Below are 56,977 nucleotides of genomic sequence, written 5' to 3' on the forward strand. Positions count from 1 at the left end.
AAAGTGCTTCAGTTATGATTATTAGCTGATTCATCAAAGTGTTGTTTAAAACTGGTTTTATCACTGAAAATAAAGTACTAATTCCCATGATGACTACCCCTCTGACTATGGTTGATGTTTGCTCAAATATTATTTTATCAGAGAATGTGATCATTTTATTCATATAGGTCAATCAATTTGGCGAAGGTATTGTTCAACTATAGTTCTTTTCTTTTTTAAACCTACATTTCGCTCTTTGATTTATAACTATCTGAATTTATTAGTAGCGGGGTCAAAGTTGAGTCAGGGTACACAATTTTATTTCTCATAAATTTAAGATACTTATAGAGACAAGCGAAATGTAGGTTTAAGATGAAAACCAAAACAGACATTGAACAGTGGTCTTTGCCCATTGTGGAGATCCTTCAAATGAAAAACGCCTGCCTCACGCTTTGAGTGAGGCAGGCGTTTTTCGCTTTTACGCATCTTAAATATCAGTGATGGGAGTCGCCTTTATCATTTATCGTGTCATAGGCGGCCTTAAGAATGCAATAGGTCATGCCTGCCCCTAAAATACCAATGGCATACCAAAATCCACCGAAAAAAAGCATATGGCCGATATCCCAGGCCCATTCAAAAGAAAAGGGAAACATTCAAACCTCCTTTATCCGTTTTGCGCTGCCGCATCGGCAGATTTGTTAAGCTCCAGTTCCTGGGGAAATACCGGCAGGTACCGGTATGCAACAGCGATCAGGATAATTCCGTAAGCGACAGGCAAAATGGTGGTGGCCACTTCCTGCCAGCTTGGGATATATAATGCCCAGGTATCAAAAGACATCACCGGCACGGCCATGATCTGAAGCACCATCACCCACCGGTTCAGGCATACACCAATGACGCCCAGAATGATGGCAATGGTGCGGGTGGTGGGATTTTCCCGGGTACTTTTAATAATCAGAAGCAACCCCGGCACAACACCGCATAGAATCACTTCGGTAATCAGAATCCAGTATCCGTAGAACCCGTTGTCGCTGTAAAAATGGCTCAGTTTGAATCCCATGGAGGGCGCAGTTACATATGCCCAGTAAATGGTATCAATGATCTTGGCAATAATATAGGTGGTAATCATCCAGCCGGAAATTTTTGCCAGCAGATTGACGGTTTTATCGCCGACCAGTTTTTTACCTGTAATGATTTCCGTAATCTTGGTCACCAGCAGGGTGAAGCAGGGGCCAAATGCGGCGGCAGACCAGGTAAACAGGAAAAAGGTCCAGGGCCAGATCAAAAGGCCTTCGCGGTAGGCAAAAGGACGGCCGAACATAACGCCGGCCACACCGCCCAGCGATCCCTGGTGGAAAAAACTCAAAAAAGCACCGGTGGCGGCAAATACGGCCATCACCTCATGCATGTTGTGGGCCAGGTGGTGAAAAAACGGCACCTTGTTGGCCTGGCGGTTTTCCAGGATATTGGGAATAAATTCAATGGTCAACACCGCAAAGTAGCAGGAGAGACAAAAGGCCACCTCGGTGAGCATGGAATGCACATTGGCATGCCAGAAAATAAACCAGCCGCGCAGCGGCTGTCCAATATCAATGGCCAGGATCAGCAGCGCGGAACTGTAGCAGATAAAACCAATGATCACGGCAAAGTTGATAATATTTTTCAATTCATCAACCTTGAAAATGTATTTCAAAAGTCCTGTGAAAAAAGCACCGCCACCAACCGCAATGACTGCCAGGTCAGCCCAGATCCACAGGGCAAATCCGTAGTAATCGTTCATGTTGGTCTGATTCAGGCCTTTAAACCAGCACAGAAACATGGCGTAAACGCCCCAAAGCAGTACAGCACCCACGATAATAATACCAATCAAGAATATCGGGAATGCACACCGTTTGGCGCCTTCGGGTATTAATGCATCATCCATATCTAATTACTCCTAAATAGTTTTATGCAAGTTAACCATGGGATGAAGACGCCCCATGATGGGTTTTAACATTTTCCCACTCACCTTTAAGGTAGTTGTCCCCGGCCTTTCTGACCCATTCCCGCTCAGACATGTAATATACCTTGGGGTTGGTACCAAGACGTTCAAGCAGCCTGAAAACGTTGGGGTTTCTGGATTTTCCCACAACTTTATGATTCATGGGATCCGGATGGGGATCCGGTTTAACAATCTGATGAACCTTGTGGGCAGGGTTGTTCAGGTCACCAAACACAATGGCACCTGCCGGGCACGCCGTGGTGCATGCGGTCTGATACTCCATCTCTTCTATTTCACGATGTTCAATCATGGCCTTTTCCCGGGCCAGCTGATACCTGTGATAGCAAAAGGAGCATTTTTCAACCACACCGCGCATACGCGGGGACACATTCGGACTTAAGTAATTTTCCATGCCCTCGGGCCATTTGGGATCCCACCAGTTAAAGTATCTGGCATGGTAGGGGCATGCCCCCATGCAGTACCGGCAGCCAAAACAGCGGGTATAGATCTGGCTGACAATCCCGGTATCATAACCATAGTCGGTTGCCGTGGCGGGACAGACGGATACGCAGGGAGAATGGCCATGGTCACCGATTCCGCCGCAGTGCTGGCAGGGACGGGGCAGATAAGCAATTTCAGTTTCGGGAAAGGACTTTCCATTGGTCAGTTTGTACACCCGCATCCAGGTGATACTGTCCTTTTTATTGGATTCATCCTCCTTAAACGGAACGTTATTTTCGGACATGCACGAGACCATGCAGGCACCGCATCCCGTGCATTTGTCCACATCAATAACCATTCCGAACTTATGGACTTTTTTATTTTCTATCATCAGAACCTCTTAAAATGATGTCGTAAACAGTTTACGCCTTGGAAAGGGAGGCTTTAATTCCAAAGGCAGCATCCAGTCCTGAACCAGGCTCGATGACCGGGCCGATCAGATCATTGACATTGGCACCTTTACCGGCCACATAAGGATTGTTGAAGGCATGTCCAAGCCCCCGTGGCATACCGATCACGCCGGGCAGAATCCCTTCATTAAAGCCGATTTTCACCTTTGCCCTTCCCATGGCGGTTTTAAGTACGGCAATATCACCGTCTTTCAAGACGCCTGCAGTGGCCGGATTAATTTCAACAACACTGTATTTTCCTGAAAGGACCATATCGGGAACGGTTTTAACCGCAAAGGGAGACGATGCCATTGCCCCCCCGGCAAGCCGCATCTTATCAACAGGTACCAGAGTATATTCGCCTTCCCCATTAGACGCAGCCGCTTTGGGCGCGGAAACAAGAAACGTAAAATCCGTTCGAGGGGTTCCCACAGGCGGCTTGTCATTAATGACCACATACCCGTCGCCGGACAGGGTATCCCAGATTTTTCCCGTTACTTGTTCAAGGCAGGCATCATAGGATTCCCAGGCAAAGCTTTGTGCCATGCCGGCACCCATGGCCCGGGCAAGAAGGATCAGCGCATCGCCAGGATGTTTGGTGTCAAATACGGGGTTAACCATGGGCCGACACAGTCCAACGACTGTTTTAGCAAGCCCCGCACCGGAAACGACATCTTCAAGGCGTTCAAGGAAAATGGATGCAGGCAGAATCACATCAGATTTAAGGGCGGTTTCATCCATGAAAGAACTGAAGCTGACCTTGAATCCAACGTTATCCATGGCGGCCTTGATTTTTTCCGGAGCGTTCAATGCGTAGCAGGGATTGGCATTATAAATAAACAGGGCTGAAAGGCCGCCATCCGTTTCAAGCTTGTCTGCCAGCTCATTAACGGAACCGGCAAGTTTAGCCTTGCCTGCGCCCTTTTCAGCAGTCGCATCCACTACATTTTCGGGGAAGCTTAAATAATCGGCCGGGCACATGACAAAGGCACCACCGGCTTTGTTCAGGCGGCCTGCCAATGCATTAAGGGCCTGGACGGCAGCGAATTCACGAAGGCTTCCCGCATCTCCCCTGCCCTTTCCCGGCACGGCCACAGGTGCCTTGGCCTTGATAAACGCCATGGCAAGGGCATCAATATCCGCAGCGTTAACGCCGGTGATTGCCGCCACCTTGTCCGGTGTGTACGCTTTTTCGAGCATGGCAGCGAAAGGCAACTTGCTTACGTCCCCGGAAAGTGTATTCGTTGAAATTTTATTCTTTGCAAGCAGAACCGCACAAAGACCCAATGCCAGATCTGCTTCAGTGCCGGGGTTCACGGCAATGATTTTATCTGCGGCGTTGGCCGTATTGGACAACCTGTAATCAATCTGTACAAGCTTGGCTTTGCGTTCACGTCTTGACGCATTGGCCTGGATACAGGCCACCGGTGATCCCCAGCCTTCGATAATTCCCGCACCGAAACTTAAAATGAAATCAGAATGATCAAGATCAAATCCAAGGCGTCGATCTGCACTGTGAAGGGCAGCCGCCGTTTGCGCCAGATTGGATTCAAGGCTTGGCATGGTATAGGTATTCGGTGAGCCGAAAGCCCCCATAAACCGGTCAAAAAGCCGGGCCATGGAACCGTTGTCAGCCCCCGTGATCAGTCCCAGGGATTCAGGTGCGCCGCTTTCACGGATTTCGCCCAGTTTCTGGGCCACAAGTGAAATGGCCTCATCCCAGGAGATCTTTTCGAATTTATTGCCGGTTTTCTTTAACGGGGTTTTTATTCTGGCAGGATCATAAAGATACTGCAGACCGGAAATGCCGTGGAGACAGGCACCACCGTGATTAATCGGGTGATCATCAAGGCCTTCAATTTTAACAGGCCGTCCGTTTATTTTTCTGACGCTGATGCCGCAGGCACCTGGACACAGGTTGCATACGGACCGGTCATAGGTTATTTTGCCGTCTTCAGGGACAGGGGTCCAGGGCCAATTCTGGGTCCAGATGGAAGAATCATCTGTCAGCTTGACACCCACAGGGGAAAGCGCGATGCCGGCTGCGGCGCCAAGTCCCAATCCCAAGAAGCTTCGTCTGTCAATTTTCATAAGTCATCCTTTATAAACTTTGAAATTCTTGTGCTTGAGGTATCTTACTTGTGGCACTGGAAACAGTAGCCCTTGTGACCCGTTCTTTCCAGGTGGCAGTCCGCGCAGTCATCCATCTTCATACGATCCCAGGAATTCTTTTTAATTCCCCAGATATTCTTGCCCCAGATATCACGGCTGTAGCCGGTAATTCTATTCTCTTCATAGGGCCGCGAAGATGAGGACTCGCCAATGTGACCATGGCAGCTCTTACAATCCATACCGCCTGCAACCGTATGCGCGGCATGGGAGAAAAATACGCAATCAGGCTGTCTGGCATAAATCAGCCAAGGCACTTCTTTCCCCTGGGCCACATACTCGTCTACAAAAACGGCTTCATCATCGGTCTCTCCCATGGGTTCATCCGTATGACATTCCATACAGGCTTCCAGGCCGGGAATTCCGGAGAAGGTACCGTCTTCTCTGAAATAATGGCAGGATTCACAATCACCGGTTTCTTCAACATGAAGGTTGTGATCGAAATTAAAAGGCTGTTCCTTTTTTGAATAAAGCAATTTTGGAAACAGCAGCCAGCCCGACAGGAAGCATACCAGAAATGCCCCCATAAAAAAGACGACACCAAGGCCTAACCCCTTGTCATCTTCTGGACCATTGTTGGTGCCGTGGTGCACACCCCCCCCAGGACCATCATCGTTTGCTTTGTTTTCTAACTCGCTCATGAAAACTCCATCAATGTTAAAATGTTGATGTTATCATACCCTTGCAGCCCCGGGTAAGTCCCCAGGCCAATATTTTTCGCAGAACAGCATTTGCCATGCCGATTTTCTGCAATACGTCCGGAAAAATATAAATTCGCTCAATCTATATTAATATATGTTTTTCTTGTCAAGCTTAATTGGGAAAAGCCTTTAGGGTCATGGCATGAACAAAAGCGAATTTTAAATCATTTTCTTCAAAATATTCAGGCGTAACTGTGAAGTCCGGATAAAAAGAAATTCACGCCGAAATAGGTGAACAGAACACCAAGAAACCCGATGATGGAAACAACGGCAAGTTTTTTTCCGTGCCATCCGCGCATCAGCCGTAAATGCAGGAAAATGGCGTAAATAAACCAGGTAATTAAAGACCAGGTCTCTTTAGGATCCCAGGACCAGTATTTGCCCCAGGCGGAATTGGCCCAGACAGAGCCTGTGATAATACCGATGGTCAGAAACAAAAACCCGAAAACGATCATCTGGTAGGTTAATTCGTCAATGATATCCCACTCGGGCAGTTTTGCAAACAATGATCTTGCCCCGGCCTCTTTGGGTTTTATGAAGTACATAAAGCTGAACCCGAAGGCAAGGGCAAAGCCTGCATATCCCAGAAAGCAGGTAATGACATGGGCAATGAGCCAGTTGGACTTAAGTGCGGGAATCAAAGGCGTAATTTTTGATGTAATGGAGGGATCGAAGCTGGCATAGGCAATACCCAGAAAAATCAGGGGCGAAACAAATACGCCGATGATGCTTTCTTTGTATTTACATTCCACAAACACATAAAGGGCGGCGGCAGTCCATGAAAAAAAGACCAGGGACTCATACATATTGGAAAACGGTGCATGCCCGTATCCCATGTGGTAGGACTCCAGCCAGCGCAGTAAAATGCCGCAGGTATTGGCCACGAGTCCGATAACAATCACCCAGAATCCAAATCGGGCGAGCGCCTGTTTTTTGAAGGAAAAAGATCCAATATAAAATACCGATGCCAACGCATAGATAAATGTTGCAGCCGATAAAAGCAGGGATGAATTCATTAATTTGGTACGTCCTTTAATTGCTTTACAAGTTTTTTAACCGTCAAATTGGTACTCTGGGCGTTGCGGTTGGCCCGGCCGGCCACCCAGACCCGGGTACTGCCGGATCCGGCTTGTTCAATACCGATACACACGGACTGATGGGAGACAAAGAAAGTAACCCAACAACCGATAATCATAAGCAGAAAGCCTGTGTACACAAAGGGAACGCCCGGATCCTTTGTCACCTGAAGACCGGTGTAATAGGCCTGGTCCCAGGATTTAACCTCAACGGTGAATCTGCCCTTGCGCATTTTATCAAACGTGGGAAACCTGGTCGGCAAAACAATTTGCGCATTGTTGCCGCGGGTTGTATCAAGGCGGCCGATAAACGCTTCACCAAGGTCATGCCCGTTAAAGCTGTAATGGGGTAAAAATCCTTCAAATATAAAATTACCGGCACCAGCCGGCAACGGCACAACACCGCCGTTTTTTATGGTGTGTGTCTCAACGGTACCGGTTTCACCGTCGGTGATTTCAAACACGGCTTTATCCGGTGTGGTTGGACCATAGGAGGCCTGAAAGATGTTGATGCCTTTGTACCTTAACGGATGGTTGACCAGAATATCTTCCGTAAAACTTTCCTGGTTGTTTTCAAGGATGGTCAGACTGGATTTAAATTCATCCGGCGCCCCTGTATCGTAAAATTTAACCTGAAAATCATTGCACCGGACCGTGAACGGCAGCTTTATGGGCAACCGCGTATAGGCATTAAATACGGTATCTGCAGCCTGCCCTTCATCCAGGCGCAAATTGGCCTTAAATCCCAATGCAGACCCGATCAGGGCACCGGCAAGCAGCATCAGCACACTTGCATGAACCACGTAAACCCCAAGGCGGGACCACCGGCCTGTTTCTGCATACAAAAACCGACCTGTTTCATCGTTTTTTTCAATCACTTTACCGTTTCGCCCGGCAAGTATCTGTTTGGCCTGGCGCGCAAAGCGGTCCATGGGCAGGTGAGACTCAAACTGCTGTCTGTTTTTAGTTTTTTCAAACCGTCGGGGATTCACTGAAATGTTTTCAGGGAAAATAATTTTCCAGGTGGCCGAGAGCCGATCAATGGAACAAACAACAATATTGATGCATAATACCACCATGAGCATCAGAAACCACCAGGCCTGGTACATTCTATCCAGATGAAGCACCTGGATCATATTGTATAGTCCCGGGCCGTAAAGCCGGATATAGGCCTCGGGGCTGCCGTGCTGTAAAACCACAGTTCCAATGATGGAGGTTAAGGCTAAAAGCACCAGGGTATAAACCGTGAGTTTTACCGAGGCAAAAAACATCCAGACTTGATCGGCAAAGCTATTTTTTTGTTTCAAAATAATTCTTTCACTCAAATTTGTAGGTTGGATCTGCGCTCAACCGAGGTCCGTACGGCCTGCCGGATCATGGGCATGCTGCCGAAAATAATTACTTTTTTCCGGGCCCGCGTGATACCCGTATAAAGCAGCTGCCGGGTAACAACCGGTGATGTCTGTTCAGGGATAAGAATCAGCACCGTATCAAATTCCGATCCCTGGCTTTTATGGACGGTCACGGCAAAGCCAGGCTCACATTCGGGCAGATCCGACACCCTGAAATATCTGATATCTGACTGCCCGGATTCTTCCGAGGCAAACCAGGCCGTGGATATCCCGTTTTCTTCAAGGACCACACCCGTATCACCGTTAAACAGCAAGCGTTTGTAATCATTACGCCGAACCATCAAAAGCGTTTTAAAACCAGGCCGATTTATAGCATTTTTCCCTTTAGATCGTAATATTTTTTCACATAGATGATTAATTTGTAATGTTCCGCTGTTTCCTGAATTATGGGCACACAGTATACGAAAATCATCCAGGGCAGCCATGGCCTGGTCCGGAGAGGCTGCGTCCCAAAGCGTTTTGTACCCTTCCCAAATACAGGATTCAAGGCGCGCCTGATATCTTTTGTCTTCGTTGGTATCCACAAATAAAAGATCAGGATAATCTGCCTTAAGGATATCTGCCACACTATCCGCATCACTGGCATTAACGGCCTTTGCAAGCGTTTCAATACCGACTTTCCCCCCGGATCTGAAATTAACATCCAGAAACACCCGGAAATCGGATAACCCATCGGCATAACACAGGTCAGAAAATACGGCACCGGCCTGAACCGGAGAAAGTTGGTTCATATCACCGAGCATGACAATACGCGTATCCGGGCTGATGGCTTCAAAAAGTCGTGTCATAAGCGCCATGTCAATCATGGATGCTTCATCAATAATCACCAGGTCTGCGGCCAGGGGATTCGCTGCATTGTGCCGGAACCCGGTTCCGTTTTTCACGGGTTTCAATGCACTGTGGATGGTGCCCCCGTTTTTCAATCTGGCGGCGGCCTTGCCGGTGGGTGCCAAACAGATTATCCTGGGCGGTTTCAGGCCATTCTCATTGGCCCAGACTGTCAAAAGTGTCTGTATTATATGGGTAATATAGGTTTTTCCGGTACCCGGCCCCCCGGATACCATCATAAAACCGGAATAAAGGGCCTTTTTAACAGCCTGCTGTTGTCCAAACGTCCTGTGGGTATCCCGGCTGTCAAAATAAGCGGACGACCTGTGGTTCACAAATTCATAATCCGGACCGCAAATCCGCCTTTTCATCCGTGCCCGGATATTATCTGCGAGCCGGCATTGAAAATCATAATACCGGGAAAGATAAAGATGATTATCACGGTCAAGGATCAGGGGATATTCAGCAATCCAGGAGGCCATATCATTTTCTTTTTCACCGCAATGTGAGGCCTCCATGCCCACCATGGCGGAATTTCTAAGTATATTGCACCAGGATTTGAGTTCAGGAAGCCGGATAAGTTCTTTTCCCTCGGACGTTTCCAGGACGGAGCCGGCCAGGCCTGTAAGATCCAGACATATACAGCCTTTGGAAAGTGCCCGGCAGGTCAATGCGGCGGAAAGAACTTCCAACGGTTCTGAATCATTAAAGATATTGGCCATGGTTGTGGAGAAATAGTAGTCCAGATGGGAAAAAATGCCGGATTCATGGAGCATGCCAAGATCATTAAAGGAGAGGTCACACATGCGCTATTTTACCCGAAGGGATCAATTCTGCAGTCATGCAATGATATTATGGATGTATCCTTTGGAATCATCCGTGGGCACAAGTCCGCCCGATGGCGAGGCGCGCCGGTCGGAAATCTTTCTGCGATCCTTCTTAAAGGACAACCTTACAACCACACCGTCTCTGACGCTTTTCCTGCGGTCATACGGCCTCTTGCGCCTCTCTTTTTTGCGATTTGAAACATTGGGTCGATATCCACTGCCAAAACCGTCTGACCTGTCGCCACTGTTTATCATCTTATTATTGCTGATCGGTAATATTTTATTGTCTGCATTCATAATAATAATTCATGTATCTTTTGGCCTTGGTCATGTCATATTTTAGGCCATACGGATTTCCGGTAGGTTGGGTTGAGGAACGAAACCCAACGCCGATAAGTTGTTGGGTTTCACTTCGTTCAACCCAACCTACGCTGTGGCCGATGTTATGACCAATCCCTATCTTTTTCTTTTTACTAAACTTTTTTCTAATGACTCAAATATATGTATCGGCAAAAAATATACACGTCTTTAATATTTACGAAGCGCCATGGCCTCAATTTGAAATTGCCAATGCAGGCAAATACGGCTCATTTTTTATGGCTTAGGCGTAAAACCACTATCCCTTTAGGGTAGGGGTTATTGACTTTCACACGCATCCACATATTTGTGGATTCTTAAAAATGGAATAAACAGCGTGTCTCTGATTTCAAAATGTCTGATAAGCCAGTCCCGCAATTCCACAATATCCTCAATTGCCAGATGATCAACGTTTTCTGCGATTTCACGACGAAGGCCAATGGCTTTTTTAATAAACTGGCGATGGGCCTTGGAATGGATGTCAAGATCCGGATACCCTTTTTGGCCAAGAACTTTTTCCTCCTTTGAAAAAAAAATCTTGCTGAATTCATTGATCTCCGTAACTAAATTGGTTACATCCTTTTCGTCGCCCTTATTTGCTCTAATTTCAATGAGACTGTTAAACATATCCATAAGCTGCCTGCGATATTCATCAAGCTCAGGCACATCCACACTATATTTTTCATCCCATTCAATAATATGGGTCATGGGTCACTCTCCTTTGTTCTTTTTTTTTTGCTTTTCCCCAGCTTCAGGGTGGCCATTATACCGATGGATATCAATATGGCAACAATTACGGCAAATGCAATTCCATGTCGGCCGAAATGCGGGTAAATAACAAAAGGCACCAGATAGCCGTACAAAAATGAATGCAGCATGCCGATGCCTACAATTCTGATTGCAATTTTTGTCACCCCAGCCGCTCCAAAAGCCGCTGGTGAATATTGCCGAATGCGCCATTGGACATCACCAGAACAAGGTCTTTGGGTTTAAGCTCCAGGGCAAGAAAGTCGATCACCTGGCCAGGGTCATGGAAATGGTGAGCATTTTTTCCCCGTTTACAAATATCTTCGGTCAGACGTTCGGGGGAAAACCGCTCTTTTTCAGGAATATTCTTTTTAACCCCGGGAGAACAGATGCACACCAGATCTGCCGGATCAAAACATGCCGGATAGGTCGCTTGAAAAATATTTCTCATGCTGGTATTGGTTCTGGGTTCAAATACGGCAACCAGGCGGCCCTGGGGATAAAACGGTTTAACTGCGGCAATGGTCTCCTTAACCGCTGTGGGATGATGGGCAAAATCATCCATCACCGTGATACCGGCAACCCGGCCCCTTATTTCCTGACGTCTTTTAACACCGCTGAAGGTTGAAAGCCCGCGGACAATGTCCGCCTCCGTTATCCCCAGACTGCGGGCCGCGGCAATACAGGCCGTTGCATTGAGCAGGTTGTGCCGCCCGGGCAGATCGATTTGTATATTTATGTCCGTACCCGGGCCTGTGATGCGGGCAAGGGTGTGCAAACGGCCCGTACCCGGATCCGGTGTATTGCTCAGGCGATGGTCATGCATCTGCCACATGGCATTGGTACCGTAAGTCTGAATTTCAACACCCTGCGCCTGTGCCAGTACCCGCATCAGATTCTCATTTTCCTTGCAGGCAATAATACGGCTTTGATCTTTGATTTTTGAAACCAGGGCATCAAACACCCGGCAAACGTGATCCAGGTCGTCAAAGATATCGGCATGGTCAAATTCAATGCCGGTCATAATAGTTATAAAAGGGTCATAATGCATGAACTTGGGCCCCTTATCAAAAAAAGCCGTATCATACTCATCCCCTTCGATCACCATGTATTCCCCATTCCCAATGTTAAATGAGGCGTTATAATCCTTTAAAATCCCTCCGATCATAAATGACGGGGAAAGACCGGCAGCGTCCAGCAAATGCGCCATAATGGCAGAGGTCGTTGTTTTACCATGGGTACCGGTGACAAGAATAATCTTTTTGTCATGGGCAATAAAACGGTTTACAGCCTGGGGCATGGACATATAGGCAAGCCCCCGTTCCATGACGGCAACCGCTTCCGGATTCTCACGTGTCACGGCATTGCCGATAATAACAAGATCGGGCACCTGTTTTGGATCGTCACTGATATTGGCCGGATGAAAGCCGATAGACAAAGTAATCCCGTTCGCCGCAAGAAAATCACTCATGGGCGGATAAACGTTCTGGTCCGACCCGGTGACAATATACCCCATTTTTTTAAGGATACAGGCCAACGTCCCCATGCCGGTGCCACAGGCGGCGACCAGGTGAATCCGCTTAATTGAATCACCCATTAAATCTCTGCCATGACCTGCCGTGCAGCATCCAGCGTGATGTCGATATCTTCGTCCGTGTGGGCCGCAGAGATAAAACAGGCCTCAAACTGGGATGGCGCAAGATAGACCCCTTTGGCCAGCATGCCCCGGTAAAATTTTGCAAACCGGTCCAAATCAGCGGTTTTGGCATCATCGAAATTACGCACCTTCCGACCGGTAAAAAAGAACCCGGCCATGGAGCCGAAATGCCCGGCGGAAAAAGGAATACCAGCGTCATCGGCGGCGGCTTGAAGGCCGTTGATCAGCATATCTGCCCGCCGGTCCATGTCAGCGTAAAGTCGCTCATCCTCAAGGGCCTTTAAGGTAGCGACCCCTGCGGCCATGGCCAGGGGATTGCCTGACAACGTCCCGGCCTGGTAAATAGATCCCCCGGGGGCAATCTGGGACATGATTTCCCGTTTTCCGCCATACGCCCCCACGGGCAGTCCGCCACCGATCACTTTTCCAAAACAGGTCAAATCCGGATCAATATCAAAATAGCCCTGGGCACAGGCCCTGCCCCCGACCCGGAATCCGGTCATGACTTCATCAAAAATCAGCAGGGTGCCATGGGCGGCAGTCTCCCGGCGCACGGTCTTTAAAAACTGCGGATCAGGCGCGACCATCCCCATATTCCCGGCCACAGGCTCAAGAATCACACAGGCGATCTCCTTGCCTTTTTCAGCCATGAGCCGCTCAACCCCTTCAATATCATTATATGGCAAAGATAACGTATTGCGGATCACATCAGCAGGGACCCCCGGGCTTCCCGGGATGTTCAGGGTGGCAACACCGGACCCGGCGGCCACAAGCAGGGTATCTGCATGGCCATGGTAACATCCGTCAAACTTGACAATAAGATCCCGGCCCGTCACGCCCCGTGCCAGACGGATGGCGCTCATGGTCGCCTCGGTGCCGGAATTCACCATTCTGACCATATCCACGGACGCCACTGAATTCACAACAAGCCGGGCCAGTTCATTTTCACCCGCAGTGGGCGCACCAAAACTTGTGCCTGATTCAAGCACTTTTTTCAACGCGTCAACCACAGGCTTTGGACGGTGGCCAAGAATCAGCGGTCCCCAGGACAGGACATAATCAATATAAGCGTTGCCGTCAGCATCAAAAATTCTTGCGCCCTCCCCTTTTTCAATAAAAACGGGGTCTCCGCCCACCGAACCGCAGGCTCTTACCGGAGAATTAACTCCGCCCGGTATCAAATTTCTGGCCGATGAAAATAAAGCGGCTGATTTAGTACGTTCCATATTTTATCCTTTATATATTACAAATGTTACACCCATCACGGTTAATATTAATTAATCTTTAAAAATGGAATATACCAAACTGAGTTCAAAGGGGTCAACTGCTTTGATTTTTGCGCATAACATTTGACCTGATGTAAAAAGGCTTATATAAGGTAGGGTCGAATTATGAACGATGAATATTACATGATGCATGCCCTGTATGAGGCAAAAAAAGCCGAAAAACATGACGAAGTACCTGTTGGGGCCATCGTGGTGGACCGGGCCGGTAAGGTAATCGGACAGGGATATAACTGCCCGATATCTGAAAGCGATCCCACAAGCCATGCTGAAATCAAGGCCATTCGTTCGGCCTGCAGGCGCATGAATAACTATCGCCTGCCCGGAACAACGCTTTATGTGACCATAGAGCCATGCATCATGTGCATGGGGGCAATCATCCATGCCAGAATTCAGCGGGTGGTATTCGGGGCGCCGGATCCCAAATGGGGGGCTGCGGTCTCTCTCTACCAAATGGGGTCGGATGAAAGACTGAATCATCAACCTGAAATCATTCAGGGCATATGCGAAAAACAGACAAGACATATTATTAAAAGTTTTTTTGAGGAAAAAAGGAGAAACCGTGACAAACACAGTTGTTGTGGGCACCCAGTGGGGTGATGAAGGAAAAGGAAAAATTGTCGATCTGCTCAGCGAACACGCGGATTATGTGGTCAGGTTCCAGGGGGGAAACAATGCAGGGCACACCATGGTGGTCAACGGAAAAGAAATTATCAGCCACCTGATCCCCTCCGGGATAATTCAACAGAAAAAATGTTTTATCGGCAATGGTGTGGTGGTTGACCCTTTTGTATTGCTGGAAGAACTCGATTATCTGACGGATAATAATATTGATGTGTCCCCCAACATGCTGGAAATCAGTAATCGTGCCCATCTCATCATGCCCTATCACCAGGAGATCGACAAAGCCCGGGAAATAAAGAAAGGAAAGGATAAAATCGGCACCACCGGTCGCGGGATCGGCCCCTGCTATGAAGATAAAGCAACCCGCGTGGGCATCCGGTTCTGTGATCTTCTTGATTTTGATCTGTTCAAGGAAAAAGTTCAGACGGTCATGGCGGAAAAGAATTTTTACCTGAAAGAGTATTTCAAAACCGATCCCATGGACCCGGCACTTATTATTGATCAGTTTGAAACGATCCGGGATCGGTTTCTTCGCTATATTTCAGATGTTTCCGTATCCCTTGACCAGGGCATCCGGCAGGGTAAGCAGATTTTATTTGAAGGTGCCCAGGGCACACACCTTGACATTGAACATGGCACTTACCCCTTTGTCACCTCTTCCACAACGGTTTCAGCCAACGCGGCAAGCGGCTGCGGCGTGGGGCCTGGACAACTCCATGAAATTATCGGCATTGTCAAGGCATACACCACCCGGGTGGGCGCAGGCCCCTTTCCAACGGAATTATTTGATGAAACCGGTGAGCAAATTCAAAAAACCGGGGCTGAATTCGGCGCCACGACCGGACGTAAACGGCGCTGTGGATGGCTGGACATGGTGATATTAAAAAATGCCGTTCGCCTGAACAGCCTGACCGGGCTTGCCATCACCAAACTTGATGTTCTGGATGACCTGGATGAAATTAAAATCTGCACCGGCTATGAATATTCGGAAAAAATGATTCAACATTTTCCAGCCCGGATTGATGTTCTGGCAAACTGTACCCCTGTGTATGAAACACATCCCGGATGGAAAGCGCCGACATCAAATATCACCAGTTTTGAGGATCTGCCTGAAAACGCCAGAGCTTATCTTGCACGGATAGAAGAATTATCAGAAGTCAACATTAAAATTGTGTCCGTGGGACCGGGGCGTGAGGCCACAATTATCAAAGAAAATATTTTCTAAATTGACTTTTTCTTGATTCTGGTATATTAAGGGACGTCTTTATGTGTCGGGATGTGGCTCAGCCTGGTAGAGCACCTCGTTCGGGACGAGGGGGTCGGAGGTTCAAATCCTCTCATCCCGACCACAGACGGATAGAATCAGAAATCATACCTTATCAGATCCTCTATTCTCTATATATAAATCTTTTTAGGAATGAGTACGAAATAAGATGCCCAATTAGAATTTTCAAACGTACGGCTTACAATGGTCGCTTGTTTTAAAATGGGCAAGTTATTTAAGACTCATTCCTTAGCTGAAAACCCGCACAAAGTCACCAAGACACAAAGATTTCTATTCGACTTTATGTGCCTTCGTGACTTCGAAGCTTTGTGTGAGAATAAACTTAGAATTGTTAGGAATCCTGATTTATTTTTATTTTATTTCTGGTCGAGGTGAACAAACATGACTAATGATAAATAAAAATTAAGTTTAAAAAAGAAAAGAACTATAGTTGAACGCTCCTTTTTCAAAAAAAACATTTCCGTGTCCTTCCGTGTTTTCCGTGGTTCGAAACCGGCAAACAAAAAAGCGGGCCGGTTTTCACCAGCCCGCTTATAAAATCAGGCAGTATTAGCTAAATTAAATTTGCTGAAATTAAATTAGAAGTTGATCTGCCATTTGGCGCCGAAGTAGGTGAGTTTATCTTCATCAAGGCCATCCCATCTATCCTTGAAATCAACAACACCGAGTTCAGGCACGACAAAGACACCTGGCGCCAAGGTGATGGGGAACTGAATGTAATAAGATTGGGAATCATCTTTTTCTATATTTACACCGTTTATTATGGAGGCATCGTATTCAGTCTCCTGGTAACCATAACCAACTTCTACACCCAACATTTCATTAAAAGTATAAGCGACGACAAGACGGCCACCAATGGCGTCGTTATCAATGACGTTGTTATTCCATACCAAAGCATAACCATTACCTATAGTATTATTCACACCATCATCTACGTCAATCAGCCAAATGTTGCCAACGTTGCTACCGCCGTTAACCTGAGCGCTAAAACTGAAGGCTCCAAACGTTGCAGCAACATCAAGACCAAGACCCCAAGAAGTTACATCTTCATCAACGGCTCCGATATTAACATCAAACGTCTGATAACCACCAGCCATGGTAAACTTCCAGTTGTCAACAGTGTACGCATACTTAACCTCAAGTTTAGGAATAACAAAATCAGTTGTAGTGCCAACACCATTAATATCATTAACATTCGTGTCCTCATTTTGAACAAAAGCAACCTGAAGACCACCGAAAGTCAGCTTAATCTGAGGCGCACGGACAGCGGCCATTTCACCACCAAACCCCTCAAGTGCAGATTCCTGCATATATACCTGACTTGAACCAGTTAGATTCAAGGGTTCCCAATCCTGACCAATGAGCAGTTTGCCTGCGCCAAAGTCCCATTCGCCGTAAAGGAGACGGATGTTGGCATTACCACCACCAGCGCCGTATTCAAAACGTCCGGTCAGTTCATCGGAAACTTTAACATGGGCACCAATACGGGAGATGCTTATAAGGTATTCATTGAACTGCGTGTCAGGATCAGGAGCATTCTCACGATCGGTATCCGTCCAGAATGTATTAATACGGGCGTTACCATAAAAGTTCCAATCAGCTGCATACGCAGAGCCTGCCATCAGCGCAAGTGCGGCAACAGCTACGATAATTTTTTTCATCTTTTTCTCCTTTTAAAATTAAGACTTTGACTGCCTGAAATCATAGCATTCTGCCTTCCTTTTAAAAGCAGGATGCTAATATTAAGTTTCCTTTTAATGTTATTCTAATGCGTTTGTCAATTGTTTTTTAAAGCAATTCTAATTTTATTCTAATAAAAAAAACACAAAGTCACAAATGTATAGTGGGCCGTTGTGACTTTGTGCGAGTTTTTAAATGTGCCGTAGATTATTTCAATTTTTCAATTCATACGAAATAATATTCGACGTTTTATCCTTGGCAAGGATGGCGATCTTGGATCGGGTTACAACGGAAATCAGCAGCTCTTCGATGCCGTCATTGTCTATATCGGCAATATCAAAATCAGAGACCCAGCCCTGCAGGGGCACGGTCTGAAATACCGGGGCAAGGGCGATACCGTTCCAGGACATGACGTCAACACGCCCCTCCTTGAACCGTTTAATCCGACCCAGGGAGCCGGCGCCAAATTCACTGTTTTTAATCAGAAACACTTTCTTTTTCCGATCCTCGCCCACGGAATGAAATTTAATTCTGGGATTAAAATACGCCCGATCCCGGACAGTTCTATCTGCAGCCTGATCTCCTGTAATCCAATAATTATTGGTCTTTCCGTATTTTTCCGTACTTTCCCATTCATCTGAGCCGGTATCGTTGATGAGTACCAGACGATGATGCTGGTTAATACTTAAAAATTCATCGCCACTGTTCTCCCGGACCGGCCCCCTGGCCAGGGAAAGCACGGAGGTTCCCCTGGGTACACGAATGGCTTTTTCCTCCCGGTAGGTGTTGTTCGCCGGGCTCATGATATAAATTTTTCCGGCATAGGGGCCTCTGCCTTTATCCTGGGCATAGAGTACGGGATTGCCATCCACCGAATCAATCACCCGGAAATAGTAGGAAAGGCCCTCCTGGAGCGTTGTATATGATGAACCATTATATTCCACCACAAAAGAAGAAAGGGTTTGCCGGTGTATTGTCATGGCGGTAACAAAAATCTCCGGATACCCGTTGCCGTTAATATCCGCCACATCCAGCCCGATAATTCTTAAATAGGATGCATAATCCAGTTGGATTTCCCGGGTAAACAAATTACCCTCAAGGTGGTATATCTGAAGTGCGGAATCCGTTGCCGTAACAACCTGAAGACGGCCGTCTTTGTTCAGGTCCCCGGTGGCCATGGCCCGGATCACCTCATCCATCTTAAGATGGGTGGTGAATCCCCGACTTGCCTGCATGGCCGGCATGCCGCCCCCACCGGCATACTGCAGCCCCCCAAGGCTCGGATTCTGTTCCTGAGGCCGGGCATACAGTTTATTATCAATATTGCGGTTAAACACCTTCATGTTGATATCACCGGCAAAGGCGTTCACCAGGGGAATAACATCGCCCATGGCATTGCTCTGCTCAAAAAAAGCCAGGGTATCTTTTTGTCCTGAAACATCTACCATAGAGGCATCCAAACTGATGCTTTCCCCATAATGGGTAAGACTGCCGAACAGGACGTAATCCACCCCCATCTGTGCGCCTAGATCCCGGGCAGTCCCCTCATTAAAAGCACCTTTAACAAGTCCGCCTGCCTTTGCCCGGGCCAGGGCGCTATCAATGGTTTGCCGGTCCAGCACATCCACTTTCCCGGCATCGGACAGCCTTGAGGAGAGCATTGAAAACAATCCGTTCTGCAGGAAACCAAGATCCTGGGAGGAATTCATTTCAAAGGGGAAAACCGCCACGGTTTTTGCATCACGACACAATCCCGTACCGGCTGCTGCCCAGAACGTAAAAAAGGTTAAAACAACAACTATTATTTTGAAAGCAAAAAATGTTTGCATGAATTGTCGCATGGGATTTTATTACACTCCTATTCAGATTAAACATGATGCCGAGCCTTAGTAGAGAGATTTATATCCCATCCCCCGGTCTCACACAACTCTTTTGAACAATTTTTCAAGGCTGCGGGCATCAAAGGAGACAAAAACGGGACGCCCATGGGGGCAGTGCATGGGATTGTCACAGGTAAACAACTGTGCCACAAGCGCTGTCATCTTCCTTAAATATAAGTTTTTTATCTCAAAATCTTATATCCCGTCTTTACATTCTTATACTCCATGTATATAAATTAAGTCATGAATGAGATTAAATGGCGCAAAAAAGCACTCCGGCAGCTCAGGAAGATTAAGGATGCGAAAACCCGTTCAACAATAAAGAACGCAGTAGGCACCTTAACAAATTTTCCAAACTGCCGGCATGTAAAGCACGTCGTTAATCATCCATATGATTATCGTCTCAGGGTCGGTAATTGGCGGGTGTTTTTTACTGAATCGTTAGAGATTATTCACATAGAAGAGGTAAAAAAAAGAAATGAACGAACCTACTAATGTACAGATTATCGAACAAAACGGTGTTCCAGTATTTGCCGTCATTCCGTATGATGAATACCGTCAGGCATTTCCCGAAAGGATAACAGATGAAAATACGCTGATCCCCCATGAGGTAGTATCCATTGTAGTTGATAAAGACTGCAATCTGGTCAAAGCATGGCGGATACATCTGGGCTTTACCCAAAAAGAAATTGCCGCAAAAGCCGGAATCAGCCAGGCGGCGTTGTCACAAATGGAAAAAGCAAACAATCATTTAAGAAACAGCACGCTGAATAAACTTGCAGCGGCTATGAACCTGACCGTCGATCACTTGACGGATTAAACGATAGAAATTCCAGAAATATAACACCAATTTCAAGGATAAAGCCAGTCTGATCCAGGTGGTCTTGTTTTTTTATTAACATTGATACTATAAAACAGTATCAATGTATTTATGAACAGCAAACACAAAAAAACCCTGGCAATCATCTTCTCAAAACCAATTCCTGGAGTTCTGGAATGGCGAAGAATAGAATCTCTTTTCGTTGCTCTCGGTGCAGAAACGATTGAAGGCAGGGGCTCAAGAGTGTCCTTCCTTTTAAATGATGAAAAAGCAGACTTCCACCGTCCGCATCCAGAGAAAGAAGCGAAAAAATATCAAATCAGAAATGCCAGGGATTTTTTAGAAAGAGCAGGAGTAACCCCATGAATACACTTACATATAAAGGCTACACAGCCAGGATTGAGTTTGACCCTGATGATAATATTTTATTCGGCAATATTATCGGTATACGTGATACTGTGGGATTTCACGGGGAATCCGTGTCTGAATTAAAAGAGGCCTTCCATGATGCCGTGAATTTTTATCTTGAAAGTTGTGAAAAGGCTGGGCGCAAACCGAACCGGCCATTTTCAGGGAAATTCGTGGTTCGGGTTGATTCGGCCTTACATGGTCAAATTGCAGCTGCGGCTGCCCACACAGGAAAAAGTCTAAATAAATGGGTGGCAGATACTTTAGCCCAGGTTGTCCATGAGTAGAACTCTGTAATTCATGGAGACAACGCCAATTTCGGAAATAAAAAACAACTTATCAGGTCAAAACCATTAATCTCACACAACTCTTTTGAACAATTTTTCAAGGCTGCGGGCATCAAAGGAGATAAAAACGGGACGCCCATGGGGGCAGTGCATGGGATTGTCACAGGTAAACAACTGTGCCACAAGCGCTGTCATTTCTTTCAGTGACATGGACTGTCCACCCCGCACAGACCGGTGGCAGGCCATGGTGGCCAGGGCGTCTTCAAGCCAGTCATCTTTAATACCCGTACCGTTGGCCCGGCTGATTTTCTCCACCATTTCCACCACCAGGGGGCCTAGCTGTTTTTGTTCCACCAGTACAGGCACGGCCTTTATCACAAATGATGTCCCGCCAAAGGCTTCAACCCGAATGCCCAGGCCGGCCAGATCCGCCATGATGGATTCAAGGACCAAGGCTTCCTTGTGGCTCAGTTCAAGCACCTCGGGAACCGCCAGGGATTGACTCTGGACATCCATGCGCTTGTAGCGGTTTAACAGCTGCTCAAAGACAATGCGCTCGTGAGCGGCATGCTGGTCAACCAATACCAGGTGATTCTCCTTTTCCAGCACAATATAAATATTGAGTACCTGACCGACCACCCGAAAACCGGACTGGGTTGACTGAAACGGCTCCGGCGCCGAAAGCGGCGTAGTCATACCCGATTCCGGCGTTTCAGGTTCATGGTCAGCCAAAGGGGCCTGGGCGGGCAGTTTTGTGTCTGGTGCCGGGGGCCAGGATTTTTCCCGGGGTTCAGCGGCCTGAAAGGATTCAGGCGGTGAATCAAACGCGTCGTATACAGGCGGCGACTGAGAGGTAGAAGCGCTTTCAAACAAATCCGGCGCCATTTTTTTTTCTGTTTCCGGCAGGGATGCAGATGTCAATGCCGCCTGGAGCGGCGTTGGGGAGGCCTTCTTTTCATTCATGACGGCCCTGGCATAGGACAATTCATCATCCTGACCACGGAACAAGGTGTTTGCCACGGCAAGGGACAACGCTTTATATACGGGCCCGGGGGTAATAAATTTAATTTCACGTTTAGCCGGGTGCACGTTTACATCCACCTGGTCGCAAGGCAGATCCACACACACCGCCCCCACAGGATACCGCCCCTTCATGATTCTGCCCCGATACCCCTGGAACATGGCGGATATCAACCCTCTGTCATACACAAGGCGCCGGTTGACGAACAGAAAAATCCGGTTGGCCGTACTGCGGGTAACACCGGGATTGGCACACACCCCGCGGATAGATAATCCCGGCAAACCGCCGGCGGCGTCTTCATCCGTTTCCGGCCAGTGCATTTCATAGAGCTGATCCGCCACCGCCTTACCCATCACCATCTGGGCCCGCTGGAAAAGGCTCTGACCCGGGGGATAGCTCTTGACGGATCTGCGGTTGACCACAAGGCGAAATCCCACCCCGGGATTTCCCATGGCAAGACCTGCCAGGGCATCGGCAATGTGGCCGGATTCCGTATTTTCGCTTTTTAAAAATTTTCTCCGGGCCGGGGTATTGAAAAACAGTTGCCTGACTTCCACCATGGTGCCCACAGGCGCACCGGTATCGGTTACACCGGAAAGCTTGCCGCCATTCATATCCACCCGGGTCCCGGTGACGTTATCCGCTGTACGGGACACAAAACTGAATTTTGATACAGACGCCATGGACGGCAGGGCCTCGCCCCTAAACCCAAAGGTTGAAATGGAAAACAGGTCTTCCTTGGTGTAAATTTTGGATGTGGCATACCGCTCCAGTGCCAGCACCGCCTCATCCCGGGAAAGCCCGCACCCGTTATCCGACACACGGATTAAGGTTTTTCCGCCGTTTTCAATCTCCACAATAATCCTGTCCGCCCCGGCATCCATGGCGTTTTCCACCAGTTCCTTGACTACGGACACCGGCCGTTGAACCACTTCACCGGCAGCGATCTGGTTGGAGAGAATATCAGGAAGAATACGGATTCTGCTCATGAAGGTGTATCCGGATTCTCCTTTACAAAACGCAGTAGAAACTCGCTGTCTTTGGGACTTAAATCAAACTGCAGACAGGCGTCATTTGCCAGTTTTTTTACATTCAGTTCGGGCTGGGCTTGTCTTTTTTCAGACACCCATGCAATGGCCTTTTTCAGGGCAGTGCCCTGGGGGATGACAGTAGACATGTTATTATTCCTTATTATAACCACGGAAGACACGGAAAGCACTGAAAGTTAGCGCGCTAAGCGCTCGATCTGTACTTTTGGGTGACTGCCGAAGTTGATCAGTAATCCTAATTTCAAATTCGTTGCTTTCAGGTAGTTAATAACCTGCGCTTTATGTTCTGAAACGATATCCTTAACCGCTTTCAACTCCAAGATAATTAATTGAAAGTAAACCTATTTTCCGTGTTCTTCCGTGTATTCCGTGGTTAGAACTCGGGCAATTCAATATGGTTCACAGCCTGTTCAAATCCATATCCGGCCCGGATCAGGGACATTTCATCAAAATGCCGGGACATCATCTGAAGCCCCATGGGAAGCCCGGTGGAAGAAATCCCGGCAGGCACTGAAATCCCGGGGATACCTGCCAGGTTGCAGGACAGGGTAAAAATATCGCTCAAATACATGGTCAAAGGATCTTCCACCTTCTCACCGATTTTAAAGGCAGGCGTCGGTGCCACAGGAGACAGAATAATGTCGCATGCGTCAAAGGCCCGTTTAAAATCATCCATGATCAGGGCCCGGACCTGGGAGGCACGGCCGTAATAGGCATCATAATACCCCGAGGACAGGGAGTAGGTGCCGATAATAATCCGGCGCTGGACCTCCGGCCCAAATCCTTTAGACTTGGTTTTCTTGTACATCTCAATGAGATCGTCGGAATCCATATCCCGGTATCCGTATCGCACCCCGTCAAACCGGGCCAGGTTGGCACTGGCTTCACAGGGCGCAATAATATAATATGCCGCCACCGCATAATTGCTATGGGGCAGGGAGATCTCTTTTATGGTAACGCCTAACCCTTCCAGGGTTTTCCGGGCACTTTCAAACATTGTTTTGACTTCGGGATCAATGCCTTTAAGATTTAAAAATTCCCTGGGGATACCCAGCGTCATTCCGGAAAGGCCTTTTTCCTTAAACATGGCAATGCCTTTTGTAAAATCAGGCATCTGTTCAGGTGCACTGGTGGAGTCTTTGGGGTCATGGCCGCCCATGAGATTAAGCATCATGGCGGCGTCCGTCACATCCCGGGTAATGGGCCCCACCTGATCCAGGGATGACGCATAAGCCACCACACCAAACCGTGACACCCGGCCATAGGTGGGTTTCAGGCCCACCACACCGCAATGGGAGGCGGGTTGACGGATGGAACCACCGGTGTCTGTCCCCACGGCCCCGGCACAAAACCGGGCCGCCACGGCAGCGGCAGATCCGCCGGATGAGCCCCCAGGCACATGATCTGTGTCCCAGGGATTGCGGGTAACAAAAAAGGCGGAATTTTCGGTGGAAGATCCCATGGCAAATTCATCCATATTGGCCTTGCCGATGAGTACGGCATCTTGGGCTTTAAACTTCTCCACCACTGTGGCATCGTACTGGGGCACAAAATGTTCAAGAATTTTAGATGCACAGGTGGTTCTTACGCCCTTTGTACATAAAACATCTTTCAGGGCCACGGGGATGCCGGTAAACGCCTGGCTCTTCCCTTTGGCAATCATCTGATCCGCCTGTTCCGCCTGTTTCAAGGCAAGACCGGGGTCAACAGTGATAAACGCTGAAATCGTGTTGTCATATTTATCAATACGGTCAAGGAAGGCCCGTGTCAGGTCAACAGAAGAAATTTCCTTTTTGGCCAGAAGGTCCTGGGCCTGGGCAATGGTCAGGGTATGCAGATTCATTTTATTTCCTTACGCTTTCGTCTTTTTTTCGGGGCTATTTTACCACGTTCGGCACCACATAAAAGTCCTGGTCACGTTCGGGGGCATTGGCCAGGGTCACATCCGGACCCGGGGACGGTTCCTGTTTATCTTCCCTGAGTACATTGTTCATGAATGCCGCCCCGGACACCGGTGTCACCCCGTCTACGTTCACGTCCTTGAGGGTATCAATGTAATCAAGGATGTCACTGAGCTGCCCTGCCAGGGTCTCCTTGAGTTCATCATCCACATCCAGCCGGGCCAGATGGGCCATTTTTTCCACTTCCTGTTGTGATATTTTCATTTTTATTTTTATTCCTTTCTAATGACCATGCCGGTAACACCTGAACCGGCAAGTTTTTCCAGCCGGGCCCGGGCCGCTTTGTAATCGGCAAAGGAGCCGATCCTGACCCGGTACCAAGTCTGCCCGTTAATCTTGACACCGGCCCGGTAGGCGGCAATCCCCTTTTTATTCAAACGAACCATCTGGGTCAGGGCATCATTTAAATTTTTATATGATGCAACCTGGATGGTGTATGTACCTTGGGCCGGTGCCGATGCTTTTTCGGCATCAGGCTTGTTTTCTTGGGGTGCAAGATCTGTTTGTTTATCCGTTTGGCTTTTTGATTTTAAAACCTTGGGGGCAAGTACGGTTACAGCTTGTTTTTCAGCGGCTTTTGTCTCTGCGTTTACTGCGTTTACCGAGACGCTCTTTTTCATTGACGGGGCCGGGGCCGTATCATTGCCGGCACCCGGCCGGGCCTGGTGCCAGGTCGCCAGTTTTCGACTGCGCTTGACAGGGATCTCTTCAGCCTGGGAATGATACGGTGCCGGCGTCATTGAAACCGCTTTCCCCGTTTCCGGAGCCGGGGTAATTTCCCCGGAATCGTCTGCCTTTCCTTTAACCGGATAATGCACCGGCTCATCAAGAACATCGTAAAATTTAAGATCCAACGTCCCCTTTTCAGGCAGTTTGGCAGAAAGCTCACTGACCATTCGGCCAAGGCGTTCCTGAAAAGGCCGGGTTTCAAACAAGACAGGACTTGATTCCCGGCCCACAATCATCCCAAGCGCAAACATCAAGATTCCGATTAAAAAATACCTGCCATATGTTCCAACACCACGAATCTTGAATCCCCCTACATTCTTTCAGGGGCGGAGACCCCTAAAAGCGCCAACCCGTTGCGGATCACTTTTTTAACCGCCAGAACCAGGGAAAGTCTGGCCAGGGAGAGTGGTTTATCCGCCATGATTACCTTATGGTGGTTGTAATAGGCATGAAAGGCTGCAGCCAAGGTCATCAGATAGGTAAAAATCACATGGGGGTGAAGCGTTTGCGCACTTTTTTCCACCTGCTCCCGGAACCCTGCAACCTGCTTGATCAGCTTGAGCTCCTCTTCGGCCACAAGTTTCTTAAGATTAATGCCGACGTTGAAATCCGTCTGGTCAATGAGGCCTTCCTCCTTTGCCTTGTTTAAAATTCCGGTAATCCGGGCATGGACGTACTGCACATAATAGACAGGATTATCGGCACTCTTCTTTTTGGCCAGTTCCAGATCAAAATCAAGACCTGAATCATAACTGCGGCTTAAAAACATGAACCGCGCAGCATCTTTTCCCACCTCATCCACAATGTCCTTAAGCGTTACAAATTCTCCGGCCCGGGTGGACATCTGCACGGGATTTCCGTCCCGCAGCAGATTGACCAGCTGAACCAGGATCACATCAAATTGTTCGCTTTGTCGTCCTGTGGCCACCACGGCGGCATCAATACGCTTGATATATCCATGGTGGTCCGCCCCCCAGACATCAATGACACGGTCAAACCCGCGCTCAAATTTTTCATCATGGTAGGCGATGTCCGATGCAAAATACGTGGTCAGTCCGTTGTTGCGTACCACCACCCGGTCCTTTTCATCTCCGAATTTTTCCGTACGAAACCAAAGGGCCCCGTCTTTTTCGTAAATCAGATCTTTTTCTTTAAAATTTTCAATGGCGGTTTGGACCCGGCCCGAATCATAAAGGCTTTGCTCACTGAACCAGTTGTCAAACCGGACACCGAAATCATCTAAATCAGACCGAATCCCGGCCAGAATCTTGCCGGCGGCAAATCGCGCACAGATCTCAATGCCCTGTTTTTCATCGGTATCAGCAAGGTCTTTTCCCCGGGTATCAAGCAGCTCTTGGGCAATGTCGCGGATATAGTCGCCCTGGTAGCAGTCCTGGGGAAAATCCACCGGTGTTCCCTGCATCTGCTGCAGCCGCAGCCACACCGATGTACCAAGGGTTCTGATCTGGCGACCGGAATCATTAATATAATATTCTTTTTGCACATTGAAGCCTGCAAAGGAAAGAATATTGCCAACGGCATCCCCCACAGCAGCACCCCGGCCGTGACCGACATGCAGCGGGCCCGTGGGATTGGCCGATACAAATTCAACCTGGACCCGTTCTCCGGCACCCATTTCAGACGCACCAAAGGATCTATCCTGGTTCAATACCTGGTCCACCACCGGGTGCCAGGCGCCGGGGGATAAAAAGAAATTGATAAATCCGGGGCCGGCCACCTCTGTTTTTTCCAGTACCCGGCCCAAAGGGGTATGAGTACTGTCAGACATGGACGCAACAAGACGCTCGGCAATTTTTGCCGGGGCCATTTTCTGCAGTTTTGCCGATACCATGGCAATATTGGTTGAAAAATCGCCCTGGCCTTCATATTTCGGGGTTTCAACCTCAAATTCAGGGACCTGGTCAGACGGCAGCAGACCCTTTTCAAAGGCCGTGCGAAGCGCATCCAGGACCATGGTTCTAATTTCTGTTTTCATAAAAAATTAATTCTCGTGTTCAGAAGTATCTTCAGGGGTAAATTTAGGGGTATCGTCCTCGGAATCAATTTCTTTGATCTCGTCTTCTTTGGTGTCCCCATCTTCATCTAATAGTGAATCGATCTCCACATCTTCCTCTTCAAGGGAAAAGTCTTCTTCGCCGGGCAATGTGTCCACATCATTATAGTCAATGACCATCTTATCCGTTTCAGGATCGGCAAAAAAGTCAACAGCGTTTTCAAATAGCCTTTCGGACAGATCCCTGGTGGGAAAAAAACTGCGGCGGCGAAATACGGCAAGAAACGCATCAAACCCCTCTTTGCACGCCGCACTGATGGCGTCAAGGTCATAGTCTTCTTCATGCAAAGGCAAAACCACACCGGGATCCACCTCGGCAGATTCAAGGACAGTGAGTATGTTGTCCTTTATATTTTTTTCAAACCTGATTTTCTGTTTCATAAAATGCGGCAAGGAATTGCCGCCCTCCTTATAATAATTTAGTAGTCCAGGTACCGGACCTTAGCATGTCGTATTGTAGGAATAACCGTCAGATGCGTGAAGCAGCCTGCAATATTTCCAGCTAATGCCCTGTACTGTTTTGTCCACTGTTTTAATGTTAAGGGTACCTGTTTCCGATCTAACGTAGTACTCGAAGCACTTAGACTGGTCAACTTTGGGGCCTTTTCAAGGCCCTCGGTCTTTAGCCGAGGGGTTGTTGACCCATTAACTTGTAGTATAGGAATTTCCATTTCCCAGCACCCAGCACCCAGCACCCACTACCCACTACCCCGCCCGAAGGGCGCTAAGTTCAAACTTCTTAATATAGTCCAACCAATTCCCCTGTCAATCACAGAATTAAACAAATTTTTTAATTGACCCATCAGCGATGGGGTGTTATATTACGCGGGTTGATTTTTGGAGGAGTGGCCGAGCGGCTGAAGGCGGCGGTCTTGAAAACCGTTAGGTGTTAAAGCCTCGTGGGTTCGAATCCTACCTCCTCCGCCAAAAAAAGAACAACTTATGGAGAAGTGACCGAGTGGCTGAAGGTGCTCGCCTGCTAAGCGAGTGGTTGGGGAAACCTGATCCGAGAGTTCGAATCTCTCCTTCTCCGCCACAGACAAACGATACGGGCTGGAATCAGATATGGGTTTCAGCCCGTTTTTTGTTCCAGGATAGATTCCTGTGAGATTAACTGATTAAAAATTTACCTACCGGTCAAATAAGAAGGAAGAACAATGCAACATCTGATCTATCCTGTGCTTGGAATTCTGCTTTGTCTGTTCTGCGGTTGTGCCACAACAGGTAAAATTGTCATGCGCGATGATCCGTTAATCGGCACCGTGGTCAAAGGCGACACCGGCAAACCTGTCCGCTTTACCGACCTTATGGATAAGCTTATCCACAGCGATATAGTCTATTTATCCGAAAAACATGATAATCCCATGCACCATGCCATCCAGCACCGGATTATCCAGGCCCTCATTGACCAGGGACACGCACCAATCCTTGGATTTGAATTTTTTTCATACCAGGACACCCCTTTGCTGCTTAACCTGGTGGATGCCGGCAAAAAAACGCATTCCCCCAAGATGGAAAACGCCGTTGAACAACGGATTCGGAGAAAACTGGGATGGGAAAAACAATCCGACACCATGTGGGGATATTACTGGGATTTGATAAGGCTTGCGGCAGATAACAACGTTCCTGCCGCGGGCCTTGATCTGTCCGCCACCCAAAAGCGCCGGATTACCCGCAAAGGACTTGACGGTCTGTCCCCCATTGAATTGGCGCAGTTATTTTCCACAGGATTTTCAAACACCGCATATGAATCGTACATGAAATCGGTTTTTGTATCGGTACATTGCGGCATGGATCATGGCCAAATGACAGATCGACTTTATGATACCTGGGTGGCGCGCAATGACCGGATGGCCCTGTCCGTGGTTCAACTGTTCAATGCCGTGCAAACCCGGGACCGAGATGAAGCAGGACGAAAGACAGGGCCTGTTGTCATCATCATAGGGGCAGGCCATACCGAATATGGGTTAGGTGTCCTGGACCGGGTACATCACCTGAAATCAACCGCCACCCAGACAAATCTGGCCATCACGGAGATAAAGAGAGAACCGGCAAACCTGGCGCAGTATCTAACCCCCCTGTCCCTTCAAGGCTTTGATCCGGTACCCCCGGCAGATTTCCTGTGGTTCACCCAGCGGGTATCCTATGAAGATCCGTGTGAAAAATTTAAAACCGTATTAGAAAAAATGAAAAAGCGCAAAAAAACGGTAAAGGCTTCAGATTCGCATTTATAACCAGGGAAGACACGGGAAAAGCACTGAAGGTTAGGACCAGCCTTGGAATTCATTTCCGTGTTCTTCCGTGTTTTCAGTGGTTCACCCGCAATACGCCTAAGGTTTGGGTCATCTCAAGCGCATCATAATGCCCGGTTGCCAGGGCCTGTTCATACACCTGGCGCGGGGACTGCCCCCCCTCTTCGGGATTGAAAAATATATCATGGATAACCAGAAATCCCCCCGGAATAATATGGGGTGCCCAGGTCAGGAAATCCGTATATGCCGCCTCAAAGGAGTGCCCGCCGTCGATGAACACCATGGAAAGCGGTGTCTGCCACATGCGGCCGGCGGTTTCTGAGGTACAGACAATGGGCACCACGGTATCTTCCAAACCGGCCCGGGAAAGCGTCTGACGAAACAACGGAAAGGTGTTCACGGTTAACGTCTTCTTATCATAAAGGTCCGGATCAAAATATTGTTCGCCCGGCTGCTGTTCTTCGGAGCCTGTATGATGGTCGATGGAAAATAAAATGCCGCTGTTCTGTTTGCAGGCCGATCCGATAATGGCGGCAGACCGCCCGCAATAGGAACCGATTTCAAGCACCGGACCGATCCTGGAGGCAGTCAGGGAAAGATCATATAAACGAAAGGCCTCATCATCATTCATAAATCCCTTGATGGTGTTTAAAAATTCAAAATCCAGCGGTGCGGTCATATGGTCTTTTCCTCATCATAACTTTTCACCAGTATGTCCCGGGGTTTGGAACCGACCTGGGGGCCGACAATGCCCTCATGTTCCATCATCTCAATGAGCCGGGCGGCACGGTTGTAGCCGACGCGCAAGCGACGCTGGACATAGGAAATAGAAGCCTGGCGATCGTTAGTAACCAGGGCCACCGCCTCATCGTATTTTTCATCATATTCGGCGTCGTCAAACACCTTCTCCTGGCCATCGTCATCACCCTGGGTCACTTCTTCATTATAATCCGGCTCACGTTGATCTTTAAGAAACGAGGTAATCCGGGCAATCTCTTTTTCGGAAATAAAAGCGCCCTGGATACGCATGAGCTTTCCTGTGCCGGGTGGGCAGAACAACATGTCTCCGTTGCCAAGCAGGCTTTCTGGCCCCCCCTGGTCAATGATGATCCGGCCGTCAATTTTTGAAGAGGTCTGGAAAGACAACCGGGTGGGAAAATTAGCCTTGATTGTCCCGGTGAGTACGTCAGCAGACGGACGCTGGGTGGCGATAATCAGATGAATACCTGCGGCCCGGGCCATCTGGGCCAGGCGTGTCAGAGCATATTCCACGTCCTTGGAGGCCACCATCATCAGATCCCCGAGTTCGTCCACAATCACCACAATAAAGGGCAGACGTTCCAGGGGCAGTCCACCCGGAAGTACAATATCCTCAGGCGAGGTGTCCGGTTCAATATTCCCTAAGCGTTCGTCGACCATCTCATTAAACTGTCCGATATTTCTCAAGCCTGACAATTCCAGCAGCTCGTACCGGCGCTCCATTTCCCGGACAGCCCAGAAAAGTGCATTGGTGGCTTTTTTCATATCCGTGACCACAGGGGTAATCAAATGGGGAATATCATTATACACGGACAATTCAATCCGTTTGGGGTCTATCATGATCAGTTTAACCTCATCGGGGGTGGCCTTGTACAGCAAACTGATGATCATGGAATTTAAGCCCACACTTTTACCCGTACCTGTGGCACCGGCAATGAGCAGGTGGGGCATTTTATCCATCTTAGTGGCCACAGGCTGACCAAGAAGATCCTTTCCAAGGCCAAGGGTCAACAAAGATTTGGACTGGACAAATTCCCTGGATGCAATCATTTCCCGTAAATTTACGAGTTCGCGCTCCTCATTGGGAATTTCAATACCCACGACATCCCGGCCCGGAATAGGCGCCACAATACGGATGGAAATCGCGGCAAGGGCCAGGGCAAGATCATCGGAAAGCCCGACGATCTTTGACAATTTGATGCCGGGTGCCGGACGATACTCAAATGTAGTAATAACAGGCCCGGGAAGAATTTCCACCACCTCACCTTTTACATTGAAATCGGCCAGCTTATTTTTCAAGATACTCGCCTTGTTCTGGAGTTCATCCGTATCGATCTGCCTGCGGATTTTTTCTTTTTCATCCAGAAAAGACAAGCCAGGCAGAACAAAGTCGGGTTTTTCCCGGATATTTTCTATGTGAGGATCCGCCACATACTCCTTGTCATCGGTTTCCACCGCCACAATGGTGGGGCCAAGGGAATTTTCAGGCTCGGTTTCTTTGGGGGGGGAAGAGACATGCCGGGAACGGGGTATGGGGGCATCAAATTTTTTCCGGATCTCCTTCCCGTTTGTTTCCGGCACAGAAAAAAGATCGGGCCCAGCCATATCAGGCGCAACATGATCCCCATCATTTTTTTCACTGAATCCTGGAAGGACGATCAAAGAGTTTACTTTTTCAGCCCGGGTAAGCCCCTTTGCCTTTCTCTCCTGTCTTTTATTTTCCAGAATCTGTTTTACATACCCGCGACCTTCGACCATATCCTGTGAAATTGTCCGGGAGAACCGGATTAACCAGCCCCAGCTAAAGTCTAGGACCGTTTTTAGGGAAATACCGGTAATCAGCATAACGCCCAGCAGCACAAAAAAACACAAAAATATGGCACAACCGGTGACATTGGCATATTTAAGCAAAACCTCTGCAAGCCCGCCCCCCACTTTTCCGCCGGCAGAAATCGTGGTGTCGGAAAACGCATAGGTTTCACTAAACAGAAAAAAAACACTGCCCGTGGTGATCATCAGAATCAGTCCCCCGGCCAGAGTCAGCCAGATGACGCGCCGGGATTTTTTTTTGATAAGCCAAAGCCCCAAAATACAAAGATTCAAAGGCATCCACAGGGCCCCAATACCAAACAGAAAAATAAACAGCCCGGCAACATGTGCACCGATCAGGCCGAACTGATTGTTCACCTGGTCAGGCAAAGAAAAAAAATGATTACCCACACACGGATCGCCGGCATGGTATGAAAAAAGGCTAACCGATGTCAGAATAACCCAAAATATAAAAAAGATGCCGAACAGTTCTTTTTTCATACTTCAATAATAATGGGGACAATCAACGGCTTGCGGTTTATGGCAAAAGCAAAATACTGTTTAAGCGCCCGCTGGAGTTTTTTTCGAATCAGTTCCACCCGGGAATCAATCCCGGCTTCAATTTCTTCAACGATCTCCAGGATCACGCACTGGGCATCGTCCACAAGATAGCCTGTGGCGGAATCAAATACAAAGCCTTTGGAAATCAGTTTCGGTCCGTAAAGCACCACCCCGGTCTCTTCATCAATGATCATGGTCACCACCACAAGACCGCCTTCGGACAGTTCCCGGCGCTCTTTGAGTACGGAACGGCCCACATCGCCGATGCCTTTTCCGTCCACAAGAATCCGGCCGGTCTGCACCCGTTCCTCAATCCGGCCCCCTTTTTCCCTGTCAAAGGCAATGACCTGGCCGTTTTCAGCCACGATCACGTTACTGCGGGGCATACCCAGTTTTTCGGCAAGCCGTGCATGTACCACAAGATGCCGGTATTCACCATGAATGGGGATAAAATACTTGGGTTTTGTCAGGTTGATCATCATCTTAAGCTCTTCCTGGTGGGCATGACCCGATGCATGAATCGCGGCGATTTTGGAATAGACGACTTCGGCGCCCCGTCGGTAAAGCTTGTTAATAATGCCGGCAATGGCTTTTTCATTACCCGGGATATGTTTGCTCGATAAAAGCACGGTATCCCCTTTGCGGACATTGATGTGCTTGTGAACGCCTGAGGCCATGCGGGCCAAAGCAGACATGGGTTCGCCCTGGGATCCTGTGGTGATGATCACCACTTCATGGTCTTCAAGCTGATGAATCTGTTTGATACCCACCACCAGGCCCGGGGGACACTCAAGATAGCCTAAACGCATGGCCACATCCGTAATTTGTTCCATGCTGCGCCCATTGAATATAACCCGGCGGTTGTTATGTTCGGCAATATCAATCACCTGCTGGATACGGAACACATTGGAGGCAAAAAGGGCAACAATCACCCGTCCGGGAGCGGCTTCGACCAGCTTTCCCAAATTTTTTGCAACCGTCTCTTCGGACATGGCATAACCCTCTACTTCCACATTGGTGGAATCGGAAAGCAGGGCCATCACGCCCTTTTCACCAAACCGGGCAAAACTTGAAATATCGGTATTTTTCATGATGTCGGCGGAGTGACTGATGCGGAAATCTCCGGTATGGACCACAACCCCTTCGGGGGTTGTAATGGCCATTCCCACACCGTCGATGGTGGAGTGGCTGACCCGGATAAACTCGATGTCAAAGGGTTCAATGGTCAGCACCTCTCCCGGGTTGACCAGGTTGAGATCCACACGGGTATTAAGATCAAACTCAATCAGCTTGTTGCGCACAATCTCCAGGGTAAAGGCCGTTCCGTATACGGGCAGACGGATTTCGCGCAAAAGATAGGGTAAGGCACCGATGTGGTCTTCGTGGGCGTGGGTCAGGATAATCCCTTCGATTTTATGCATATTTTCCCGAAGGTAATCCATGGCCGGAATAACAATATCCACACCCAGCATGTGGTCCTCAGGAAACATGATGCCGGCGTCAATAATAAAAATGACATCATCATACTCCACGACCATCATGTTCAGGCCTATTTCGCCAAGCCCCCCAAGGGGTATGAGTTTAAGCATTTATATTATTCCGACCCGATATCAAATACAAATGGACAGTTTTTCAAGAACGGCGTCTGCCCAGTCAACCAGCCAGTTGCGCTGCTCAGCCGTGGCATAGCCCATGCAATCACATTTGATATTTTTTTTAATTCTAACCAACAGCTCACAGGACAAGGCGGTTTCTTCCAGCATCAGGGCAAACACATGGGGAGCGCAGGCCTTATGGCCGGCCTGGGTTTCCGTCAAAATACCGGAATCCAGCTCAAGCCAGTAGATCCCGCCCACGGTGGCAGCCTCAAGATAGGTGTCAAAATAGTGTTTTAAAGCGGTGTAATCCTTAAGCGTAAAGCCGTCTATGACATACTGTTTCATAATCAATTAAATTAACACAGAAACCTTGAACGATGCAACCTGAACTTCCCTTCCCCCAAAGTTGATCGGCAGTCAAACTGATTTCCGTGCCCTTCCGTGCTTTCCGTGGTTCATTAATTATTTCCCCGACCGGGGTTTCACCCCTTTTTTAGGGCAGTATTTTTCCAGCACACAACGGTAACAATGGGGGCTGACCGGGCGACAGGTGCCCTGGCCAAAGGCCACCAGAATTCGATTCACCGTTTTCCAGAATTTTTTCGGCAGCTTTTTTCTTAAGGCTTTTTCCGTATCAAGGGGGGTTTTTGTTTTCACATATCCCCAGATATTCATGATCCGGTGTACATGGGTGTCCACACAGATGGCATCCTTGTCAAAGGCCACGGCCCTGACCAGATTGGCGGTTTTCCGCCCGACCCCCGGAAGCGTGATCAGGGCGTCAATTTCGTCGGGGACTTGCCCTTGGAAGGCGTCCAGGGCTTCGGGCAATTTTGATAAATATTGCGCTTTGGATTTGTAAAATCCCACGGGGAAAATCAATTCCTGAATCCGGGAAGTGGAAAGCGCCCGCAATGCATCAGGGTCCGGGGCCAGTTCCAGCAGGCGCTGTGCGGCAACCGCCGTAACTTCATCTTTGGTTCTTGCGGACAGGATGGTGGCCACAAGCACTTTAAAGGCAGACCGGCTCTGGACGGCAATCAGATCCACCACCGGCACCTGGTAGGTCTCAACCTCCTGCTTTAACGTTTCAAGAAAAAAGGCAATATCAATGGTCATGCCATATAGTTGACACCATTTTCAAACAGCCGTATCCCGGTAATAATGGTTTCTTCCAGGGACTTTCCCTGACGCTTTGCGGCAGCTTTCTGCCTGGGCCAGTCCGGATGGTTGCAAAAATGATTATAGGCTTCGGGATGGGGCATCAGGCCGAATATGCGGCCGGTGGGATCACAGATCCCCGCGATATCATCCAGGGCCCCATTGGGATTGGCCGGAAAAGCGCCGTTGGCAGGCGCACCATGTTCATCGGCATACCGGAACACCACCTGGCGGTTGGCAACAAGGCGTTCAATCACGTCAGGGTCTGCCACAACCTTTCCTTCGCCATGGCGTACCGGATAGTCGGATACACCCAACCCTTTTGTAAACACACAGGGACTGTCTGCATCGGGCACAAGCCGGACCCACTGGTCCCTGAAATTGCCGCAGTCATTATAGGTAATGGCCACGGACCTGCGGGTATAATCTCCATCCAGTCCGGGCAAAAGGCCTAAATTCACAAGGGCCTGGAACCCGTTGCAGATACCAATAACAAGCTTGTCGGCATCCACGAAATCCAGTAGGTCTTTGCCGATGTTGTTCTTCAGTTTCAGGGCCTGGATCACCCCGGCCCCATGGTCGTCCCCCCAGGAAAAGCCGCCACCAAAAGCAAGGATCTGGAAATCCGTCAATCGGACATCGCCGCGGATCAAAGCGTTAATATGCACCCGGTGGGCGCAGGCGCCGGCCTTTTCAAAGGCAAAGGCGGTTTCATAATCACAGTTCAGGCCAAATCCCGTCAGTATCAGCGCGTTTACAGCGCTTGCACCGCTCATATCTTATCTCCAAAGGTCTTGTTGAATGCTGAATCAAGGGTTGCAATGGTCAAATCCGCCACAGGGTTACCCGCTGATGCAATGTTGAGCCGGTCATGACTGTCGGTTACCATGCCCAGACATGCACAGGGCAGTCCCTTACACAATTTTTCAAAGGTTTGTTTTTTATCCGGGGCCACGGTGACGATAAACCGTCCTGCAGACTCGGAAAATAAAGCTTTTTCAGTGGAAAGCGGCAGATCGTCTCTCCGGGGCAGCCCGGCCAGGTCAATATCAAGGCCAAGCCCGCCGGCCATGGCCACAAGGCTGAAATGAATACCCAACCCACCGCGCCCCACAGCATGGCAGGAGGCAACCAGTTCAGTGTCAATGGCTTTTTCCAGGGCTTTGTACAAGGTTTTAAATTTTGAAAAGTTAACATTAGGCACATTGAGCCCGGTTTTATCAAACATCTCGTAATACTCTGATGCGCCCAGCTCATCCCCGGTGCTGCCCAGCACATAAACAAAATCCCCCGCTGTTTTGGGTTCCAGGGTTACACAGCGGCTGACATCGGAAATCAGGGAAACGGCGGAGAACTGAACCGTCTCAAGGGCTGACACTTTGATACGCTCACCAAACGCCCCTTCCAGATGACCGTCCACATACATGGAATCCTTGCCGGAGAGCAATGGAATCCCATAGGCCATGCAGGCATCTTTCAAGGCCCGGCAGGCCCGGACAAGCTGGGCGGCCTTAAATTTTCCGTCGGGATTGGACACGACGTCATATCCGATATCCGGCCAGCAGAAATTGTCCACGCCGCCGATGTGGTCCAGCGACCCACCCACGGCAATGAGACGACGAACCGCCTCATCAATGGTACCGGCCATCATATGATATGCATCAATTTTTGAGTACCAGGGCAAAATGCTCTGGGAAAAGGCAAGCCCGCGCTCGCTGGTCAGCACAGGCCGGGTCACCGACGCATCCGTGGGGATGTTCCGGTTGATGCCCACCAGGGGTTTGATCACGGATCCGCCCTGAACCTCGTGGTCGTACTGGCGGATAATCCACTCTTTGCCGCAGATATTGGGCCGGGCCAGCATCTGTTCAAGCAGGCCATTAAAATTCGTTGGTGTGGAAATTACGGGTTCGACCAGGCCGCGAGCCTCAGGCGGCGTCCAGATGGCATCAAATTCCCAGGCCGGAAACCCTTTATCAAGAAGATCCATATCCACATAAGCACAGGTTTCATCCTTGTATTTGATATGCAATTTGCCCGAATCCGTATATTTTCCGATAACCGTGGATTCCACCTCATGGAGCTCAGACAGCGCCATGAACCGCTCCAGGTTTTCAGGCTTAACGGCAATGGTCATGCGCTCCTGGGATTCGGAAATCCAGATTTCCCACATGTCCAGACCCTCATATTTCAACGGTACCTTATCCAGCCGGACCTCACACCCGTTGGAGAGCATGGCGGATTCGCCCACGGAAGAGGACAAGCCCCCCCCACCGTTGTCCGTAATAAAGGTGATCAGCCCTTCATCCCGGCATATCAGCAGAAAATCATGCATTTTTTTCTGGGTATAGGGATCACCGATCTGGACATGCCCGGCCGGGGTGTTTTCGGAAAAGCTTTTGGAAGAGGCCGTTACCCCGTGGATGCCGTCTTTACCCACACGGCCGCCGCTCATGATGATCAACTCGCCCGGGGAGGTGGTTTTTTCATGGCTTGGCTGACCATTCACGGTTTTGGGCATAATCCCCAACGCAGTAACAAACACCAGGGCCTTGCCCATGTAACCGGGATCAAACAGGGTCTGGCCAAAGGTTGTCGGCACCCCGCTTTTATTCCCCCCGTCCTTAACACCTTCAATAACCCCGTCAAGCAGACGCCGGGGATGAAGGGGCGGTTTTAACGGGCCGTTATAATTGATATCGCCTACGCAAAATCCAAAACTGCCCATGAACAGCTTGGAACCAAGACCCGTGCCCATGGGATCGCGGTAAACCCCCACAATCCCTGTGATGGCACCACCATAAGCTTCCATGTTGGAAGGCGAATTATGGGTCTCCCCTGTGATGACATAGTTGTTTTCATTATCAAAAGACCCCACGCCGGCATTGTCCCATAACACCGAAACCACCCACTCTTTGCTATCTTTCAAGGCCAGGGTGGGTGCTTTGATATAGGTGTTGAACAGTGAATTTTCCTGGGTGGTTTCACCGGTTTCCATGTCCGTATACCTGAAAATGCCGTTAAAGGTATTGTGGCAGCAATGATCCGACCGGGACTGGGAAATATATTCAAGCTCCACATCCGTGGGCTTTGACAACCCCATTTGCGCCCGCTCTGCCAGAACCTTTTCATCCAGAAAATACCCCCGGATCACGGGAATATCCCTGGGATTCAGTGACAGACTGCGTTCATGGGAAATTTGGGCAAGGATCTCATCGGTATCAATATCCATGGTATCAAAGCCGGGGGTGTGATTTAAAATAACCTTGGCAGGTTTTACATCCGCCCCGATCTTTTTGTCCCATTGGTCTTTGCTGAACACGTTGTACTGCTGGATAATACCGTTTGACAGGATTTCGCCGGCGATCTTTTCAACATCTTCCCGGGTCAAGTCCGCCCCGGTCAGGCAGTACCGTTTAGATGTGTAAATGTTTTCATGGGCAGAAAAATCTTTTTTAAGAAGATCCCTGACCGCCTCCACAGCCGTAGCCCCGGCATTATCCCGGACCCCTGGACGAAATCCCACCCAGATACAAAAATGAAAGTCAATGTCTAAAGGCGAAAGGCTGGATTCCTGAATAACAGGATTGGTAAACACCTCCCGGCGTATGGTTTCCAGTTCGTCCTGACTTAGATCAGACTCCACGGTCACGATATTGATGCAGCGCGCATCATCTATTTTAATACCGAAATAGGTATTGGCCTTCTTCATCAAAGACCGGCCTTCGGCATCCATTAAATTCTGCTTTAGCGTGATTTCGATGTTGGAAATCATATTATAATCCACCGTTGAATAATTTCACTATGTCATTATAAAAAACATAAATTATTAAAGTCATCAGCAAAACGGCCCCGAACTGAACCATTCGCTCGCGCACCTGGGTGCTGACCGGGCTGCCTTTAACCGCTTCAATGCTTAAAAACAAAAGATGTCCCCCATCTAAAACCGGGATGGGAAACAGATTGATGATCCCAAGATTGACGGATATGAGCGCGATAAACCATACAAAATTTTCAAACCCGGCTTTGGCCTGGTCCCCGGCCATCTTGGCAATCATGATAGGACCGCCCAAATTGTCCGCAGACACGGCCCCTGTGAACATTTTTACCACGGACAAAATTGTCAGCTTTATCATCCCGTAGGTATCGGATACGGCACGGACCCCGGCTTCAACAGGGTTTAAAGGACGGTGAAAGGTTTCGCCGGTGCCGATAATACCAATCACAAACCGGCTCACGGGCTCCCCGAACAGATTCTTGTCTTCCCGTATCCTGGGTGTAATTGTAAAAGAATGTACGTCACCTTCCCGTTCCACAAGAAAGACCCGGGGCTTGCCGTCACTTTTTGAGACAATCCGGGAAATGTCTTCAAAAGAGTGAACCGGCGTGTTGTCAATTTCCTTTATGACATCCCCTTTTTTGATGCCTGCCGCCATGGCCGCAGAATCATCCATCACCTGACCCACCTGGGGCAGTCCCATGTACACACCGCTGATTTGATATAAAAAATAAAAAATCACGATGGCCAGAAAGAAATTAAATGCCGGGCCGGCAGCGGCGATCAGTGCCCTTTGCCCCACGCTTTTATGGGTAAAGGAGAGATGAAGATCTTTTTCATCCAGGGCCTGGGCAGCACCAGGCTCCTCTCCGGTCATTTTAACATATCCACCCAAAGGAATGGCGGAAATACAATACTCGGTCATTCCCCGATTTATTTTAAAAATTTTGGGTCCAAACCCCAGGGAAAAAACCTCAACCCCCACGCCGCAGGCCCGGGCGACAAGAAAATGACCCAGTTCATGGACAAAAACGAGTACGCCGATAACAATAATAAATGCAAAAAGGGAGTGACCCATATCGATTTTCCTAAAGTTTTTTACACAAGATTTTGGACCAGGGATTGTGCTTTCTCCCTGGCCCAGCGATCGGCTTCAATAATACCTGAAAGCTCAGGATTGTCAATGCAGGTATGGGCCCCCATGACGTCACTGACCAGGGTAAAAATATCAGCAAAGCGGATGCGTTTCTTTAGAAAGGCATCCACGGCAGCTTCGTTGGCCGCATTCATGACAGCAGGCAGGGTTCCGCCCCTGCGACAGGCTTCACAGGCAAACCCAAGGGAAGGAAAACGTTTTGAATCAGGGAGATCAAAGGTTAATCCATCCATGCCGGCAAAATCAGGGAAATCTAAGTTAAGATCCATGCGGTCCGGATAGGAAAAGGCATAGGCAATGGCGTGCATCATATCCGGTTCGCCGAGTTGTGCGATCACCCCGCCGTCTTTGAATCCCACCATGGAATGGACAATGCTCTGGGGGTGAATTAACACCTGGATCTGCTCAACACGGATATCAAAAAGTCGAACCGCTTCGATGACCTCCAACGCCTTGTTCATCAGGGTGGCGGAATCAATGGATATTTTAGCACCCATGTTCCAGGTGGGATGATTCAGGGCCATAGCAGGCGTAATGCACTTAAACTGATCATGGGGCAGATTCCTGAAAGGGCCGCCTGAGGCCGTGAGAAAAATTTTTTTAAGATCGCGTTTTTGGTTGCCCTGCAGACATTGGAAAATGGCGCAGTGTTCGGAATCAACCGGCAGGATATCAACCCCTTTTTCACGTGCCCGGGCCATAACAATGTCACCGGCCATAACCAGGGTCTCCTTGTTGGCAAGGGCCAGTTGCTTACCCGCGTCAATGGCGGCAAGGGCCGGTGTAAGCCCTGCGGCACCCACCATGGCGGCAAGCACCATATCCGACTCCGCCCATTGGGCTGCAGCCATAAAACCGGATTCCCCCCATAGAATTTCGGGGCAAAACCGGTCTGGAAGCATTGTTGCCAGACGCCCGGCACACGCTTCGTCCAGCACGGCGACCATGGCCGGCCGATATTGATTTATCTGTGCTGCCAGAAGATCAATATTCGTGGCACAGGTCAGGCATTTGACCCGGAACTTGTCCGGGTGCATGTCCACCACCTTAAGGGCGGATGTGCCGATGGAGCCTGTAGCGCCCAGAATGGTAAGCGTTTTCAAAGGACAAACACCGCAAAAAAGTAGAATACCGGAATGGCCAGAAGCAACCCGTCAATGCGGTCCAGCATACCGCCGTGACCCGGCAGAATTTTTCCCGAATCCTTGATGTGCCCTACCCGTTTCATGGCGGACTCAAAAAGGTCACCGATCTGCCCTGCAACGGCAATGCATAAAGCGCAGGGTATAGAGATCAAGGCAAGGGGCATATCCCGGAAAAAGATCAGATTAAATACAAGCCCGGCCGTTACCGATATCACCAGTCCCCCCACAGCCCCTTCAATGGTCTTATTGGGACTGACCTTCGGCGCAAGTTTATGTTTGCCCTTAAATGTTCCCACATATAGTGCTCCGGTATCATTGGCAAAACAGACAATGAGCAGCCAAATCACCCACAACGCCCCGCCGTCGGTGTTGCGGATAAAAACCAGAAGCGCCAACGACAAAGGAATATAGACAACCCCGAGCACCTGCCGGGCCACCAAATCAAAAATGTGGGGCACGGTAGAAAAACGGGCCAACACAAACAGACAAAGGGCCATCATATTCAAGGCAAGAATTAAAAAAAGAATCGGCCAGGAGCCAAGACAAGCCCCCATGCCCAACAACACGCAGGCCCCATAGGCGATAATCCGGGGGGGCTGGGAAATAGATCCGGTATCATTGGCACAGATAATATCAAAATATTCAACTATCGCAAAAATAGAAACCCCGGATACCAGAGCGCCAAACAACAATATAGATCCTTTTATGATGGCCCAGAGCAAAAAGGGGATCAGAATCAGTGCGGTGAGCCATCGTTTGAAGTGCTGCATCACACCTTCCCGAAACGCCGGTCCCGTTGCTGGTAATCAATTAAAATCCGGTAAAATTCCTGCCGGGTAAAATCAGGCCAGAGTGTGGGCGTGAACGCCAGTTCCGAATATGCAGCCTGCCACATGAGGAAATTGGAAAGCCTGAATTCTGCGGATGTACGAATGATAAGATCCGGATCGGGCATGCCGGCCGTATAAAGGTGATCAGAAATGGTTTTATCTGTAATGTCTTTGTTTTCAAGCGTTCCGGACCGGACTTTCGCGGCAATCTGTTGAACCGCCCTGGTAATTTCTTCCCGGGCCCCGTAGCTTAAAGCCAGATTCAGAACCATGGCTGAATTTTTTTCCGTAGCAGCCATGGCCTGTTCCGCTTCCATTCGCACATCACCGGGAAGCCGTTCAATCTGGCCGATGATATTAAGCCGGATATCTTTTTTTTGGAGTTCTTCGGTTTCGTTCTTAAGAAACCGTTTAAGCAAATACATCAACGCATGGACTTCTTGCTTGGGCCTGGCCCAATTTTCCGTGGAAAAGGCATACAGGGTAACCACGCCAATGCCCGTTTCCCTGCAGGCCGTGACAATTTCTTTAACGGTTTGCGTCCCCTGCTCATGGCCTTTCACCCGGTTCATCAGCCTTTTTTTTGCCCACCGACCGTTTCCGTCCATGATAAATGCCACATGGGCGGGAATTGCATTTAGATCGAGTCCGTCGGGCACCTGTTGTATCTTAGAATCAAACTTCAAGAATTTCCTTTTCCTTGGCGGCAAAAATATTGTCCAGTTTTTTGATGGAAGCGTCGGTGAAATCCTGGACCTGTTTTTGGGCTTTGAAACTGTCGTCTTCGGAGATATCACCCTCTTTTTGTAGATCTTTGAGCATTTCGTTGGAATCCCGGCGGATATTTCTGATGGCGACCTTGAATTCCTCACAGGTTTTGGCCACGCTTTTTACGATCTCTTTCCTGCGATCTTCAGTCAACGGCGGGATGGAAATGCGAATCAACTTACCGTCATTGGATGGTGTAAGCCCAAGATTTGCCTTTAATATTGCTTTTTCCACATCATTAATCACCGAAGCATCCCATGGCTTTACGGTGAGTAGACGACTTTCAGGCACAGATACGGTGGCCATCTGGGGAAGGGGCGTCTGTGTGCCGTAGTAATCGACCCTGACGTTGTCAAGCATGGACTGGGAAGCCCTTCCGGTACGCACTTTGCCAAGCTCGGTTTCGAAGGCTTTCTCGGATTTGCCCATGCGGTCTCTGGTTTCTTCAAGCACTTCATTAATCATTATTCACACGTCCTTTAATTTATTATAAATCCGTGTACCGATTTCCCCGCCCGTGGCCGCTTTATAAATATTGTCGGCCTTGTGCAGGTTGAGCACCTGTAAAGGAAGGTCATGTTCCATGGCAAGGGATATGGCTGTCATATCCATGACATGAAGCTGTTTTTCAATCACCCGCATATATGACAGCTTATCAAACATCACAGCATTATCATGAACCTGGGGATCTTTATCATACACCCCATCAACCTGTGTGGCCTTAAAAAGGATCTGGGCACGGATCTCATTGGCACGAAGAACTGCGGCTGTGTCCGTTGTAAAGTAAGGGTTTCCGGTACCGGCGGCAAAAATGACCACCCTGCCCTTTTCCAGGTGGCGGATGGCTTTTCTGCGGATAAAAGGCTCTGCGACCCTGTCCATGCGAATGGCAGACTGAACCCTTGTGGGGATATCAAGCTTTTCCAAGGCATCGCATAGGGCCAGGCTGTTAATCACAGTGGCCAGCATCCCCATATTGTCGGCAGACGTCCGGTCCATACCGGCAGAAGACCCTGCCACCCCGCGAAAAATGTTGCCGCCACCCACAACAATTGATATTTCCACACCCAAATGAAATACCTTGGCCACTTCGCCGGCCACATAATTTATCATTTCGGGCATAATGCCGAAGCCCTGATTACCCATCAGGGCTTCACCACTCAACTTGATCAGAACCCGTTGAAACTCAGGTTTCGTATCCAAGCGCTTATTCTCCTATCTGGAAGCGTGCAAATCTTTTAATCTGGATATTTTCGCCAATCTTTCCGATGGTTTCTTTGATAACATCTTCAATGGTTTTCTGGGGATCTTTAATATACTGCTGGCTTAACAGGCAAACGTCCTTATAGAATTTTTCCACTTTACCGTCTACGATTTTGTCAATAATATTTTCGGGCTTTCCCTCTTCCAGCATCTGGGCGCGGTAGATTTCACGCTCTTTTTCAATGAGGGACGGATCCACGTCTTCGGGGCCCAATCCGACCGGATTCGCCGCAGCAATGTGCATGGCAATGTCTTTGGCAAAATTTTCAAAATCTTCTGTTTTTGCCACGAAATCAGATTCACAGTTCACTTCAAGCAGCACACCCAGTTTTGCACCGGTATGGATGTAAGAGTAAATAATGCCTTCGCTGGTAGACCGCCCAGCGCGCTTGGCTGCCTTGGCCAGGCCTTTTTTGCGCAAAAGCTCAATTGCCTTGTCCATATTCCCGTCAGCCTCGGCCAGGACTTTTTTACAGTCCATAATCCCCGAGCCGGTGGCATCACGAAGCTCCTTTACCATTTGTGCAGTAATCTCAGCCATTTTATATGCTCCTTTGTTTCGAATATTTAAAATCTTTATTTATTTTCACTCGATCATCGAGTTCTAAATATCAGCAGTTGCAGACGCCTGGGACTCTGTATTTTCCCCAGCAGCTGTTTTTCTTTTAATTTTTTCAATCACCGGCCCATCTGTACCGTCAGAAACAACCTCGACACCAATTTGTTCAGCTGAATGATCAGAAGTCTTACCGCCCTCTTTATCTTTGTCGGTGTGTGCGCGCTGGCGTTCTTCCCAAATCTGACGACCTTCAATTACAGCATCGGCAACCCGGGAGGCAAATAAACGAATGGAACGGATGGCATCATCATTGCCGGGAATCACATAATCGATGTCGTCGGGGTCGCAATTGGTATCAACCACGGCAACAATGGGAATACCCAGGCGTTTTGCTTCTTTTACGGCAATGGTTTCATTTTTGGAATCAATAATGAAGAGGGCTGCGGGCAGCTTTTTCATCTTGGAAATGCCGCCAATGGCAAACTCCAGTTTTGCCTTGTCCTTGAGCATTTTGGCCTGTTCTTTTTTAGGATAATTTTCCAGCGTACCGTCATCTTCAATGGAACTTAAAAAATGAAACCGGGAAATATTATTTTTTATGGTCTGGAAATTGGTCAGCATGCCGCCTAACCACCGATTTTCAACATAAAAACTTTCCGCTCGGTTGGCTTCTTCATAAATGGCTTCGGAGGCCTGTTTTTTTGTACCCACAAACAACACATCACCACCGTTTGCGGCAATGTTTTTTATAAAATCATGGGCCTGGCGGTACAATTTAACGGTCTGCTGAAGATCAACAATGTAGATTCCGTTTCTGGCACCGAAAATGTACCGTTTCATTTTAGGGTTCCAGCGTTTGGTCTGATGTCCGAAATGTACCCCTGCTTCCAGTAATTCTTTAATTGTAATGTAAGCCATTTTTCTCCAGTTTTTTTAATGGTTTTTAATGTTCATCCGCTTGCTTCATCCCTAAGATCGACTTTACAAAAGCACCGGATCACAGGTCCACAAACGTGTATTATTTGTTTGCAAAAGCAAAATCCAAATTTCTATATCAAAAAGAGAGGAAACAATCAATTTATTTTTTAAAAACAGCCAGCCGGTGATGCCCGGCAAGATCTTTGATAAAATCCAATTCAACCACCCAGGAAAATTTTTGGGCAAGGCTTTTGATCAAGGGTTTTTGATCAAATCCAATCTCAAGAATCAAACGACCGCAGGGCAAAAGTCGGTCACCTGCCTGGGCCAGAATCACCCTGACGGCATCCAGGCCGTCAGGCCCGCCGTCCAATGCCAGGCGCGGTTCATGATCCCTGACTTCGGGCGCCAGGGACTCAATATCAGCACTGGGAATATAGGGCGGATTGGACAGAATCAAATCAAACAGCGGCTGCGGTGCTATCGCTGCAAGCCAGTCCCCCCTGAACAGGGATACCGGGCTCCGGGCAAAGGCCTTTACATTGGCGCAAGCCATGGTGAGTGCAACTGAAGAACGCTCATTGCCAAAATATAACGGACCGTCACAAGCATTGGCAATGGAAATAATGACCGCACCGGACCCGACCCCAAGTTCGATGACCCGGGCCTGCCGGCCGTGCTGTTTTATTTTCGATAATATTTCCACAGCCGTTTCCACCAGGGTTTCCGTATCCGGCCTGGGGATAAGAACCCCGGGAGCAACCTTGAACTGTTCATTGAAGAACCCTTTGCGCCCTGTGATATATGCCACAGGCTCCCTTGCAGTCCTGCGGCGGATAAGCGTTTTAAATGCGGCAAGCTCCTGTTTTTCCAGAGGCCGGTCATGCTGAAGATAAAGATCAAGACGCCGCAGTCCCAGGGCCTGTGCCAAAAGAATTTCGGCTGTAAGCCTGGGACTGTCTATACGATGCCGGGAAAAATAGGTATCTGTCCAGGAAAGAATGGATTTTATGCTCCAGACATCCACAGATCACCTCTCCCGGACTTGTTTACACCTGAACAAAAAAAACGGGTTGGGGCAAAACATTGCCCGGATGTAAATCTTTCCGTAACGCCGCAGGGGGGTGGCTCTTTGTTTAAACATCAGCTTTCTTTTAGCGCCAGGGCTTGGTTGTGCGCTCTCAAGGCATCAATAATTTCCTGGATATCACCTTCCATGATACTGTCCAGCCGGTACAGGGTCAGACCGATACGATGGTCGGTCATCCGGCCCTGGGGGAAATTATAGGTGCGAATGCGGCCGGACCGGTCACCGGTACCCACCTGCCCTTTCCGGTCCGCAGCCCGCCGGGCCTCCTCCTCCCGGACCTTGGCGTCAAGGATACGTGACTTGAGAACATTCAAGGCCTTGGCCTTGTTTTTATGCTGGGATTTTTCATCCTGGCAGGTGGCCACAACACCTGTGGGAATATGGGTAATCCGGACAGCAGAATCCGTGGTATTTACGGACTGGCCGCCAGGCCCTGAAGAACGGAACACATCCACTTTCAGATCCGCAGGATTGATGTCAATATCCACATCCTCGGCTTCGGGCAACACGGCGACAGTCACCGCAGAGGTGTGAACACGGCCCTGGGTTTCCGTTTCAGGAACCCGCTGGACCCGATGGATACCGCTCTCATATTTAAACTGGGAATACGCACCTTTGCCCTTCACCATGGAAACCACTTCCTTGAACCCGCCTGCAGCCGAATCGTTATTTTCAATGACTTCGATGTTCCAGTGCCTGGACTCCACATACCTTGTGTACATACGGAAAAGGTCACCGGCAAAAATGCCGGCTTCTTCACCGCCGGTGCCGGCCCGGATTTCCAGGATAACGTTCTTATCATCCCGGGGATCTTTGGGCATTAAAAGAACATTAAGTTGTTCCTGCAACTTTGACAGTCTGGATTCAAGTACGGGGATCTCTTCTTTGGCCATGGCCCGGATATCGGAGTCGCTATCCTTGAGAAGTTCCCTGGCTTCCTTAAGCTCTTCCATTGCGCCTTCATATTCCCGAAACACCGGTACAATTTTATTCAATTCACCGTGTTCCTTTAGATATGCCTGGTACTTTTTCTGATCCGCCATGACTGCCGGATCACTGAGCAAATGCTCAATTTTTATGAATCGTTCTTCAATACCTTTTAATTTTTCAATCATGGTCAAATTGTCCCGGATGAAAATTCAAAAAGGGGTCTTAAATAAAGACCCCTTTCACATACCTGCCTAAAAAACAGCTAAACCAGTTTGCTTGCGTCAAACCCAGCGTATTTTTTCTTAAAGCGATCAATACGGCCGGCAGAATCGACCAGTTTCTGTTTCCCTGTAAAAAAGGGATGACAATTGGAACAAATCTCCACCTTGATATTTTCTTTTGTGGAACTGATGTCAAATTTTGCGCCACAGGCACAAGTTGCTGTCGTTTTTGTGTAGTTCGGATGGATGCCTTTTTTCATCTTACACGTCACTCCTTAATAGCCTTCGTCATAAAAGACCATAATTGTTACTCAATGATCAAGTTTTTGTTAGTTCATAAATAAAGTCACTTGTTATGAATTCATCATTTCAAGGAACTCTTTATTATCCTTTGTTCCTTCCATTTTTTCAAGCAAAAACTGCATTGCGTCCACGGAATTTAAATTAGAAAGCAATTTTCTTAGAATCCAAACCCGGTTCAGCACGTCAGGATCAAGAAGCAATTCCTCTTTCCGGGTACCGGAACGGTTCATATCAATGGCGGGAAACACCCGCTTGTCCGCCAATTTCCGATCAAGTACGAGTTCCATGTTACCCGTGCCCTTGAATTCTTCAAAAATAACCTCATCCATTCTGGACCCGGTGTCAACAAGCGCGGTGGCAATAATTGTCAAACTACCGCCTTCTTCGATATTTCGGGCTGCCCCGAAAAACCGCTTGGGGCGATCCAGGGCATTGGAATCCACACCACCGGACAAAATTTTTCCCGAAGGCGGCATCACCGCATTGTAAGCCCTTGCAAGCCGTGTGATGCTGTCTAAAAGAATCACGACATCATGGCCCTGTTCCACAATTCTCTTGGCTTTTTCAATCACCATTTCAGCCACCTGCACATGGCGCTCGGCAGGTTCATCAAAGGTAGAGGAAATAACTTCCGCATCTACGGAACGTGACATGTCCGTCACTTCTTCGGGGCGTTCATCAATAAGCAGGATCATGGGAACGATATTTTTATGGGCCTGGATCATGGAATTGGCAATATTCTGGAGCAGCATGGTCTTGCCGGCCTTGGGCGGGGACACGATAAGACCGCGCTGGCCGAATCCGATGGGGCACATGAGATCAAGAACCCGCATGGAATAATTATCAGGCTCTGCCTCAAGATTCATTTTACGATCCGGATACAGGGGCATAAGGTTATCAAACAAAATGGTTTCAGCCGCCATTTCAGGATTCATGAAATTAACGGCTTCCACTTTCAGCAATGCAAAATACCGTTCAGAATCCTTTGGCTGGCGGACCTGGCCGGAAATGGTATCCCCGGTGCGCAGGTTAAACCGCCGGATCTGGGAGGGAGATACATAAATATCGTCGGGACCAGGCAGGTAATTGTACCCTGGCGCTCTCAAAAAACCAAATCCATCCGGAAGGATTTCAAGGGTGCCTTCACCATAGATCTGTCCACTTTCTTCAATATTGGCCTGGAGCAGGGCGAAAATCAGTTCCTGCTTCTTAAGGCCGCCAATACCCTGAATATTGTACTTTTTGGCGAGCTTGGTGAGCTCACTGATTTTCATCTTATTGAGTTCTACAAGATTCATGCAATCTCCCGGTCTGATCCATCAGTTCTGTTAAATAAAGGTGTATGAATTCACAATACAATTTTTTTTGGGGATGTCTTTTTGACAATCTGGAGGCCAATCGACCCTACGGAAAAAAAAGACAGATAATGTGAAACGTCTGTAGTTCAAAAAATCTATTAAGATATTATTATTTTTTTGTCAAGCGCTGATTGACAAGTTTTCGATACAAAACTGCCACTGATTTAAAAACAGCTTCCGGCTCACCTCTATTTTCAATGACATAATCAGCCTTTTTAACCTTTTCAGACTGGGGCATCTGGATGGCTAAAAGCTTCTGGGCGCTTTCCCGGTCCACCCCATCCCTGCAGGCAATCCGGTCAACAAGGGTGTTATCCGAAGCTGTGACCACCACAACGACATCGAAAAGATTTTCCATGCCAAGCTCAAACAGAAGGGGAACTTCAACCGCACATGACGTTTGCTTTGAATCGACCGCTTCATCCATCAGCCTGACCGTCTCACGAATAATGACAGGATGCAGAATGGATTCAAGTTTTTCCCGCCCCCCTTTTGTGGAGACAATCATACGTCGCAGGGCCGGGCGATCCAACGTGCGGTCCGGGGCTACAATTTTGGACCCAAACGCCTTAACGACCTGATGATACGCAGGCTGACCCGGCGCTACCACCTGTCTTGCAATTTCATCACAATCCAGGGTTACCAGGCCGATTTGCCTAAATCCCTCACACACAAGACTTTTTCCGGAACCTGCCGATCCTGTTACGCCTATTTTAAGCATCACGCTCCATCATTTATATTAAATTAGGGCCCTTTGGGTGGGCTGTTAGGTGCTGGGTGCTGGGTGCTGGGGAATAAAAATTCCTATACTATTAAATTATTTTTCCGCTTCAATTCCTAACGTTTATCGAGTTTGACTTATAATATATTCCTGTGATATTTATCAAGCCCGTTCAATCGACCATTAACTTTTTTTATTAATAATTAAAGGGGAATATACGTGGAAAGGACCTTATCCATTATCAAGCCCGACGGTGTAGAAAAAAACGTCATCGGCGAAGTCATCAAACGTTTTGAAACCAACGGCATTAAAATTGCAGCCATGAAAATGATCCATCTCAGCAAATCCCAAGCCCAGGGGTTTTATGCGGTCCACAAGGAACGTCCTTTTTTCGACAGCCTGACTGATTTCATGACATCCGGCCCCATCGTTGTAATGGTACTTGAAGGTGAAGATGTCATCGCAAAAAATAGAAAACTAATGGGCGCCACAAATTTCAAAGAAGCAGAAGAAGGCACCATTCGGAAGGCGTATGCCACGGACATTGAAAAAAACGTTGTCCACGGCTCTGATGCCCCTGAAACCGCTGCCTTTGAAATCGGTTATTTCTTCAATGCCTTAGAACTGCACGCCCGTTAGAAGCATCCAAAACATTCCATCCCCGGCCGTCTGATGACGCCGGGGGCAATTCAATTTATGGTAACATGCCGGATGTCGGCGCATAACCACATAGATCAAGACAGACAGAAGAAAAACCCGCACATCTAAACGCGTGTATTATTTCCCGCCTTGCATCCGGCGCCACAAAACGATGTAAGTCATCAGCTTCCGCCTCAATTCGGGCTAAATCCCCATGGCACCGCACCCGCACCCGGCCAAACCCCAAATCATGCAGGCATATTTCGGCCCGCTCAATTTTTATAAGCTTTTCTCGCGTGATGATATCTCCTTGGGGAATACGAGTGGCCAGGCAGGACTGGGCAGGCAAATCCCATGTTTCAAGACCCAATATCTTTGAGCTCGCACGGATTTTCTCTTTTGAAAAACCAGCCGCCACCAAAGGCGCTTTAAAACCCAGTTCCCGGGCCGCATCCATACCAGGCCGAACTTCCTTTAAGTCGTCCAGGTTTGCCCCGTGCAAAAAGGTATGAACCCCGTATTTCTTTGCTACCGCCATGACCTTGGAAAATAAAAATAATTTACAAAAATAACAACGCTTGTCCGTATTTCGGGTCACCCTGGCGTCATCTAGAATATCTGCAGGAACAAAAACAGGGGCTATGCCCAAATATTGACCCAAACGGATCACCCGTTCTTTTTCTCCGGCGGTAAAAAAATCAGAAACAACGGTAACAGGTAATACCGATTCCACCCCTGCAATACGTGCTGCCGCAAGCAAAAAAGCCGAATCCGCACCACCTGAAAATGCAATGGCCACACCCGGAGCATCCTTTAACAAATCAAGAAGATGGGAAAATTCTTGATTTTCGGCCCGCAGCCCTTTGCCTGAATCCCTCCAATGAATCATACTATTGTTCATAAATTTAACTTTCCGGCCGAGAAGCCCCCGCCGAATCTTTGATTTGGCGGGGGATGAATCTCAACTTTCAACTTTTTGCCAAGGCATCCCCTTCCCGAGCGATAGCGAAAATAGGGAACGCCTTAGCGTCGTATTTTTTTGTTGTGTGGCCTCTCAGATACGAATCGACCTAAGAAGCCACACGATCTCTACATCCTGCCGAACCCAGTCCCCAAGAATAGAGACGCAGGCTAATCAACCAGGGCTTTTACAAGTCCCTTCTGAATCTCTGATTCAGGACGAATATTTTCTTGACTTTGAGCATGCCCTTATTGTATATAGCTTCACATTGTTCGCTTGCTGGCTGATCGTCCAATGGCAGGACTACGGACTCTGACTCCGTCAATTAAGGTTCGAATCCTTATCAGCCAGCCAATCATATCAAGGTTTTTCAGCTTTTAGCTGAGAGCCTTTTTTATTTTCTGACTGACCTTCCTTTACCCACTTTAAAAGAAGAGGCCATGCTTTTTCTTATATCAATATTTTTTGCCGGTTTCCCGCTTTTTTTTCAGTACTCCGTTTTTTTGGGGGGAGAGAGGAAAAAATTATTACCAACCCGAATATCACCCAACATGACACCCGTCTACACGAAATAAAATTTTTAAAAAAAACATTAATCTTTATTGACATATACGAATAGAAGTGATAGATACCCGAACGTTGTTTTTAACGGGACGTAGCGCAGCCTGGTAGCGCACTTGTCTGGGGGACAAGTGGTCGCTGGTTCAAATCCAGTCGTCCCGACCATTGCTAATAAAGGCTCTCAGCGGTTTTGCTGGGGGCCTTTTTTTTGTTGTGAAACATGCTCGGCTACAAGTCTGACTACAAGTTTGTGTGTCACTGGGAATTGTCTTGAAAATCTGAATTCTTGAATAAATACAGGGTTATGGGCTCAAGGGGTGTCGTGTGGAGCGACGCCTTATAAAGTCATAAAGGTCTAACCTGGGGTGTCTAAATTTTAAAATTTAATTTGCTCATGATTTGTCCCCCAATTTTAACAGTTTTAATTTTTAGGGAATGGTTATTCATTAGCTCAGCAGTATGTTGCTTGTGGTGTCAAGGGGTTTTTTTGTGTTTTATTCCAATACCCGTTCAACAGCACTACATATAAACCGGGATCTATCCATGCCATCCCTGGTCTTAACATACGCATTTACCCGGTCCAGCAGATCCACGGGCACCATGACGTTAATACGTTTTTTGGGCCTGTATTCGTCCATGTTTTTTTCACACGGCACCACAGGGAAAATAAGTTCCCCATGTTTGGCCTCTTTTTTGATTTCGTCGTATCCCCTGGGGGCTTCATACTCACGGCCCTTTCGTCCTAATACCATGATTGCGCTTAGTGCATCCACAGCCATGGCAAGAGATTCTTCAACAGTATTGCCGCAGGTGTTCACAGACGGCGCGTCCGGAAATCGGACAGACCATCCGCCGCCGTCGGGTGAAAAGATCGCATAATAAATATCCATTGGCACCTCCTTTACTTGTCTGCCTGCTTGATAATACTTTTTGCCGTGCCTTCTTTGATGTCTGCATGCCGGGGGACTGCGAACCGATACCCGTTTTTACTTTCCCACACTTCGTGCTGACCGCCCTGGCGGATCATGACGGCCCCTTTTTCTTTAATGGCTTTCAGCAGTTTTTGTCTTTTCATTGATCTCAATATACACTTGTGTGTAAACATCATCAAGTTTTTTGAACTATGGGTCATCAATCAACCCATGTGCACACGGGAGGTGTGGCCTAAACCCGTTAATTCGACGGGTTTAAAAAAAGGACCATCAAGTGGATTCAAGGGGTTACGCAGCAAAAGGTAAAACCCCGGCCATGGGCAGACCGGGGTTTTTAACTGTTAGCAAAAATATAGTCAAATATCGTCTTAATATGACAAATTTCGCAAATTTTTATCATTATTTTAGGCATCCTTCATTTGCCGCTTTACACTTTCCAGATGCCGACCCCCATTTTTCGGGAACCTCCATTCAAAAAGTGTAAAGTACTTTTGGGATCATATGAAAGATGCCTTATTTTATACCAAAACTTAAAAAAATTCTGGTTATAACGGATTTGGGGGAGGGAGTGATTTTTTGACTGAACAATAAGCAATCTGTCGTTTATAATAATGACATTATAAAAGATCCAATAGAGTTCAGGAATGAATTGACGCCATTCATTGAAAAATTCCCGGAGCTTTTTCCAAACGGAATCAAAGAAGGTTATACGATGAAAGAAATACGGATCTCAAAAAAAACAGGGATACCAACACGGGTAGAAAGACATGATGGATGGAGGTGTCCTGCCGAATGGCTAAACAAATCCAGATATCATGAAAATTGGCTGCAAAATCTTTTGACTTCCGCTTCAATGAGCGGTTTTAAGTACCCTCCCCCAAATCCGTTATAACCAGGAATATTTTATCTTCCGGCGTTTCAGCTATTTTGGAGCCTTGGCCCCCGGTAAAGTTTGTGCTGCAAGATCAAAAGTGAAAGATCCATTAAAATGTTGATTTTCTTTGTTGGCGACTCGCTTAGATTTGTTGACGATCAGGGCATCCGCAAAATCAGCTTCTTTACCCTTCACCGGTTTTGCATTTCGATAATCGGTAAGCGCCAGCCACACAGCTTGAGCATCTTCAAATCTTATATTCGGTTCCTGGAACAACGACTGAAGAACGGTCACCAGTTCAGGCTTCTTTAACTGGTACTTTTTACCGCTCAGTGTCCAGATCGTTTCAACCAGCACGACATCTGTAACTAAAATCTTCTGCTGACCTGAAATTAACCTGACAGCTTTTTTAAACTGCTCGGCATCATCTTCAAGCAGGTATCGCAACAAAACGTTGGTGTCGATTGCAATCATTGCAGGGAACTCTCCATAGACTCCTCATCAGTCATAGAAGGATTCCCCTGGACGTGCTTTAAGATACCTCTTGCGGCTCCCTGCTTCTTTTTTACAATGGTTAGCTGACCATAAGCTACAAAGCTTTCCACTTCATCCCCTGGTTCGATCCCCAGAGCTTGACACTGACTTACGGGCAAAGTGATTTGTCTTTTTGCACTGACCTTTGGCATAACCCCTCCTTTACTTTTTGTATATAGCAAAGATATTGCATATCTTTACAATTTGTCAATCAGTAAAGATAATTTATTTCGACGTAAGCGGTGTATTAGCCGCACCTTTTCAAGACTGGCAGGATGTTGTATAGTTGAGTTCCATTAAACATTTGGTACAAATTCCCCACGGGGTGCCGTTAGCCGATTTCGTTCATTAGAACGCTGTGAACTTCTTTATCTTCAATTCCCAAATACAACATGGTGGTTTTGGGGTTTTTAACGGTTGAAAACGTTAACCTAAGACAGTTTTCACAGTTCAGATACTAAAAAGCTTGGACAAAGTCCATCGTTTTTACTTTTTTACTAGCGACTGGGAAAATAAAAAAGGGCTCAGAAGAAAGAAATCTTCTAAGCCCTTATAATCGAGTTTGGAGGCGGCTCCCGGATTTGAACCGGGGAATAACGGCTTTGCAGGCCGTCGCCTTACCCCTTGGCTAAGCCGCCTGGTGGAGCGGGAAACGGGATTTGAACCCGCGACTTCGACCTTGGCAAGGTCGCACTCTACCACTGAGTTATTCCCGCTCAGCAACAGGAAGTATTTATAGATGGATGCGCAGCTTTTGTCAATGACAATTTTAACAACATCCTTATTTTTTCAATTCCCCTGCTATTGATTTTTTTTGTTCCAATCAGAAAGAAAGGACTCAATACCCTTGTCGGTCATATGATGTGCGGCAAGTTTCTTAAGCACGCCATAGGGGATGGTGGCAATATCCGCCCCTATCAGGGCAGACTGCTGAACATGGAGCTGGCTTCTCACGGATGCCACAATAATCTGGGTATCAAAATCATAATTGGTAAAAATCTGAACGATTTCTTCAATGAGTCCCATACCTTCCTGGGCCAGATCATCAAGGCGCCCCACAAAGGGAGAGACATAGGTTGCACCGGCTTTGGCCGCCATCAGGGCCTGGAGTGCTGAAAACACCAATGTTACATTGGTCTTAATGCCTTCGGCAGATAATGTTTTAACCGCTTTAAGCCCTTCCACGGTCATGGGAATTTTCACGGCAATGTTATCGGCAATTTTTACAAGTTCCCGGGCCTCGGATACCATCCCCTCATACGCCAGACTGATTACTTCTGCAGAAACGGGACCATCAACAATGTTGCAGATTTGCGCAATGATATCTTTAAACTCACCATCTTCTTTGGCAATCAGGGAAGGGTTGGTGGTCACACCATCCACCATGCCCATATCATTGGCATCCTTGATCTGTTCAATATTGGCGGTATCAATAAAAAATTTCACGGGTCTCCTCCTTGGCCAGGGCGGTCACCGCCTGGCTGTCATCTGTTTTAATTTGTTCGAACAGTTCACCCACGGTCAAGCCGGTTACCGGGTGAACCAGATTTTTATCTATGTCACAAAGGGGT

At 48.2% G+C, this 56,977-nt stretch carries 59 protein-coding genes and 7 tRNA genes (1 of these 66 cut by a window edge); 13 read left to right on the plus strand and 53 right to left on the minus strand.

The features are described from left to right. Nucleotides 1–473: 473 nt before the first annotated feature. From HXW94_RS06105 to hemL, 13 genes are all read right to left on the minus strand, one after another. A complete protein-coding gene (locus HXW94_RS06105) occupies nt 474–632 on the minus strand; it encodes a hypothetical protein (RefSeq protein WP_178366015.1) in 159 nt (52 codons plus the stop codon). Between the two features lie 11 nt (nt 633–643). Further along, nucleotides 644–1,903: a menaquinone reductase integral membrane subunit QrcD gene (gene qrcD / locus HXW94_RS06110; RefSeq protein ID WP_178366016.1), complete on the minus strand. Its 1,260-nt coding sequence runs from the start codon at nt 1,901–1,903 to the stop codon at nt 644–646. A 31-nt stretch (nt 1,904–1,934) separates the two neighbouring features. After that, nucleotides 1,935–2,792: a menaquinone reductase iron-sulfur cluster-binding subunit QrcC gene (gene qrcC, locus HXW94_RS06115; RefSeq protein ID WP_178366017.1), complete on the minus strand. Its 858-nt coding sequence runs from the start codon at nt 2,790–2,792 to the stop codon at nt 1,935–1,937. Between the two features lie 31 nt (nt 2,793–2,823). Next, nucleotides 2,824–4,941, minus strand: coding sequence for a menaquinone reductase molybdopterin-binding-like subunit QrcB (gene qrcB, locus HXW94_RS06120; protein ID WP_178366018.1), 2,118 nt, complete (start codon nt 4,939–4,941; stop codon nt 2,824–2,826). A gap of 44 nt (nt 4,942–4,985) precedes the next feature. Further along, nucleotides 4,986–5,660, minus strand: a complete 675-nt coding sequence (qrcA, locus tag HXW94_RS06125; protein ID WP_178366019.1) for a menaquinone reductase multiheme cytochrome c subunit QrcA — start codon at nt 5,658–5,660, stop codon at nt 4,986–4,988. A 242-nt stretch (nt 5,661–5,902) separates the two neighbouring features. Then, a complete protein-coding gene (gene ccsB / locus HXW94_RS06130; RefSeq protein WP_178366020.1) occupies nt 5,903–6,736 on the minus strand; it encodes a c-type cytochrome biogenesis protein CcsB in 834 nt (277 codons plus the stop codon). Next, complete coding sequence (gene resB, locus HXW94_RS06135; RefSeq protein WP_178366021.1) at nt 6,736–8,103, minus strand: cytochrome c biogenesis protein ResB; 1,368 nt, start codon at nt 8,101–8,103, stop codon at nt 6,736–6,738. Before resB ends, ccsB begins: the two co-directional genes overlap by 1 nt. Nucleotides 8,104–8,117: 14 nt before the next feature. Continuing rightward, nucleotides 8,118–9,842 (minus strand): exodeoxyribonuclease V subunit alpha, encoded by a 1,725-nt coding sequence (recD, locus tag HXW94_RS06140; RefSeq protein WP_178366022.1) that lies wholly within the window; start codon nt 9,840–9,842, stop codon nt 8,118–8,120. Between the two features lie 33 nt (nt 9,843–9,875). After that, on the minus strand, nt 9,876–10,160 hold the full coding sequence (locus HXW94_RS06145; RefSeq protein ID WP_178366023.1) for a hypothetical protein: 285 nt from the start codon (nt 10,158–10,160) through the stop codon (nt 9,876–9,878). A gap of 339 nt (nt 10,161–10,499) precedes the next feature. Beyond that, nucleotides 10,500–10,928, minus strand: a complete 429-nt coding sequence (locus HXW94_RS06150; protein ID WP_178366024.1) for a bacteriohemerythrin — start codon at nt 10,926–10,928, stop codon at nt 10,500–10,502. Beyond that, the gene (locus HXW94_RS06155) at nt 10,925–11,134 is read right to left on the minus strand and encodes a hypothetical protein (protein WP_178366025.1); all 210 of its coding nucleotides are present in this window, start codon (nt 11,132–11,134) and stop codon (nt 10,925–10,927) included. Before HXW94_RS06155 ends, HXW94_RS06150 begins: the two co-directional genes overlap by 4 nt. Continuing rightward, nucleotides 11,131–12,564 carry a UDP-N-acetylmuramate:L-alanyl-gamma-D-glutamyl-meso-diaminopimelate ligase gene (mpl, locus tag HXW94_RS06160; RefSeq protein WP_178366026.1) on the minus strand — a complete coding sequence of 478 codons (1,434 nt, stop codon included), beginning with the start codon at nt 12,562–12,564 and terminating at the stop codon, nt 11,131–11,133. The genes HXW94_RS06155 and mpl overlap by 4 nt, the downstream gene beginning before the upstream one ends. Beyond that, entirely contained in the window at nt 12,564–13,850 is a 1,287-nt protein-coding gene (hemL, locus tag HXW94_RS06165; protein ID WP_178366027.1) for a glutamate-1-semialdehyde 2,1-aminomutase, read from the minus strand. Before hemL ends, mpl begins: the two co-directional genes overlap by 1 nt. A 165-nt stretch (nt 13,851–14,015) precedes the next feature. Here hemL and tadA point away from each other — a divergent pair, with 165 nt between their 5' ends. From tadA to HXW94_RS06180, 3 genes are all read left to right on the plus strand, one after another. Then, nucleotides 14,016–14,507 carry a tRNA adenosine(34) deaminase TadA gene (gene tadA, locus HXW94_RS06170; RefSeq protein WP_178366028.1) on the plus strand — a complete coding sequence of 164 codons (492 nt, stop codon included), beginning with the start codon at nt 14,016–14,018 and terminating at the stop codon, nt 14,505–14,507. Further along, complete coding sequence (locus tag HXW94_RS06175; protein WP_178366029.1) at nt 14,470–15,756, plus strand: adenylosuccinate synthase; 1,287 nt, start codon at nt 14,470–14,472, stop codon at nt 15,754–15,756. The genes tadA and HXW94_RS06175 overlap by 38 nt, the downstream gene beginning before the upstream one ends. Before the next feature lie 47 nt (nt 15,757–15,803). Further along, nucleotides 15,804–15,880 (plus strand) — tRNA-Pro (locus HXW94_RS06180). 514 nt (nt 15,881–16,394) lie between these two features. On the opposite strand, the gene HXW94_RS06185 is transcribed toward HXW94_RS06180, so the two are convergent. The 3 genes from HXW94_RS06185 to HXW94_RS19830 form a co-directional block, all read right to left on the minus strand. Further along, complete coding sequence (locus tag HXW94_RS06185; protein WP_178366030.1) at nt 16,395–17,477, minus strand: TonB-dependent receptor; 1,083 nt, start codon at nt 17,475–17,477, stop codon at nt 16,395–16,397. 231 nt (nt 17,478–17,708) lie between these two features. Further along, complete coding sequence (locus tag HXW94_RS06190; protein WP_178366031.1) at nt 17,709–19,337, minus strand: FG-GAP-like repeat-containing protein; 1,629 nt, start codon at nt 19,335–19,337, stop codon at nt 17,709–17,711. Nucleotides 19,338–19,415: 78 nt separating this feature from the next. Then, nucleotides 19,416–19,538 (minus strand): hypothetical protein, encoded by a 123-nt coding sequence (locus tag HXW94_RS19830; protein WP_281357811.1) that lies wholly within the window; start codon nt 19,536–19,538, stop codon nt 19,416–19,418. An 81-nt stretch (nt 19,539–19,619) separates the two neighbouring features. Here HXW94_RS19830 and HXW94_RS20300 point away from each other — a divergent pair, with 81 nt between their 5' ends. From HXW94_RS20300 to HXW94_RS06210, 4 genes are all read left to right on the plus strand, one after another. Continuing rightward, nucleotides 19,620–19,871 (plus strand): type II toxin-antitoxin system RelE family toxin, encoded by a 252-nt coding sequence (locus HXW94_RS20300; protein ID WP_178366032.1) that lies wholly within the window; start codon nt 19,620–19,622, stop codon nt 19,869–19,871. Continuing rightward, complete coding sequence (locus tag HXW94_RS06200; protein ID WP_178366033.1) at nt 19,855–20,196, plus strand: helix-turn-helix domain-containing protein; 342 nt, start codon at nt 19,855–19,857, stop codon at nt 20,194–20,196. The genes HXW94_RS20300 and HXW94_RS06200 overlap by 17 nt, the downstream gene beginning before the upstream one ends. 111 nt (nt 20,197–20,307) lie before the next feature. Continuing rightward, nucleotides 20,308–20,562 carry a type II toxin-antitoxin system HicA family toxin gene (locus HXW94_RS06205; RefSeq protein WP_178366034.1) on the plus strand — a complete coding sequence of 85 codons (255 nt, stop codon included), beginning with the start codon at nt 20,308–20,310 and terminating at the stop codon, nt 20,560–20,562. Continuing rightward, nucleotides 20,559–20,891 (plus strand): type II toxin-antitoxin system HicB family antitoxin, encoded by a 333-nt coding sequence (locus HXW94_RS06210; protein ID WP_178366035.1) that lies wholly within the window; start codon nt 20,559–20,561, stop codon nt 20,889–20,891. Before HXW94_RS06205 ends, HXW94_RS06210 begins: the two co-directional genes overlap by 4 nt. Before the next feature lie 72 nt (nt 20,892–20,963). On the opposite strand, the gene mutL is transcribed toward HXW94_RS06210, so the two are convergent. The 8 genes from mutL to HXW94_RS06250 are packed head-to-tail and all read right to left on the minus strand — an operon-like array spanning nt 20,964 to nt 28,118. After that, nucleotides 20,964–22,901 (minus strand): DNA mismatch repair endonuclease MutL, encoded by a 1,938-nt coding sequence (mutL, locus tag HXW94_RS06215; RefSeq protein ID WP_178366036.1) that lies wholly within the window; start codon nt 22,899–22,901, stop codon nt 20,964–20,966. Next, on the minus strand, nt 22,898–23,089 hold the full coding sequence (locus HXW94_RS06220; protein WP_178366037.1) for a hypothetical protein: 192 nt from the start codon (nt 23,087–23,089) through the stop codon (nt 22,898–22,900). Before HXW94_RS06220 ends, mutL begins: the two co-directional genes overlap by 4 nt. Before the next feature lie 48 nt (nt 23,090–23,137). Continuing rightward, nucleotides 23,138–23,281, minus strand: a complete 144-nt coding sequence (locus HXW94_RS06225; protein ID WP_281357812.1) for a GxxExxY protein — start codon at nt 23,279–23,281, stop codon at nt 23,138–23,140. A gap of 53 nt (nt 23,282–23,334) precedes the next feature. After that, nucleotides 23,335–24,804, minus strand: coding sequence for an Asp-tRNA(Asn)/Glu-tRNA(Gln) amidotransferase subunit GatA (gatA, locus tag HXW94_RS06230; protein WP_178366038.1), 1,470 nt, complete (start codon nt 24,802–24,804; stop codon nt 23,335–23,337). A 34-nt stretch (nt 24,805–24,838) separates the two neighbouring features. Beyond that, nucleotides 24,839–25,126, minus strand: a complete 288-nt coding sequence (gatC, locus tag HXW94_RS06235) for an Asp-tRNA(Asn)/Glu-tRNA(Gln) amidotransferase subunit GatC (protein ID WP_178366039.1) — start codon at nt 25,124–25,126, stop codon at nt 24,839–24,841. An 8-nt stretch (nt 25,127–25,134) separates the two neighbouring features. Continuing rightward, a complete protein-coding gene (locus tag HXW94_RS06240; protein WP_178366040.1) occupies nt 25,135–25,902 on the minus strand; it encodes an SPOR domain-containing protein in 768 nt (255 codons plus the stop codon). A gap of 59 nt (nt 25,903–25,961) precedes the next feature. Beyond that, nucleotides 25,962–27,647, minus strand: coding sequence for an arginine--tRNA ligase (argS, locus tag HXW94_RS06245; RefSeq protein ID WP_178366041.1), 1,686 nt, complete (start codon nt 27,645–27,647; stop codon nt 25,962–25,964). 6 nt (nt 27,648–27,653) lie between these two features. Continuing rightward, nucleotides 27,654–28,118 carry a hypothetical protein gene (locus tag HXW94_RS06250; RefSeq protein WP_246293765.1) on the minus strand — a complete coding sequence of 155 codons (465 nt, stop codon included), beginning with the start codon at nt 28,116–28,118 and terminating at the stop codon, nt 27,654–27,656. Nucleotides 28,119–28,564: 446 nt separating this feature from the next. Here HXW94_RS06250 and HXW94_RS06255 point away from each other — a divergent pair. The 3 genes from HXW94_RS06255 (at nt 28,565) to HXW94_RS06265 (ending at nt 29,959) form a co-directional block, all read left to right on the plus strand. Then, nucleotides 28,565–28,652: transfer RNA gene (locus HXW94_RS06255), tRNA-Ser, on the plus strand. Between the two features lie 17 nt (nt 28,653–28,669). Continuing rightward, nucleotides 28,670–28,761 (plus strand) — tRNA-Ser (locus tag HXW94_RS06260). Between the two features lie 121 nt (nt 28,762–28,882). Next, entirely contained in the window at nt 28,883–29,959 is a 1,077-nt protein-coding gene (locus HXW94_RS06265; protein WP_178366042.1) for a ChaN family lipoprotein, read from the plus strand. Nucleotides 29,960–30,032: 73 nt separating this feature from the next. On the opposite strand, the gene HXW94_RS06270 is transcribed toward HXW94_RS06265, so the two are convergent. The 20 genes from HXW94_RS06270 to coaE form a co-directional block, all read right to left on the minus strand. After that, complete coding sequence (locus tag HXW94_RS06270; RefSeq protein ID WP_178366043.1) at nt 30,033–30,656, minus strand: class I SAM-dependent methyltransferase; 624 nt, start codon at nt 30,654–30,656, stop codon at nt 30,033–30,035. After that, on the minus strand, nt 30,653–33,046 hold the full coding sequence (locus HXW94_RS06275) for a DNA translocase FtsK (RefSeq protein ID WP_178366044.1): 2,394 nt from the start codon (nt 33,044–33,046) through the stop codon (nt 30,653–30,655). Before HXW94_RS06275 ends, HXW94_RS06270 begins: the two co-directional genes overlap by 4 nt. After that, nucleotides 33,043–34,695 (minus strand): ribonuclease J, encoded by a 1,653-nt coding sequence (locus HXW94_RS06280; RefSeq protein WP_178366045.1) that lies wholly within the window; start codon nt 34,693–34,695, stop codon nt 33,043–33,045. The genes HXW94_RS06275 and HXW94_RS06280 overlap by 4 nt, the downstream gene beginning before the upstream one ends. Before the next feature lie 21 nt (nt 34,696–34,716). Next, a complete protein-coding gene (locus HXW94_RS06285; protein ID WP_178366046.1) occupies nt 34,717–35,049 on the minus strand; it encodes a hypothetical protein in 333 nt (110 codons plus the stop codon). A 117-nt stretch (nt 35,050–35,166) separates the two neighbouring features. Continuing rightward, entirely contained in the window at nt 35,167–35,823 is a 657-nt protein-coding gene (locus HXW94_RS06290) for an endonuclease III domain-containing protein (protein ID WP_178366047.1), read from the minus strand. After that, on the minus strand, nt 35,820–36,641 hold the full coding sequence (locus HXW94_RS06295) for a phosphoribosylformylglycinamidine synthase subunit PurQ (protein ID WP_178366048.1): 822 nt from the start codon (nt 36,639–36,641) through the stop codon (nt 35,820–35,822). Before HXW94_RS06295 ends, HXW94_RS06290 begins: the two co-directional genes overlap by 4 nt. Next, the gene (locus HXW94_RS06300) at nt 36,638–39,640 is read right to left on the minus strand and encodes an AIR synthase-related protein (RefSeq protein WP_178366049.1); all 3,003 of its coding nucleotides are present in this window, start codon (nt 39,638–39,640) and stop codon (nt 36,638–36,640) included. Before HXW94_RS06300 ends, HXW94_RS06295 begins: the two co-directional genes overlap by 4 nt. Nucleotide 39,641: 1 nt before the next feature. After that, a complete protein-coding gene (gene rseP, locus HXW94_RS06305; protein WP_178366050.1) occupies nt 39,642–40,721 on the minus strand; it encodes an RIP metalloprotease RseP in 1,080 nt (359 codons plus the stop codon). A gap of 20 nt (nt 40,722–40,741) precedes the next feature. After that, the gene (locus HXW94_RS06310) at nt 40,742–41,902 is read right to left on the minus strand and encodes a 1-deoxy-D-xylulose-5-phosphate reductoisomerase (protein ID WP_178366051.1); all 1,161 of its coding nucleotides are present in this window, start codon (nt 41,900–41,902) and stop codon (nt 40,742–40,744) included. Continuing rightward, the gene (locus HXW94_RS06315) at nt 41,899–42,714 is read right to left on the minus strand and encodes a phosphatidate cytidylyltransferase (protein ID WP_178366052.1); all 816 of its coding nucleotides are present in this window, start codon (nt 42,712–42,714) and stop codon (nt 41,899–41,901) included. Before HXW94_RS06315 ends, HXW94_RS06310 begins: the two co-directional genes overlap by 4 nt. Further along, nucleotides 42,714–43,460 (minus strand): undecaprenyl pyrophosphate synthase, encoded by a 747-nt coding sequence (gene uppS / locus HXW94_RS06320; protein ID WP_218576595.1) that lies wholly within the window; start codon nt 43,458–43,460, stop codon nt 42,714–42,716. The genes HXW94_RS06315 and uppS overlap by 1 nt, the downstream gene beginning before the upstream one ends. Beyond that, on the minus strand, nt 43,450–44,007 hold the full coding sequence (frr, locus tag HXW94_RS06325; protein ID WP_178366053.1) for a ribosome recycling factor: 558 nt from the start codon (nt 44,005–44,007) through the stop codon (nt 43,450–43,452). Before frr ends, uppS begins: the two co-directional genes overlap by 11 nt. A gap of 3 nt (nt 44,008–44,010) precedes the next feature. Continuing rightward, nucleotides 44,011–44,745 carry a UMP kinase gene (gene pyrH / locus HXW94_RS06330; protein ID WP_178366054.1) on the minus strand — a complete coding sequence of 245 codons (735 nt, stop codon included), beginning with the start codon at nt 44,743–44,745 and terminating at the stop codon, nt 44,011–44,013. A 4-nt stretch (nt 44,746–44,749) separates the two neighbouring features. After that, nucleotides 44,750–45,346, minus strand: coding sequence for a translation elongation factor Ts (gene tsf / locus HXW94_RS06335; protein WP_178366055.1), 597 nt, complete (start codon nt 45,344–45,346; stop codon nt 44,750–44,752). A 63-nt stretch (nt 45,347–45,409) separates the two neighbouring features. Beyond that, nucleotides 45,410–46,282 carry a 30S ribosomal protein S2 gene (gene rpsB / locus HXW94_RS06340; RefSeq protein WP_178366056.1) on the minus strand — a complete coding sequence of 291 codons (873 nt, stop codon included), beginning with the start codon at nt 46,280–46,282 and terminating at the stop codon, nt 45,410–45,412. A 160-nt stretch (nt 46,283–46,442) separates the two neighbouring features. After that, nucleotides 46,443–47,309: a peptide chain release factor N(5)-glutamine methyltransferase gene (prmC, locus tag HXW94_RS06345; RefSeq protein WP_178366057.1), complete on the minus strand. Its 867-nt coding sequence runs from the start codon at nt 47,307–47,309 to the stop codon at nt 46,443–46,445. Between the two features lie 116 nt (nt 47,310–47,425). Further along, a complete protein-coding gene (prfA, locus tag HXW94_RS06350) occupies nt 47,426–48,487 on the minus strand; it encodes a peptide chain release factor 1 (protein ID WP_178366058.1) in 1,062 nt (353 codons plus the stop codon). A 77-nt stretch (nt 48,488–48,564) separates the two neighbouring features. Further along, a complete protein-coding gene (rpmE, locus tag HXW94_RS06355; RefSeq protein ID WP_178366059.1) occupies nt 48,565–48,783 on the minus strand; it encodes a 50S ribosomal protein L31 in 219 nt (72 codons plus the stop codon). A 93-nt stretch (nt 48,784–48,876) separates the two neighbouring features. Continuing rightward, nucleotides 48,877–50,124, minus strand: a complete 1,248-nt coding sequence (rho, locus tag HXW94_RS06360) for a transcription termination factor Rho (RefSeq protein ID WP_178366060.1) — start codon at nt 50,122–50,124, stop codon at nt 48,877–48,879. Between the two features lie 169 nt (nt 50,125–50,293). After that, a complete protein-coding gene (gene coaE, locus HXW94_RS06365) occupies nt 50,294–50,905 on the minus strand; it encodes a dephospho-CoA kinase (protein ID WP_178366061.1) in 612 nt (203 codons plus the stop codon). A 219-nt stretch (nt 50,906–51,124) separates the two neighbouring features. Here coaE and ndk point away from each other — a divergent pair, with 219 nt between their 5' ends. After that, the gene (gene ndk / locus HXW94_RS06370) at nt 51,125–51,544 is read left to right on the plus strand and encodes a nucleoside-diphosphate kinase (RefSeq protein WP_425484212.1); all 420 of its coding nucleotides are present in this window, start codon (nt 51,125–51,127) and stop codon (nt 51,542–51,544) included. A gap of 55 nt (nt 51,545–51,599) precedes the next feature. Here the strand turns inward: ndk and larE are convergent, their stop codons facing one another. Next, nucleotides 51,600–52,445: an ATP-dependent sacrificial sulfur transferase LarE gene (gene larE / locus HXW94_RS06375; RefSeq protein ID WP_246293766.1), complete on the minus strand. Its 846-nt coding sequence runs from the start codon at nt 52,443–52,445 to the stop codon at nt 51,600–51,602. A 340-nt stretch (nt 52,446–52,785) separates the two neighbouring features. Between larE and HXW94_RS06380 the strand changes: the two genes are divergently transcribed. Both HXW94_RS06380 and HXW94_RS06385 read left to right on the plus strand, forming a co-directional pair. After that, nucleotides 52,786–52,859, plus strand: a tRNA-Gln gene (locus HXW94_RS06380). 295 nt (nt 52,860–53,154) lie between these two features. Beyond that, a tRNA-Pro gene (locus HXW94_RS06385) sits at nt 53,155–53,231 on the plus strand. A 329-nt stretch (nt 53,232–53,560) separates the two neighbouring features. On the opposite strand, the gene HXW94_RS06390 is transcribed toward HXW94_RS06385, so the two are convergent. The 8 genes from HXW94_RS06390 to folK all read right to left on the minus strand — a co-directional run. After that, nucleotides 53,561–53,956, minus strand: a complete 396-nt coding sequence (locus tag HXW94_RS06390) for a type II toxin-antitoxin system HicB family antitoxin (RefSeq protein ID WP_178366062.1) — start codon at nt 53,954–53,956, stop codon at nt 53,561–53,563. Nucleotides 53,957–53,967: 11 nt separating this feature from the next. Continuing rightward, the gene (locus HXW94_RS06395; RefSeq protein ID WP_178366063.1) at nt 53,968–54,141 is read right to left on the minus strand and encodes a type II toxin-antitoxin system HicA family toxin; all 174 of its coding nucleotides are present in this window, start codon (nt 54,139–54,141) and stop codon (nt 53,968–53,970) included. Between the two features lie 779 nt (nt 54,142–54,920). Further along, complete coding sequence (locus HXW94_RS06400) at nt 54,921–55,346, minus strand: type II toxin-antitoxin system VapC family toxin (protein WP_178366064.1); 426 nt, start codon at nt 55,344–55,346, stop codon at nt 54,921–54,923. Further along, nucleotides 55,343–55,558, minus strand: coding sequence for an AbrB/MazE/SpoVT family DNA-binding domain-containing protein (locus tag HXW94_RS06405; RefSeq protein ID WP_004072278.1), 216 nt, complete (start codon nt 55,556–55,558; stop codon nt 55,343–55,345). Before HXW94_RS06405 ends, HXW94_RS06400 begins: the two co-directional genes overlap by 4 nt. A 411-nt stretch (nt 55,559–55,969) precedes the next feature. Continuing rightward, nucleotides 55,970–56,044 (minus strand) — tRNA-Cys (locus HXW94_RS06410). A gap of 3 nt (nt 56,045–56,047) precedes the next feature. Next, nucleotides 56,048–56,122, minus strand: a tRNA-Gly gene (locus tag HXW94_RS06415). Nucleotides 56,123–56,207: 85 nt separating this feature from the next. After that, nucleotides 56,208–56,852: a fructose-6-phosphate aldolase gene (fsa, locus tag HXW94_RS06420; RefSeq protein ID WP_178366065.1), complete on the minus strand. Its 645-nt coding sequence runs from the start codon at nt 56,850–56,852 to the stop codon at nt 56,208–56,210. Further along, nucleotides 56,836–56,977, minus strand: the 3' portion of a protein-coding gene (gene folK, locus HXW94_RS06425; RefSeq protein ID WP_178366066.1) for a 2-amino-4-hydroxy-6-hydroxymethyldihydropteridine diphosphokinase. The gene runs 404 nt beyond the window's last position; the window shows 142 of its 546 coding nt (coding positions 405–546); its start codon lies beyond the right edge, outside the window — the gene reads right to left on this strand; it ends in the stop codon at nt 56,836–56,838. The genes fsa and folK overlap by 17 nt, the downstream gene beginning before the upstream one ends.

This window comes from Desulfobacter latus (assembly GCF_013389365.1).
GTDB classification, from domain to species: Bacteria; Desulfobacterota; Desulfobacteria; order Desulfobacterales; family Desulfobacteraceae; genus Desulfobacter; species Desulfobacter latus.

Bases quoted from the DNA above. Each gene is read 5' to 3' on its own strand.
- qrcC (WP_178366017.1), bottom strand. From the start codon at position 2,792: ATGATAGAAAATAAAAAAGTCCATAAGTTCGGAATGGTTATTGATGTG.
- qrcD (WP_178366016.1), bottom strand. From the start codon at position 1,903: ATGGATGATGCATTAATACCCGAAGGCGCCAAACGGTGTGCATTCCCG.
- prfA (WP_178366058.1), bottom strand. From the start codon at position 48,487: ATGATTGAAAAATTAAAAGGTATTGAAGAACGATTCATAAAAATTGAG.
- HXW94_RS06150 (WP_178366024.1), bottom strand. From the start codon at position 10,928: ATGACCCATATTATTGAATGGGATGAAAAATATAGTGTGGATGTGCCT.
- HXW94_RS06190 (WP_178366031.1), bottom strand. From the start codon at position 19,337: ATGCGACAATTCATGCAAACATTTTTTGCTTTCAAAATAATAGTTGTT.
- rseP (WP_178366050.1), bottom strand. From the start codon at position 40,721: ATGGGTCACTCCCTTTTTGCATTTATTATTGTTATCGGCGTACTCGTT.
- recD (WP_178366022.1), bottom strand. From the start codon at position 9,842: ATGTGTGACCTCTCCTTTAATGATCTTGGCATGCTCCATGAATCCGGC.
- argS (WP_178366041.1), bottom strand. From the start codon at position 27,647: ATGAAAACAGAAATTAGAACCATGGTCCTGGATGCGCTTCGCACGGCC.
- HXW94_RS06395 (WP_178366063.1), bottom strand. From the start codon at position 54,141: ATGAAAAGACAAAAACTGCTGAAAGCCATTAAAGAAAAAGGGGCCGTC.
- HXW94_RS06275 (WP_178366044.1), bottom strand. From the start codon at position 33,046: ATGAAAAAAGAACTGTTCGGCATCTTTTTTATATTTTGGGTTATTCTG.
- HXW94_RS06405 (WP_004072278.1), bottom strand. From the start codon at position 55,558: ATGCCAAAGGTCAGTGCAAAAAGACAAATCACTTTGCCCGTAAGTCAG.
- coaE (WP_178366061.1), bottom strand. From the start codon at position 50,905: ATGCTTAAAATAGGCGTAACAGGATCGGCAGGTTCCGGAAAAAGTCTT.
- HXW94_RS06280 (WP_178366045.1), bottom strand. From the start codon at position 34,695: ATGCTTAAACTCATACCCCTTGGGGGGCTTGGCGAAATAGGCCTGAAC.
- HXW94_RS06315 (WP_178366052.1), bottom strand. From the start codon at position 42,714: ATGCAGCACTTCAAACGATGGCTCACCGCACTGATTCTGATCCCCTTT.
- tadA (WP_178366028.1), top strand. From the start codon at position 14,016: ATGAACGATGAATATTACATGATGCATGCCCTGTATGAGGCAAAAAAA.
- HXW94_RS06390 (WP_178366062.1), bottom strand. From the start codon at position 53,956: ATGGATATTTATTATGCGATCTTTTCACCCGACGGCGGCGGATGGTCT.
- hemL (WP_178366027.1), bottom strand. From the start codon at position 13,850: ATGGAACGTACTAAATCAGCCGCTTTATTTTCATCGGCCAGAAATTTG.
- HXW94_RS06105 (WP_178366015.1), bottom strand. From the start codon at position 632: ATGTTTCCCTTTTCTTTTGAATGGGCCTGGGATATCGGCCATATGCTT.
- mutL (WP_178366036.1), bottom strand. From the start codon at position 22,901: ATGAGCAGAATCCGTATTCTTCCTGATATTCTCTCCAACCAGATCGCT.
- frr (WP_178366053.1), bottom strand. From the start codon at position 44,007: ATGATTAATGAAGTGCTTGAAGAAACCAGAGACCGCATGGGCAAATCC.
- gatA (WP_178366038.1), bottom strand. From the start codon at position 24,804: ATGAATCTGCATACCCTGACCATTGCCCAGGCCCAGGACCTTCTGGCC.
- HXW94_RS06300 (WP_178366049.1), bottom strand. From the start codon at position 39,640: ATGATTTCCAACATCGAAATCACGCTAAAGCAGAATTTAATGGATGCC.
- larE (WP_246293766.1), bottom strand. From the start codon at position 52,445: ATGAACAATAGTATGATTCATTGGAGGGATTCAGGCAAAGGGCTGCGG.
- HXW94_RS06185 (WP_178366030.1), bottom strand. From the start codon at position 17,477: ATGAAAAAAATTATCGTAGCTGTTGCCGCACTTGCGCTGATGGCAGGC.
- HXW94_RS06265 (WP_178366042.1), top strand. From the start codon at position 28,883: ATGCAACATCTGATCTATCCTGTGCTTGGAATTCTGCTTTGTCTGTTC.
- HXW94_RS06400 (WP_178366064.1), bottom strand. From the start codon at position 55,346: ATGATTGCAATCGACACCAACGTTTTGTTGCGATACCTGCTTGAAGAT.
- ccsB (WP_178366020.1), bottom strand. From the start codon at position 6,736: ATGAATTCATCCCTGCTTTTATCGGCTGCAACATTTATCTATGCGTTG.
- HXW94_RS06290 (WP_178366047.1), bottom strand. From the start codon at position 35,823: ATGACCATTGATATTGCCTTTTTTCTTGAAACGTTAAAGCAGGAGGTT.
- HXW94_RS06210 (WP_178366035.1), top strand. From the start codon at position 20,559: ATGAATACACTTACATATAAAGGCTACACAGCCAGGATTGAGTTTGAC.
- HXW94_RS06200 (WP_178366033.1), top strand. From the start codon at position 19,855: ATGAACGAACCTACTAATGTACAGATTATCGAACAAAACGGTGTTCCA.
- HXW94_RS06285 (WP_178366046.1), bottom strand. From the start codon at position 35,049: ATGAAACAGTATGTCATAGACGGCTTTACGCTTAAGGATTACACCGCT.
- HXW94_RS06205 (WP_178366034.1), top strand. From the start codon at position 20,308: ATGAACAGCAAACACAAAAAAACCCTGGCAATCATCTTCTCAAAACCA.
- rho (WP_178366060.1), bottom strand. From the start codon at position 50,124: ATGAATCTTGTAGAACTCAATAAGATGAAAATCAGTGAGCTCACCAAG.
- qrcA (WP_178366019.1), bottom strand. From the start codon at position 5,660: ATGAGCGAGTTAGAAAACAAAGCAAACGATGATGGTCCTGGGGGGGGT.
- HXW94_RS20300 (WP_178366032.1), top strand. From the start codon at position 19,620: ATGAATGAGATTAAATGGCGCAAAAAAGCACTCCGGCAGCTCAGGAAG.
- qrcB (WP_178366018.1), bottom strand. From the start codon at position 4,941: ATGAAAATTGACAGACGAAGCTTCTTGGGATTGGGACTTGGCGCCGCA.
- HXW94_RS06145 (WP_178366023.1), bottom strand. From the start codon at position 10,160: ATGAATGCAGACAATAAAATATTACCGATCAGCAATAATAAGATGATA.
- rpmE (WP_178366059.1), bottom strand. From the start codon at position 48,783: ATGAAAAAAGGCATCCATCCGAACTACACAAAAACGACAGCAACTTGT.
- tsf (WP_178366055.1), bottom strand. From the start codon at position 45,346: ATGGCTGAGATTACTGCACAAATGGTAAAGGAGCTTCGTGATGCCACC.
- mpl (WP_178366026.1), bottom strand. From the start codon at position 12,564: ATGGGTGATTCAATTAAGCGGATTCACCTGGTCGCCGCCTGTGGCACC.
- HXW94_RS06240 (WP_178366040.1), bottom strand. From the start codon at position 25,902: ATGTTTGCGCTTGGGATGATTGTGGGCCGGGAATCAAGTCCTGTCTTG.
- HXW94_RS06220 (WP_178366037.1), bottom strand. From the start codon at position 23,089: ATGTCTACTGTCATCCCCCAGGGCACTGCCCTGAAAAAGGCCATTGCA.
- HXW94_RS06270 (WP_178366043.1), bottom strand. From the start codon at position 30,656: ATGACCGCACCGCTGGATTTTGAATTTTTAAACACCATCAAGGGATTT.
- gatC (WP_178366039.1), bottom strand. From the start codon at position 25,126: ATGAAAATATCACAACAGGAAGTGGAAAAAATGGCCCATCTGGCCCGG.
- rpsB (WP_178366056.1), bottom strand. From the start codon at position 46,282: ATGGCTTACATTACAATTAAAGAATTACTGGAAGCAGGGGTACATTTC.
- HXW94_RS19830 (WP_281357811.1), bottom strand. From the start codon at position 19,538: ATGACAGCGCTTGTGGCACAGTTGTTTACCTGTGACAATCCCATGCAC.
- HXW94_RS06295 (WP_178366048.1), bottom strand. From the start codon at position 36,641: ATGAGCGGTGCAAGCGCTGTAAACGCGCTGATACTGACGGGATTTGGC.